At 58.4% G+C, this 56,516-nt stretch carries 53 protein-coding genes and 1 riboswitch (1 of these 54 running past the window's edge); of the genes, 31 read left to right on the forward strand and 22 right to left on the reverse strand.

Features of this window, described 5'->3' with window-relative positions; genetic code table 11:
- The 9 genes from AC1DWM_RS16885 to gcl form a co-directional block, all read right to left on the reverse strand.
- Positions 1-181: transposase (locus AC1DWM_RS16885; RefSeq protein WP_477795727.1), on the reverse strand; the 181-nt coding region annotated here is incomplete at its 3' end.
- Positions 182-347: 166 nt separating this feature from the next.
- On the reverse strand, positions 348-1,346 hold the full coding sequence (locus AC1DWM_RS16890) for a sulfate ABC transporter substrate-binding protein (protein WP_223514207.1): 999 nt from the start codon (positions 1,344-1,346) through the stop codon (positions 348-350).
- Between the two features lie 93 nt (positions 1,347-1,439).
- Positions 1,440-2,264, reverse strand: a complete 825-nt coding sequence (locus AC1DWM_RS16895) for an ion transporter (protein ID WP_223514205.1) — start codon at positions 2,262-2,264, stop codon at positions 1,440-1,442.
- A 21-nt stretch (positions 2,265-2,285) separates the two neighbouring features.
- Positions 2,286-3,200, reverse strand: coding sequence for an urea transporter (locus AC1DWM_RS16900; protein WP_477795728.1), 915 nt, complete (start codon positions 3,198-3,200; stop codon positions 2,286-2,288).
- 116 nt (positions 3,201-3,316) lie between these two features.
- The gene (pyk, locus tag AC1DWM_RS16905) at positions 3,317-4,732 is read right to left on the reverse strand and encodes a pyruvate kinase (protein ID WP_223514199.1); all 1,416 of its coding nucleotides are present in this window, start codon (positions 4,730-4,732) and stop codon (positions 3,317-3,319) included.
- Entirely contained in the window at positions 4,722-6,002 is a 1,281-nt protein-coding gene (locus tag AC1DWM_RS16910; protein WP_477795729.1) for a glycerate kinase type-2 family protein, read from the reverse strand. Before AC1DWM_RS16910 ends, pyk begins: the two co-directional genes overlap by 11 nt.
- Positions 6,003-6,196: 194 nt before the next feature.
- Positions 6,197-7,087: a 2-hydroxy-3-oxopropionate reductase gene (locus AC1DWM_RS16915; RefSeq protein ID WP_223514194.1), complete on the reverse strand. Its 891-nt coding sequence runs from the start codon at positions 7,085-7,087 to the stop codon at positions 6,197-6,199.
- A 156-nt stretch (positions 7,088-7,243) separates the two neighbouring features.
- Positions 7,244-8,026, reverse strand: a complete 783-nt coding sequence (hyi, locus tag AC1DWM_RS16920) for a hydroxypyruvate isomerase (RefSeq protein WP_477795730.1) — start codon at positions 8,024-8,026, stop codon at positions 7,244-7,246.
- Between the two features lie 144 nt (positions 8,027-8,170).
- On the reverse strand, positions 8,171-9,946 hold the full coding sequence (gcl, locus tag AC1DWM_RS16925; RefSeq protein ID WP_223514188.1) for a glyoxylate carboligase: 1,776 nt from the start codon (positions 9,944-9,946) through the stop codon (positions 8,171-8,173).
- Positions 9,947-10,213: 267 nt separating this feature from the next.
- On the opposite strand from gcl, the gene AC1DWM_RS16930 reads away from it, so the two are divergent.
- Positions 10,214-10,654 (forward strand): GlcG/HbpS family heme-binding protein, encoded by a 441-nt coding sequence (locus AC1DWM_RS16930; RefSeq protein WP_223514185.1) that lies wholly within the window; start codon positions 10,214-10,216, stop codon positions 10,652-10,654.
- 200 nt (positions 10,655-10,854) lie between these two features.
- Positions 10,855-11,313 carry an REP-associated tyrosine transposase gene (locus AC1DWM_RS16935; RefSeq protein WP_477795731.1) on the forward strand — a complete coding sequence of 153 codons (459 nt, stop codon included), beginning with the start codon at positions 10,855-10,857 and terminating at the stop codon, positions 11,311-11,313.
- Positions 11,314-11,439: 126 nt separating this feature from the next.
- Here AC1DWM_RS16935 and AC1DWM_RS16940 read toward each other — a convergent pair whose 3' ends face one another.
- Positions 11,440-12,048, reverse strand: coding sequence for a TetR/AcrR family transcriptional regulator (locus tag AC1DWM_RS16940; protein ID WP_223514179.1), 609 nt, complete (start codon positions 12,046-12,048; stop codon positions 11,440-11,442).
- Positions 12,049-12,182: 134 nt separating this feature from the next.
- Between AC1DWM_RS16940 and AC1DWM_RS16945 the strand changes: the two genes are divergently transcribed.
- Positions 12,183-13,097, forward strand: a complete 915-nt coding sequence (locus AC1DWM_RS16945) for a DUF808 domain-containing protein (RefSeq protein WP_477795732.1) — start codon at positions 12,183-12,185, stop codon at positions 13,095-13,097.
- A gap of 183 nt (positions 13,098-13,280) precedes the next feature.
- Here the strand turns inward: AC1DWM_RS16945 and AC1DWM_RS16950 are convergent, their stop codons facing one another.
- Positions 13,281-14,069, reverse strand: a complete 789-nt coding sequence (locus AC1DWM_RS16950) for an MlaA family lipoprotein (RefSeq protein WP_223514173.1) — start codon at positions 14,067-14,069, stop codon at positions 13,281-13,283.
- Positions 14,062-15,360, reverse strand: a complete 1,299-nt coding sequence (locus AC1DWM_RS16955; RefSeq protein WP_477795733.1) for a serine/threonine protein kinase — start codon at positions 15,358-15,360, stop codon at positions 14,062-14,064. The genes AC1DWM_RS16950 and AC1DWM_RS16955 overlap by 8 nt, the downstream gene beginning before the upstream one ends.
- 223 nt (positions 15,361-15,583) lie before the next feature.
- Here AC1DWM_RS16955 and AC1DWM_RS16960 point away from each other — a divergent pair, with 223 nt between their 5' ends.
- Complete coding sequence (locus tag AC1DWM_RS16960; RefSeq protein WP_477795734.1) at positions 15,584-15,952, forward strand: hypothetical protein; 369 nt, start codon at positions 15,584-15,586, stop codon at positions 15,950-15,952.
- Between the two features lie 154 nt (positions 15,953-16,106).
- Here the strand turns inward: AC1DWM_RS16960 and AC1DWM_RS16965 are convergent, their stop codons facing one another.
- Positions 16,107-17,702, reverse strand: a complete 1,596-nt coding sequence (locus AC1DWM_RS16965) for a glycoside hydrolase family 17 protein (RefSeq protein ID WP_223514166.1) — start codon at positions 17,700-17,702, stop codon at positions 16,107-16,109.
- Between the two features lie 300 nt (positions 17,703-18,002).
- On the opposite strand from AC1DWM_RS16965, the gene AC1DWM_RS16970 reads away from it, so the two are divergent.
- The 3 genes from AC1DWM_RS16970 to AC1DWM_RS16980 all read left to right on the forward strand — a co-directional run bounded on the left by AC1DWM_RS16970 (position 18,003) and on the right by AC1DWM_RS16980 (position 21,072).
- A complete protein-coding gene (locus tag AC1DWM_RS16970) occupies positions 18,003-18,854 on the forward strand; it encodes a glycine betaine ABC transporter substrate-binding protein (RefSeq protein WP_223514163.1) in 852 nt (283 codons plus the stop codon).
- A gap of 251 nt (positions 18,855-19,105) precedes the next feature.
- On the forward strand, positions 19,106-19,417 hold the full coding sequence (locus tag AC1DWM_RS16975) for a DUF485 domain-containing protein (protein WP_223514161.1): 312 nt from the start codon (positions 19,106-19,108) through the stop codon (positions 19,415-19,417).
- Positions 19,414-21,072, forward strand: a complete 1,659-nt coding sequence (locus AC1DWM_RS16980; protein WP_477795735.1) for a cation acetate symporter — start codon at positions 19,414-19,416, stop codon at positions 21,070-21,072. Before AC1DWM_RS16975 ends, AC1DWM_RS16980 begins: the two co-directional genes overlap by 4 nt.
- Positions 21,073-21,619: 547 nt before the next feature.
- On the opposite strand, the gene gltA is transcribed toward AC1DWM_RS16980, so the two are convergent.
- Positions 21,620-22,909 carry a citrate synthase gene (gltA, locus tag AC1DWM_RS16985; RefSeq protein ID WP_017337241.1) on the reverse strand — a complete coding sequence of 430 codons (1,290 nt, stop codon included), beginning with the start codon at positions 22,907-22,909 and terminating at the stop codon, positions 21,620-21,622.
- A 363-nt stretch (positions 22,910-23,272) separates the two neighbouring features.
- Here gltA and sdhC point away from each other — a divergent pair, with 363 nt between their 5' ends.
- The 12 genes from sdhC to AC1DWM_RS17045 all read left to right on the forward strand — a co-directional run bounded on the left by sdhC (position 23,273) and on the right by AC1DWM_RS17045 (position 37,763).
- On the forward strand, positions 23,273-23,647 hold the full coding sequence (gene sdhC / locus AC1DWM_RS16990; protein ID WP_081502780.1) for a succinate dehydrogenase, cytochrome b556 subunit: 375 nt from the start codon (positions 23,273-23,275) through the stop codon (positions 23,645-23,647).
- Positions 23,641-24,009 carry a succinate dehydrogenase, hydrophobic membrane anchor protein gene (gene sdhD / locus AC1DWM_RS16995; RefSeq protein WP_059402221.1) on the forward strand — a complete coding sequence of 123 codons (369 nt, stop codon included), beginning with the start codon at positions 23,641-23,643 and terminating at the stop codon, positions 24,007-24,009. The genes sdhC and sdhD overlap by 7 nt, the downstream gene beginning before the upstream one ends.
- A 3-nt stretch (positions 24,010-24,012) precedes the next feature.
- Positions 24,013-25,788, forward strand: coding sequence for a succinate dehydrogenase flavoprotein subunit (sdhA, locus tag AC1DWM_RS17000; RefSeq protein ID WP_223514155.1), 1,776 nt, complete (start codon positions 24,013-24,015; stop codon positions 25,786-25,788).
- Between the two features lie 11 nt (positions 25,789-25,799).
- The gene (locus AC1DWM_RS17005) at positions 25,800-26,504 is read left to right on the forward strand and encodes a succinate dehydrogenase iron-sulfur subunit (RefSeq protein ID WP_477795736.1); all 705 of its coding nucleotides are present in this window, start codon (positions 25,800-25,802) and stop codon (positions 26,502-26,504) included.
- Between the two features lie 276 nt (positions 26,505-26,780).
- A complete protein-coding gene (locus AC1DWM_RS17010; RefSeq protein WP_223514150.1) occupies positions 26,781-29,612 on the forward strand; it encodes a 2-oxoglutarate dehydrogenase E1 component in 2,832 nt (943 codons plus the stop codon).
- Between the two features lie 42 nt (positions 29,613-29,654).
- Complete coding sequence (gene odhB, locus AC1DWM_RS17015) at positions 29,655-30,869, forward strand: 2-oxoglutarate dehydrogenase complex dihydrolipoyllysine-residue succinyltransferase (protein WP_223514148.1); 1,215 nt, start codon at positions 29,655-29,657, stop codon at positions 30,867-30,869.
- Between the two features lie 99 nt (positions 30,870-30,968).
- Complete coding sequence (gene lpdA / locus AC1DWM_RS17020) at positions 30,969-32,405, forward strand: dihydrolipoyl dehydrogenase (RefSeq protein WP_223514146.1); 1,437 nt, start codon at positions 30,969-30,971, stop codon at positions 32,403-32,405.
- 196 nt (positions 32,406-32,601) lie between these two features.
- Positions 32,602-33,768 carry an ADP-forming succinate--CoA ligase subunit beta gene (gene sucC / locus AC1DWM_RS17025; RefSeq protein WP_007898980.1) on the forward strand — a complete coding sequence of 389 codons (1,167 nt, stop codon included), beginning with the start codon at positions 32,602-32,604 and terminating at the stop codon, positions 33,766-33,768.
- A complete protein-coding gene (sucD, locus tag AC1DWM_RS17030; RefSeq protein WP_223514145.1) occupies positions 33,768-34,649 on the forward strand; it encodes a succinate--CoA ligase subunit alpha in 882 nt (293 codons plus the stop codon). Before sucC ends, sucD begins: the two co-directional genes overlap by 1 nt.
- A 381-nt stretch (positions 34,650-35,030) precedes the next feature.
- On the forward strand, positions 35,031-36,344 hold the full coding sequence (brnQ, locus tag AC1DWM_RS17035) for a branched-chain amino acid transport system II carrier protein (RefSeq protein WP_007945145.1): 1,314 nt from the start codon (positions 35,031-35,033) through the stop codon (positions 36,342-36,344).
- Between the two features lie 280 nt (positions 36,345-36,624).
- Complete coding sequence (locus AC1DWM_RS17040; RefSeq protein ID WP_223514143.1) at positions 36,625-37,362, forward strand: DUF599 domain-containing protein; 738 nt, start codon at positions 36,625-36,627, stop codon at positions 37,360-37,362.
- Entirely contained in the window at positions 37,362-37,763 is a 402-nt protein-coding gene (locus AC1DWM_RS17045; protein ID WP_223514142.1) for an MAPEG family protein, read from the forward strand. The genes AC1DWM_RS17040 and AC1DWM_RS17045 overlap by 1 nt, the downstream gene beginning before the upstream one ends.
- A gap of 67 nt (positions 37,764-37,830) precedes the next feature.
- Here AC1DWM_RS17045 and AC1DWM_RS17050 read toward each other — a convergent pair whose 3' ends face one another.
- A complete protein-coding gene (locus AC1DWM_RS17050; protein ID WP_223514140.1) occupies positions 37,831-38,088 on the reverse strand; it encodes a hypothetical protein in 258 nt (85 codons plus the stop codon).
- Between the two features lie 156 nt (positions 38,089-38,244).
- Here AC1DWM_RS17050 and AC1DWM_RS17055 point away from each other — a divergent pair, with 156 nt between their 5' ends.
- The 3 genes from AC1DWM_RS17055 to htpG all read left to right on the forward strand — a co-directional run bounded on the left by AC1DWM_RS17055 (position 38,245) and on the right by htpG (position 41,156).
- Positions 38,245-38,721 carry a PaaI family thioesterase gene (locus tag AC1DWM_RS17055; protein WP_223514137.1) on the forward strand — a complete coding sequence of 159 codons (477 nt, stop codon included), beginning with the start codon at positions 38,245-38,247 and terminating at the stop codon, positions 38,719-38,721.
- On the forward strand, positions 38,718-39,170 hold the full coding sequence (locus AC1DWM_RS17060) for a PaaI family thioesterase (RefSeq protein WP_007945152.1): 453 nt from the start codon (positions 38,718-38,720) through the stop codon (positions 39,168-39,170). The genes AC1DWM_RS17055 and AC1DWM_RS17060 overlap by 4 nt, the downstream gene beginning before the upstream one ends.
- Before the next feature lie 81 nt (positions 39,171-39,251).
- The gene (gene htpG / locus AC1DWM_RS17065; protein ID WP_223514134.1) at positions 39,252-41,156 is read left to right on the forward strand and encodes a molecular chaperone HtpG; all 1,905 of its coding nucleotides are present in this window, start codon (positions 39,252-39,254) and stop codon (positions 41,154-41,156) included.
- A 185-nt stretch (positions 41,157-41,341) separates the two neighbouring features.
- Here htpG and AC1DWM_RS17070 read toward each other — a convergent pair whose 3' ends face one another.
- Positions 41,342-42,205: a pirin family protein gene (locus tag AC1DWM_RS17070; protein ID WP_477795737.1), complete on the reverse strand. Its 864-nt coding sequence runs from the start codon at positions 42,203-42,205 to the stop codon at positions 41,342-41,344.
- A 61-nt stretch (positions 42,206-42,266) separates the two neighbouring features.
- Positions 42,267-42,683 (reverse strand): OsmC family protein, encoded by a 417-nt coding sequence (locus tag AC1DWM_RS17075; protein ID WP_223514128.1) that lies wholly within the window; start codon positions 42,681-42,683, stop codon positions 42,267-42,269.
- Positions 42,684-42,945: 262 nt separating this feature from the next.
- Here AC1DWM_RS17075 and AC1DWM_RS17080 point away from each other — a divergent pair, with 262 nt between their 5' ends.
- Positions 42,946-44,322 carry a pyridoxal-phosphate dependent enzyme gene (locus AC1DWM_RS17080; protein ID WP_223514125.1) on the forward strand — a complete coding sequence of 459 codons (1,377 nt, stop codon included), beginning with the start codon at positions 42,946-42,948 and terminating at the stop codon, positions 44,320-44,322.
- Positions 44,319-45,494, forward strand: a complete 1,176-nt coding sequence (locus AC1DWM_RS17085) for a trans-sulfuration enzyme family protein (RefSeq protein ID WP_223514122.1) — start codon at positions 44,319-44,321, stop codon at positions 45,492-45,494. The genes AC1DWM_RS17080 and AC1DWM_RS17085 overlap by 4 nt, the downstream gene beginning before the upstream one ends.
- Positions 45,495-45,558: 64 nt before the next feature.
- Here the strand turns inward: AC1DWM_RS17085 and AC1DWM_RS17090 are convergent, their stop codons facing one another.
- The 3 genes from AC1DWM_RS17090 to purM are packed head-to-tail and all read right to left on the reverse strand — an operon-like array spanning position 45,559 to position 47,989.
- Positions 45,559-46,272 (reverse strand): DUF3108 domain-containing protein, encoded by a 714-nt coding sequence (locus AC1DWM_RS17090; RefSeq protein ID WP_223514112.1) that lies wholly within the window; start codon positions 46,270-46,272, stop codon positions 45,559-45,561.
- An 8-nt stretch (positions 46,273-46,280) separates the two neighbouring features.
- Positions 46,281-46,931, reverse strand: a complete 651-nt coding sequence (purN, locus tag AC1DWM_RS17095) for a phosphoribosylglycinamide formyltransferase (protein ID WP_223514109.1) — start codon at positions 46,929-46,931, stop codon at positions 46,281-46,283.
- Positions 46,931-47,989 (reverse strand): phosphoribosylformylglycinamidine cyclo-ligase, encoded by a 1,059-nt coding sequence (purM, locus tag AC1DWM_RS17100; protein ID WP_477795738.1) that lies wholly within the window; start codon positions 47,987-47,989, stop codon positions 46,931-46,933. The genes purN and purM overlap by 1 nt, the downstream gene beginning before the upstream one ends.
- A 371-nt stretch (positions 47,990-48,360) precedes the next feature.
- Here purM and AC1DWM_RS17105 point away from each other — a divergent pair, with 371 nt between their 5' ends.
- The 5 genes from AC1DWM_RS17105 to AC1DWM_RS17125 all read left to right on the forward strand — a co-directional run bounded on the left by AC1DWM_RS17105 (position 48,361) and on the right by AC1DWM_RS17125 (position 53,068).
- Entirely contained in the window at positions 48,361-49,422 is a 1,062-nt protein-coding gene (locus tag AC1DWM_RS17105; protein WP_223514106.1) for a DUF2066 domain-containing protein, read from the forward strand.
- A 38-nt stretch (positions 49,423-49,460) separates the two neighbouring features.
- Entirely contained in the window at positions 49,461-50,522 is a 1,062-nt protein-coding gene (locus AC1DWM_RS17110) for an AI-2E family transporter (RefSeq protein ID WP_477795739.1), read from the forward strand.
- Positions 50,523-50,764: 242 nt separating this feature from the next.
- Positions 50,765-51,469 (forward strand): DnaA regulatory inactivator Hda, encoded by a 705-nt coding sequence (gene hda, locus AC1DWM_RS17115; RefSeq protein WP_010456804.1) that lies wholly within the window; start codon positions 50,765-50,767, stop codon positions 51,467-51,469.
- Between the two features lie 255 nt (positions 51,470-51,724).
- Complete coding sequence (locus AC1DWM_RS17120; protein WP_223514099.1) at positions 51,725-52,366, forward strand: C40 family peptidase; 642 nt, start codon at positions 51,725-51,727, stop codon at positions 52,364-52,366.
- Positions 52,367-52,531: 165 nt separating this feature from the next.
- Positions 52,532-53,068: a C40 family peptidase gene (locus AC1DWM_RS17125; RefSeq protein WP_223514096.1), complete on the forward strand. Its 537-nt coding sequence runs from the start codon at positions 52,532-52,534 to the stop codon at positions 53,066-53,068.
- Between the two features lie 122 nt (positions 53,069-53,190).
- Here AC1DWM_RS17125 and AC1DWM_RS17130 read toward each other — a convergent pair whose 3' ends face one another.
- Both AC1DWM_RS17130 and AC1DWM_RS17135 read right to left on the reverse strand, forming a co-directional pair.
- Positions 53,191-54,504: a PQQ-dependent sugar dehydrogenase gene (locus AC1DWM_RS17130; RefSeq protein WP_223514093.1), complete on the reverse strand. Its 1,314-nt coding sequence runs from the start codon at positions 54,502-54,504 to the stop codon at positions 53,191-53,193.
- A 67-nt stretch (positions 54,505-54,571) separates the two neighbouring features.
- The gene (locus tag AC1DWM_RS17135; RefSeq protein ID WP_223514090.1) at positions 54,572-55,156 is read right to left on the reverse strand and encodes a hypothetical protein; all 585 of its coding nucleotides are present in this window, start codon (positions 55,154-55,156) and stop codon (positions 54,572-54,574) included.
- A gap of 157 nt (positions 55,157-55,313) precedes the next feature.
- A riboswitch (cobalamin riboswitch) is annotated at positions 55,314-55,548 on the forward strand.
- Between the two features lie 81 nt (positions 55,549-55,629).
- Between AC1DWM_RS17135 and cobO the strand changes: the two genes are divergently transcribed.
- Positions 55,630-56,241, forward strand: a complete 612-nt coding sequence (cobO, locus tag AC1DWM_RS17140) for a cob(I)yrinic acid a,c-diamide adenosyltransferase (RefSeq protein WP_223514086.1) — start codon at positions 55,630-55,632, stop codon at positions 56,239-56,241.
- Positions 56,238-56,516, forward strand: the start of a protein-coding gene (locus tag AC1DWM_RS17145) for a cobyrinate a,c-diamide synthase (protein WP_477795740.1). The gene runs 1,104 nt beyond the window's last position; only the first 279 of its 1,383 coding nucleotides appear in the window; the start codon lies at positions 56,238-56,240; its stop codon lies off the right edge, out of view. Before cobO ends, AC1DWM_RS17145 begins: the two co-directional genes overlap by 4 nt.

Here is a 56,516-nt window from a genome sequence, read left to right on the forward strand (position 1 = left end):
CTTTTGTTCCCGCTAGCGTCGAGCCTGCACGTTCTTTCCTGACCTGCTCGACCCAGCGGCGCAACGCAGTAGGGCCGATATCGAAGTTGGCGCAGACCTCAAGAATGGGCTGGTCTTCATCAAGCACCATGCTTGCAGCATTGAGCTTGAACTCGCTGGAATAGGACTTTCGCATCATCATGCACACCTTAGATTTGGGCGCCATCATAGCGCCCTATTGATGTGTCCAATTTCATTAGGCCAGATCAGGCTCACTCCTACAAGGGGTCTTCAGTGAACATGGGGGTTTGTGTTCAGGCACAAAAAAGGCGACCTGCTCAGGTCGCCTTTTTCGTTCGGCTCAGAAATTACTGCCCGGTGTAAATCTGATCAAAGATCCCGCCATCATTGAAGTGGGTCTTCTGCACCGTACGCCAGTCACCGAAGGTCTTCTCTACCGACAGAAAATCCACTTTCGGGAAACGATCGGTGTACTTGGCCAATACCGCCGGATCACGCGGACGCAGGTAATTTGCCGCCGCAATCTCCTGACCTTCCGGCGACCACAGGTATTTCAAGTATTCCTCGGCCGCAGCACGAGTGCCTTTCTTGTCGACCACTTTGTCGACCACCGACACCGGTGGCTCGGCTTCAGCGGATACGCTTGGGTAGATCACTTCAAACTGGTCACGACCAAACTCGCGGGCAATCATTTCCGCTTCGTTTTCGAAGGTCACCAGCACGTCGCCGATCTGGTTGGTCATGAAGGTAGTGGTGGCCGCGCGACCACCGGTATCCAGTACCGGGGCTTGTTTGAACAGCTTGCCGACGAAGTCTTTGGCCTTGTTCTCATCACCGCCATTCTTCAGCACATAGCCCCAGGCCGACAGGTAGGTGTAGCGACCGTTACCTGAGGTTTTCGGGTTCGGCACGATCACCTGAACGCCGTCTTTCAGCAGATCGGGCCAGTCTTTCAGGGCTTTCGGGTTGCCTTTGCGGACGATGAATACCGTGGCCGAGGTAAACGGTGCGCTGTTGTTCGGCAGGCGCGTGACCCAGTTCTCCGGCACCAATTTGCCGTTATCCGCCAGGGCGTTGATGTCGGTGGCCATGTTCATGGTGATGACGTCAGCCGGCAGGCCGTCGATCACCGAACGCGCCTGTTTGCTGGAACCGCCGAAGGACATCTGCAGGATGATGTTTTCGTTGTGCTCGGCTTGCCAGTGTTTCTGGAAGGCAGTGTTGTAGTCCTTGTAGAAATCGCGCATCACGTCGTAGGAAACGTTGAGCAGGGTCGGGGCGGCCTGAGCCATGCTGGTCAATGCCAGGCCAGCGGCCAGAAGTGAGGCGCCAAAGAGTTTTTTCACTGCGCAGTCCTTGTTCTAAATTAAAAGTGAGGCAATTTGCCAGCGACTATAGCCGCGCGCGCATAGGCCTTTAAAGATTAAAAAGCTCTTTGCTTATTCCAGTTTCTTAAACAGTGCGTTGCCGCATCGCGAGCAAAATGCCGCGCCGTGTTCGTGGCTGTTTTTCTTGCACACCGGGCAATCGTGTTGCAGCTGTTCACCGCGCATGGCGTTGGCCAGTTCGGCGGTGAAAATCCCGGTGGGCACGGCGATGATCGAGTAACCGGTGATCATCACCAGCGACGAAATTACCTGACCCAACGGCGTCTTCGGCACGATGTCGCCGAAGCCCACAGTGGTCAGCGTGACGATCGCCCAATAGATGCCTTTGGGAATGCTGGTGAAGCCGTGTTCCGGACCTTCGATCACGTACATCAGTGTGCCGAACACCGTGACCAGGGTGCTGACGCTGACCAGAAACACTACGATTTTCTGTTTGCTGCCGCGCAACGCCGACATCAAGTAGTTGGCTTGCTTGAGGTATGGGCTGAGCTTGAGCACGCGGAAAATCCGCAGCATCCGAATGATCCGGATGATCAGCAGGTACTGCGCATCGGCGTAATACAGCGCGAGGATGCCGGGCACGATGGCCAGCAAATCCACCAGCCCATAGAAGCTGAACGCGTAGCGCCACGGCTTGGGTGAGCAATACAACCGCAGAATGTATTCGACAGCGAAGACGAAGGTGAAACCCCACTCGATATAGGCCAGCACATCGGCGTAGTTCTGGTGAATGGAATCGATGCTGTCGAGCATCACGATGATGATGCTGGCGAGAATGATCAACAGCAGGGTGCCGTCGAAACGCCGCCCCGCCTTGGTGTCGCTCTGGAAAATCATGACGTAAAGGTCTTCACGCCAATTTTTGCTGCTGTCCATGGAAAACGCCTGAACCGGGAATCAGCGCAGCCTAGGTTGATTCTCCCCAGGAGCGCAAGGCGCACTGGCCCCCGTCGCTTTGCCGAACACTTGAGCAGCCGTACGGGTCAGCCAGCAGGCGAGGATGAATGGCGCGGTCAGCGTGGGCAGACCGATAGCGGCAAACATCGGCGTCAGCAGCAGCGCTAGTGCAATGCCCACCAGTGGCAGCCATGGCTGCTGGCGCTGCGAGCTGAAGGCGAGGGCAGCGAGCACGGCGTTATAGCCACCGAGGCCGAGCAGGCCGGTGTAGAAGTCGTGGTGTAGCAGGCTCCAACCCATGCCCGCAATAGACGCCAACAACGCCCAGCAGAATGCGCGACGATCAGCGATCAGCAAACCGGCGGCAATCAACGCACCGGCCAGCGGATGACCGAGGAACATCACTTGGCCGAGACCTTTGAGTGGTGCGGCGAGCATGTTCAGCGTGTTGATCTCGATCAAATGCGCCTTGGTCGAGGGTGTGGCGAAACACAGCAGCAACCAGCTCAGCCCCACGAAGGGCGCGGTGTAGGCGGGCAGGTATTGGCTAAGCCGGGCACGCTTGAGCCACTGTTGAGTGAACATCGCGCTCAGGCCGCCGCAGGCAATGATCACCAGCGGCAGCACGGCGGACCACGGGAAATACAGACTCAGCAACAAGCCGAGCAAAACCCCGTTGTAACTGAACAGCCCGGCCTGGCGATCGGCCTTGGCATAGCCGCGACGTTGCGCGGTAAGCAACCCGGCGACACCGCCCAGCAGCGCACCGCCGAGCAGCACCGGCGCGGTAAACAGAATGGCCAACAGGCACAGCAGACCACACAGCGGATGGCGCTGGAGGAAAATCTGACTGAAACCGTTGAGCAGGGCAGTCGCCCAGTCGGGGCAGTGGGTGTTGAAGTGATTGGCAGGCATTATTTTTCTGTGTGTCAAAGTGACCGAGTCGCTCGCATCGCTGGCAAGTCAGCTCCTACAAAGGCAATGCAATTCCTGTAGGAGCTGGCTTGCCAGCGAAGGGGCCAGTACAGGCGCTAAATCAATGTCTCAATGCGCAATGAGTTAGTCGACCCCGGCTGCCCAAACGGCACACCCGCGGTGATCAATAAGGTGTCGCCACGCTTGGCCATGCCTTGGGCCTGGGCAATCTCCAGCGCCGTCGAGCACACTTCATCCACTTGTCGCAGCCGATCATTGACCACCGAGTGCACGCCCCACGCCACGGTCAGGCGACGAGCGGTTTGACGGTTTGGAGTCAGGTTGAGAATCGGCACCGTCGGCCGCTCCCGAGCCGCGCGCAAACTCGACGTGCCGGACTCGCTGTAGTTCACCAGCACCGCCACCGGCAGCACATTGCTGATGCGACGAATCGCACAGCTGATCGCGTCGGAAACCGTCGCTTCGGCTTTCGGCCGGCTCACGTCCAGTTGCGTCTGATAGTCCGGGCCGTTTTCCACCTGGCGGATGATTTTGCTCATCATCTGCACGGCTTCCAGCGGGTATTCGCCGGAGGCAGTTTCGGCCGATAGCATCACCGCATCCGCACCTTCGGCCACGGCGTTGGCCACGTCGGTGACCTCGGCGCGGGTCGGGGCCGGAGAAAAACGCATCGACTCCAGCATCTGCGTCGCCACCACCACCGGTTTGCCGAGTTGGCGGCAGATGCTGATGATGTTTTTCTGAATCTGCGGGACGCTTTCGGCGGGCACTTCCACGCCCAAGTCACCGCGGGCGACCATGATCGCGTCGCTCAATTCAGCGATTTCGCGAAGCTGAGTCACCGCCGATGGCTTCTCGATTTTTGCCATCAAAAACGCTTTGTCGCCGATCAGTTCGCGGGCTTCGCGAATATCTTCCGGACGTTGCACAAACGACAACGCGACCCAGTCCACACCCAACTCCAGACCGAAGCTCAAATCACGGCGATCCTTGGCGGTCAGCGGGCTCAGTTCCAGCACCGCTTGCGGCACGTTCACGCCTTTACGGTCCGACAGTTCACCGCCGTTGAGCACGGTGGTGTCGATGGCGTCGGAGTACTTGGTGACCACGCGCAGACGCAGCTTGCCGTCGTCCAGCAGCAGGTCCATGCCCGGCTCCAGCGCCGCGATGATTTCCGGGTGAGGCAGGTTAACGCGGCGCTCGTCACCCGGCGTCGGGTCCAGGTCCAGGCGCAAGGCCTGACCGCGATGCAGTTGCACCTTGCCTTCGGCGAACTTGCCGACCCGCAGTTTCGGGCCTTGCAGGTCCATCAGAATGCCCAGTGGGTAATTCAGTTGGCGCTCGACTTCACGAATCCACTGGTAGCGCTGAGCGTGGTCGGCGTGATCACCGTGGCTGAAGTTCAGGCGGAAAATGTTGACCCCTGCCTGCACCAGTTCGCGGATGTCGTCGATCCCGTCGGTGGCAGGGCCGAGGGTGGCGAGGATTTTAACCTTCTTGTCAGGCGTCATGTTTAGGGCTCTCGAGAATCAGGATGGCGCGGAAGTCGTTGACGTTGGTGCGGGTCGGCTCGGTGACGATCAGGGCATCCAGCGCCTCGAAATAGCCGTAGCCATTGTTGTTGTCGAGTTCATCGCTGGCGCTCAGACCGAGGGCGGCGGCGCGGGCGTAGCTGTCCGGGGTCATGAATGCGCCGGCGTTGTCTTCGGAGCCGTCGATGCCATCGGTGTCACCGGCCAGGGCGTAGACGCCGGGCAGGCCTTTGAGGCTGTCGGTCAGACTCAGCAGGAATTCGGCATTGCGCCCGCCACGGCCATTGCCGCGCACGGTCACCGTGGTTTCACCGCCCGACAGAATCACGCACGGCGCCGCCAATGGCTGACCGTGCAGGACCACTTGCCGCGCGATACCGGCGTGAACCTTGGCCACTTCACGGGATTCGCCTTCCAGATCGCCGAGGATCAGCGGGCTGAAACCGGCCTGCCGCGCCTTCACTGCTGCCGCTTCAAGCGACTGCTGTGGACGGGCGATCAACTGGAAATGACTGCGTGCGAGGCTCGGATCGCCGGGTTTGACCGTCTCCGATTCAGGGCTTTGCAGCCAGTTGCGCACCGAGGCCGGGACTTCGATGCCATAGCGCTTGAGGATCGCCAGCGCTTCGGCGCAGGTGCTTGGGTCGGCCACGGTCGGGCCGGAGGCGATGACCGTGGCGAGGTCGCCCGGCACATCGGAAATCGCGTAGGTATACACAGTGGCCGGCCAGCAGGCTTTGCCCAGGCGGCCGCCCTTGATCGCCGAGAGGTGCTTGCGTACGCAGTTCATCTCGCCGATGGTCGCGCCGGATTTGAGCAGCGCTTTGTTGATTGATTGCTTGTCGGCCAGGGTGATTCCCGCCGCCGGCAGCGCCAGCAACGCGGAGCCGCCGCCCGAGAGCAGGAAGATCACGCGGTCGTCTTCGGTCAGGTTGCTGACCAGTTCAAAAACACGCTTGGCGACGGCCTGACCGGCCGCGTCCGGCACCGGATGGGCCGCTTCGACCACTTCGATTTTTTCGCACGGGGCGCCGTGACCGTAACGCGTCACCACCAACCCGCTCACTTCACCCTGCCAGCAACGCTCGACCACCTGAGCCATGGCGGCTGCGGCTTTGCCGGCGCCGATGACGATCACCCGACCGCTGCGATCTTTGGGCAAATAGGCTTCAAGGACTTGCTGCGGATGGGCGGCGTCGATGGCTGTGGCGAACAGTTCGCGCAGGAATTGTTGCGGATCGACCGACATGGCGGGCTCCCGGAATTCTTGTTTTTGGGGTTGAAAATGAATCCGTGTCGCCTGGATCGCTGGCAAGCCAGCTCCTACAGATCGGCGCACGTCCTTGTAGGAGCTGGCTTGCCAGCGATCCAGACGCCTCGGTGTGTCAGGCAGACCGCGTTTAGGCAATCGCCGGCAAGCCGGCTCCTACAGGGTGTGTGGCGTTATTTATCGCGAATCGAGAAATTCGCCATGTGTTCCAGGCCCTTGATCAGCGCCGAGTGGTCCCAGTTGCTGCCACCGATGGCCGCGCAGGTGCTGAACACTTGCTGGGTGTTGGCGGTGTTCGGCAGGTTGATGTTCAGTTCCTTGGCACCTTGCAGGGCCAAGTTCAGGTCCTTCTGGTGCAGGCTGATGCGGAAGCCCGGATCGAAGGTGCCTTTAATCATGCGCTCGCCGTGTACTTCGAGGATCTTCGACGAAGCGAAACCGCCCATCAGTGCTTCACGCACCTTGGCTGGATCGGCACCGTTTTTCGAGGCGAACAGCAGGGCTTCGGCCACCGCCTGGATGTTCAGCGCAACGATGATCTGGTTCGCCACTTTCGCGGTTTGACCGTCGCCGTTACCACCGACCAGGGTGATGTTCTTGCCCATCGCCTGGAACAGCGGCAGGGCGCGTTCGAAGGCATCGGCATCGCCGCCGACCATGATGCTCAGGCTCGCAGCCTTGGCACCGACTTCGCCGCCAGACACTGGCGCGTCGAGGTACTGCGCGCCTTTTTCATTGATCCTGGCCGCAAACGCTTTGGTGGCAGTGGGCGAGATCGAGCTCATGTCGATGACGATTTTGCCTTTGCCCACGCCGGCTGCAACGCCGTCGGCGCGGAACAGCACGTCATCGACCTGTGGGGTATCCGGCACCATGACGATGATGAATTCGGCTTCTTGCGCGACTTCTTTCGGGTTGGCCAGGGCGACGGCGCCAGCGGCAATCAGGTCAGCAGGCGCGGGGTCGTGGTGCGCCGACAGGAACAGGCTGTGACCGGCTTTCTGCAGGTTCAACGCCATTGGGTGGCCCATGATGCCGGTGCCGATAAATCCGATTTTAGCCATGACAAATTCCTCTTGTTTTTATTGCTGCTTCAAGCAAATAGGGGAGCACTGCTTTTGTAGGAGCCGGCTTGCCGGCGAAGAGGCCATCACCTCCTGCCTCGTTAATTGGCAGTGACATTGCCTTCGCTGGCAAGCCAGCTCCTACGGGGATCTGTGTTAGATCGCGTTGTGGGTTTTCAGCCAGCCCAGCCCTGCTTCAGTGGTGGTCAGCGGCTTGTATTCGCAACCCACCCACCCCTGATAACCGATGCGGTCCAGGTGTTCGAACAGGAAGCGGTAGTTGATTTCACCGGTGCCCGGTTCGTTGCGCCCTGGGTTGTCGGCCAACTGGATGTGGTTGATCTCGCCCAGGTGCGCGGCCATGGTGCGGGCCAGGTCGCCTTCCATGATTTGCATGTGGTAGATGTCGTATTGCAGGAACAGGTTGGCGCTGCCGACCTGTTCGCGAATCGACAGGGCTTGCGCGGTGTTGTTCAGGTAGAAACCCGGGATGTCGCGGGTGTTGATCGCTTCCATCACCAGTTTGATGCCCGCCGCTTGCAGCTTGTCGGCCGCGTACTTGAGGTTGGCGACGAAGGTTTTTTCCACGGTGGCATCGTCGACGCCTTGTGGACGAATACCGGCCAGGCAGTTGACCTGGGTGTTACCCAGCACTTGGGCGTAAGCAATCGCCAGATCGACACCGGCGCGGAACTCTTCAACCCGGTCCGGCAGGCACGCGATACCGCGTTCGCCCTTGGCCCAGTCACCGGCCGGCAGGTTGAACAGCACTTGGGTCAGACCGTTGGCATCAAGCTTGGCTTTGATGTCGGCGGAGCTGAAGTCGTAGGGGAACAGGTACTCGACACCACTGAAACCGGCCTTGGCGGCCGCTTCGAAACGGGCAAGAAAATCCTGCTCAGTGAACAGCATGGACAGGTTGGCTGCGAAACGCGGCATGGTGGTCTCCTGTTAAAAATAGGTACCTGTAGCAGCTGCCGAGGTACGAGGCTGCGTTGGGCTGCGAAGCGGCCCCCGACGGCGGTCCTGCGGACACGCAACGCAGCCTCGTGCCTCGACAGCTGCTACAGGTTTCAGGTCATCTTAATCAAGCAACGAAATCGCGGTGGGTGCGTCGTTGCCGACCAGCGCCAGATCTTCGAATTCGTTGATGGCGTTGATCTCGGTGCCCATGGAAATGTTGGTCACGCGCTCCAGAATAATCTCGACGATCACCGGCACCTTGAACTCTTCGATCAGTTCCTGAGCCTTGCGCAGGGCAGGTTGAATCTGATCCGGTTCAAACACACGCAGTGCCTTGCAGCCGAGACCTTCGGCCACCGCGACGTGATCGACACCGTAACCGTTGAGTTCCGGAGCGTTCAGGTTGTCGAAGGACAGTTGCACGCAGTAGTCCATGTCGAAACCGCGCTGAGCCTGACGAATCAATCCCAGGTACGAATTGTTTACCACAACGTGGATGTACGGCAGTTTGAACTGCGCGCCCACTGCCAATTCTTCGATCATGAACTGGAAATCATAGTCGCCCGACAGCGCCACGACCTTACGGGTCGGATCGGCCTTGACCACGCCCAGTGCCGCCGGAATGGTCCAGCCCAAGGGACCTGCCTGACCGCAGTTGATCCAGTGACGCGGTTTGTAGACGTGCAGGAATTGCGCGCCGGCAATCTGCGACAGACCGATGGTGCTGACGTAGCAGGTGTCTTTACCGAACACCTGGTTCATCTCTTCATAGACGCGCTGCGGCTTGACCGGCACGTTGTCAAAGTGAGTCTTGCGGTGCAGGCTGGCTTTGCGCTGCTGGCAGTCTTGCAGCCAGGCACTGCGGTTTTTCAGCTTGCCGGCGGCTTGCCATTCACGAGCGACTTCGATGAACACGGTCAGCGCGGCAGCAGCGTCGGAGACGATGCCCAGGTCCGGGTTGAACACGCGGCCGATCTGGGTCGGTTCGATATCAACGTGAATGAACTTGCGACCTTCGGTGTACACGTCGATCGAGCCGGTATGGCGGTTAGCCCAACGGTTGCCGACGCCCAACACCACGTCGGATTTGAGCATCGTCGCGTTGCCGTAGCGGTGCGAGGTTTGCAGACCGACCATGCCCACCATCAATGGGTGATCGTCCGGGATGGTGCCCCAGCCCATCAGGGTCGGAATGACTGGAATGCCGGTCAGCTCGGCGAACTCGACCAGCAAGTCGCTGGCGTCGGCATTGATGATGCCGCCACCGGCCACCAGCAATGGACGCTCAGCCTGATCGAGCATGGCAAGGGCCTTCTCGATTTGCACGCGGTTCGCAGTCGGCTTGGCCAGCGGCAGGGGCTGGTAGGCATCGATGTCGAATTCGATTTCCGCCATCTGCACGTCGAACGGCAGGTCGATCAGCACTGGGCCTGGACGGCCGGAGCGCATTTCGTAGAAGGCTTTCTGGAACGCGTAAGGCACCTGGCCCGGTTCCATGACGGTGGTTGCCCACTTGGTCACTGGCTTGACGATGGTGGTGATGTCGACGGCCTGGAAATCTTCCTTGTGCATACGGGCGCGGGGGGCCTGGCCGGTAATGCAGAGGATTGGGATCGAGTCCGCCGAGGCGCTGTAGAGCCCGGTGACCATGTCCGTACCGGCAGGGCCGGAAGTACCAATGCACACGCCAATGTTGCCGGCCTTGGTGCGGGTGTAGCCCTCGGCCATGTGCGAGGCGCCTTCAACGTGGCGAGCGAGGACGTGATCGATGCCACCGACCTTCTGCAAGGCGGAGTACAGCGGGTTGATCGCGGCGCCCGGGATGCCAAAAGCGGTATCAACCCCTTCACGGCGCATCACCAGAACGGCGGCTTCGATTGCTCTCATTTTGCTCATGGTTTTGTGCCTCTTACGTTTTGTAATTGTATACAAGTGGCTTTGTGCAGAGTGTATTCACGGCGGACGGCGCAGGTCAATCCATTTTCTCAAGCGCTTGTTTCATTCGTCTGAAGCCCTGTCTTGTGTGGCTTTTCGTCGCATGTGGCGCTTTTCGAGAATTATTGTATACAAAAAAATAACTCATTGTGTTCTATTTGTTGCATCGGACTGCGGCACAACGGCGCAGTCCAACGGCTTTCCGAAAAACAAAATGAGGACGGCACCATGAGCGCTTTAACCTTGAAAGTTGCAGTCAACCTGATCAACCAGGCCATCTCCGCAGGGCGTGCAATCTCGGCGGCTCCATTAACCATTGCGGTACTGGATGCCGGCGGGCACTTGATCACCCTGCAACGCGAAGACGGCGCCAGTCTGCTCCGCCCGCAGGTCGCCATCGGCAAAGCCTGGGGCGCAATCGCGCTAGGCAAAGGCTCACGTTTACTGGCGCTGGATGCGCAGCAACGTCCGGCTTTTATTGCCGCCTTGAACAGTCTGGGGCAGGGCAGTGTGGTGCCGGCACCGGGTGGTGTGCTGATTCGGGATCAGGACGGCAACGTGCTAGGGGCGGTGGGGATTAGCGGCGATCTATCGGATGTCGATGAGCAGTGTGCGATCAATGCGATCGAGGCGCTGGGGCTGACGGCGGATGCTGGGGTTACTGCTTGATTGATGGGTGACTGATCTGCCGCCATCGCCAGCAGGCTGGCTCCCACAGGTGGATTATCTGAGTGTCAGAGATCCCCTGTGGGAGCCAGCCTGCTGGCGATTGGCGGTCTACCAGACACATCCAGCTAAAAGTTCGCTTCGCCCTAGGCCAACCAAAGCTCTAGCCTTCTTCATGAATTAATCATGCAAGGGGCAAAGGAATGCCTGATCTACCCGCCTCAAACCGCTTGCGCATCGGCCGTTATGCCGAGCAGAACCGTATCTATCTCTTTACAACAAACACACTCGATCGAGCTCCTGTTTTCAAGGATTTCACCTTGGGTCGATTAGTCGTTTCGCAATTTCGTGCCGCGCAGGACCAAGGCTGTGCAAACTCATTGGCCTGGGTGGTCATGCCCGATCATTTTCATTGGTTGATCGAATTGCAGCGAGGATCGTTGGGTGGGCTGATGCAAAGGACTAAATCACTGAGTACCAAAGCAGTGAATCTGTCCACCGGCCGTACAACCAGTCTTTGGCAGCGGGGTTTCCATGATCGAGCGTTGCGTCGTGAGGAAGATTTGGTAAAAGTCGCTCGGTATGTTGTGGCTAACCCATTGCGGGCCGGGTTGGTAGAACGGCTTGGTGACTATCCACTATGGGATGCTATCTGGGTTTGATCTAAAACCGAGTTGTCACCATCGCCAGCAGGCTGGCTCCCACAGTGGATCTTCAGTGATCACTAAATTTGCATTTAACACAAAACCCTGTGGGAGTGAGCCTGCTCGCGATGAAGGCGACTCGGTCTACCGATCCGGCTCACACCCCTTCAACACCAACCGAATAATCGTCTGCGCCGCCGCCTCATAATCCACCTCATCCAGCTTGGCTTTGCCGGTAATGGCCGTGATCTGCCAGTCAAAGTCGGCATAGGTCTGGGTCGCGGCCCAGATGCTGAACATCAGGTGGTTGGGGTCGATGGCGGCGATCTGGCCGCGGTCGATCCAGGTCTGGATGCAGTCGATGTTGTGTTTGGCCTGACCGTTGAGCTGTTCTACCAGGTCAGGGCTCAAGTGCGGGGCGCCGTGCATGATTTCGCTGGCGAACACCTTGGAGGCGAACGGCAGGTCGCGAGAGATGCGGATTTTCGAGCGGATGTAGCCGCTCAGCACTTCGCTGGGCTCCCCGTCGGCGTTGAACGGCGTCGAGGCCTGCAGAATCGGCTCGATGATACTTTCCAGGACCTCGCGGTAGAGGTTTTCCTTGGATTTGAAGTAGTAGTAGACGTTGGGCTTGGGCAAACCCGCCTTGGCTGCGATGTCACTGGTTTTGGTCGCAGCGAAGCCCTTGTCGGCAAATTCCTCACTGGCGGCACGCAGGATCAGTTCTTTGTTGCGCTCGCGGATAGTGCTCATAAACCAGGGGGTTCCTTGCCTGTTCTGGCGGTTGCGCATGGTATCACCGGCCTCGCGCGGCGCTCAAGAATGCCCCGTGTGGCGTGCTGCCGCGCTATGCTGCTTGGCATTCATTCAAGAAGGAAACCTGATTCATGGCAGGAAGCAGTTTGCTGGTGCTGATCGATGACATCGCCGCGGTACTCGACGATGTGGCGTTGATGACCAAATTGGCCGCCAAGAAGACCGCCGGCGTGCTCGGCGACGATCTGGCGCTCAACGCCCAGCAGGTCAGCGGTGTGCGGGCCGAGCGAGAAATTCCGGTGGTCTGGGCCGTCGCCAAGGGCTCGTTTTACAACAAACTGATCCTGGTGCCATCGGCATTGGCGATCAGCGCGTTCATTCCATGGTTGGTTACCCCGCTATTGATGGTCGGCGGCGCGTACCTGTGCTTTGAAGGTTTCGAAAAACTCGCGCACAAATTCCTGCACAGCAAGGCTGAGGACCAGGCCGAACATGCCGAGCTGGTTGAAGCGGTGGCGGATCCAGCAGTCGATCTGGTGGCCTTTGAGAAGGACAAGATCAAGGGCGCGGTGCGTACCGATTTCATATTGTCGGCGGAAATCATCGCCATCACCCTCGGCACCGTGGCGGATGCCCCGCTGACCCAGCAAGTGATCGTGCTCTCGGGCATTGCCATCGTCATGACCATCGGCGTGTATGGTTTGGTGGCGGGCATCGTCAAACTCGACGACCTCGGCTTGTGGTTGACCCAAAAATCGGGCCAGGTAGCCAAAAGCATCGGCGGTGTCATTCTGCGAGCGGCACCGTACTTGATGAAAAGTCTGTCGGTGATTGGTACTGCCGCGATGTTCCTGGTGGGCGGCGGGATCCTGACTCATGGCGTACCGGCGATTCATCACTGGATCGAAAGCGTCAGCGCGGGGGCAGGCGGTGCCGGGTTTATCGTGCCAACGTTGCTGAATGCAGTGGCGGGGATTGTCGCGGGTGCGGTGGTGTTGGCGGGTGTGCTGGTTGCCAGCAAAATCTGGGGCTCAATAAAAGGCTGAAGCTATCCACTATCCCAATGTGGGAGTGAGCCTGCTCGCGATGAGTCCATAACAGTAGCATCTGTGTTGACGGTTAAATCGCTATCGCGAGCAGGCTCACTCCCACAGGGGATTTGTGGTGTGGCTGGAATACAAAAAGGCCATTCGATTCCCATCGAATGGCCTTTTTCGTTGCCGCCGGATTTACTCGGCGATCTGCAACTTGCGCGCCTCGGTGTACACGTACCGTACTTTGTCGTACTCGAACGGGGAGTTCAGCTGGCCATAACGGAAGTTGGTCTGGTTGCGTTTGTCGATGCCGCGCAGGATCCAGACTTCAGGATGGTTTGAGCTGACTTCAGAAACGTTCAGGAAGTTGATTGCCGACTCTACGGTGAAATCGACCGCCAGTCCGCCTGTGTCGCGGATGTTGGAAGGGCCGAGGATTGGCAAGATCAGGTAGGCGCCGCCTGGTACACCGTAGAAACCCAGGGTTTGACCGAAGTCTTCGTTCTGGCGCGGCAGGCCCATGGCGGTGGCCGGGTCCCACAGGCCGGCGATGCCGATGGTGGTGTTGAGCAGCAGGCGCGCAGTGGTTTCCATCGAGCGCTTGCCTTTGAACTGCAACAGGCTGTTCACAAGGTTCGGCACATCGCCGAGGTTGTTGAAGAAGTTACTGACGCCGGTGCGCAGGAAGCTTGGGGTGATATAGCGATAGCCGTCGACCACGGGCAGGAACACCCATTGATCGAAGCGGTAATTGAAGTGATAAACCCGACGGTTCCACTCTTCCAGCGGGTCGTAGACGGCCAGTGCGTTGAGCGTCGAGCGTTCGAACTCGCGCTGGTCCAGCCCTGGGTTGAATTTGAGTTTGCTCAACGGTTCCTTGAAACCGTCACTGTCGACCACAACAGGCGTGCTGGCTTTGCTGTTGTCGGCATTGGCGACGCCTGCACAGAGTAACGCAGCGATTAGCAGGAGGTATTTAGCCACGGAAAAACTCCAGCATGGCGTCGCTGTTGACGCGGTAGTTAAGGTTGCCGCAATGGCCGCCGTATGGATAAACGGTCAAGCGATCGCCGAATGTCTTGCGCAGGAAGCCGAGGTCGCCAGGGCCCAGGATCACGTCGTCGGCATTGTGCATGACGGCGATTTTCGGGCTGTTGTGCAAGTAGTCCTTGAGGGCGTAGAGGCTCACCTGGTCGATCAGTTGCAGCAGGCTGCCGCCGTCGGTGCGGGCACGCCACATGGGGATGACCTGTTCAGTGATGTAGCAGTCGAAGTCGCACTGCAGCGCACGCTTGAGGAACGGCGTGAGGCTGGTGCCTTCGGTGATCGGGAACTTCGGTGGCGTGATCAGGCCGCGACGGTTGATCAGGTCCGAGGTGAACGCAATGTCGGCCGCCGAGAAGCGGAACGACGTGCCGATCAGCATGGCCAATTGCTCGTTGGTCAGGTGCTCCTTGGACTGCTGGAAGTCATAGAGCAGGGCATCGTTGAGATCGATGTAGCCTTTCTCCTGGAAGTAGCGGGTCAGTTTGTTCAGCACCAGCTCATAGAACGTGGTGCTGCTGTTGATGCCCTTGACCTCGGTCTGGACCAGCTTGTCCAGGTTGGTGATCGAGGTGTACAGGTTGACCGGCGGGTTGAGCAGCAAGACTTTCTTGAAGTTGAAGCTGCGACGTGTCTCGTCCAGGTGCGCGACAAACGCTGCGTCCAGTGCACCCAGGCTGTAACCGGTCAGGTAGTAATCGGTGACTGGCACTTTCGGGTTTTCTGCCCGCACGGCCTGCATCACCCGGTATAAGTCTTCGGCGTCTTCCTTGGTGACACCCGGAGTGGCAAAGCGTGAAGCGGCGCTCATGAAGTCGAAACTGGTTGGCGATGACAGTTGCACCACATGGTAGCCGGCTTTGTAGTAAAGCTTTTTCAGGTATTCATTGAGGCTGCTGTCAAAACGTGCGCCGGTGCCGGCAATCAGGAAGATCAGTGGTGCGGCTTTATCTTGCGTAGCGATGCGGTAGGTGAGCTTCTTTACCGCCCAGAAGTTGTCTGGCAGATCGAATTCACGCTCCGGGCGCAGCGTGATGCTGCGATCCTCTTGATTGATGTCGGCGTTTTGCGGCAATTCCGGACGCAGGTCTGGAGGTGTCGTGGCAATGGTCGCCTCGAACGGGTTGGTCAAGGGGTAGCCATAACTGGCGGCGTCGATATCGACCGCCAGTGCGGATGCACTCAAAATAAGGCCGCCAAAGAGGGCGGCGAAGCGCAAGGAACGGAGCATGACTAGATCCCTTAGAAGAAGGTGCCGAATGAAGTTCGCAGGCTATGACCATCGGTGTTGCGCCAAAGTGCCACGCATCGGCACCAAAGAGGCTTATTTCCGGGTAATAGTAGCTGGACGATACACTTAGCAGCGATTTCGTGACCAGTTTTATGTTGCTCACGTTTGCATACCGCTGTCGGAGGATTAAGCTGGCCGCCGTTTTTGCCTATTGGAGTGTTTCATGTCCCGCCGTCTGCCCGTGGTCCTGCTACTCGTTTTGCTGCCTTTATGGCTGGCCGCCAGTTACGGCGCGCGTTATGGCTTCATGGAGGATGCGCAGTGGGTGGGCCTCTGCGTCGACGAGACGAGCCGATGGGAATGTGCGGTCCGTTCGAACCTGGGCTTGATGATTCACTTCAGTGTGTTGGGCTGGGCGGCGATCGCGGCGGCCGTGCTTGGCTTCGTGCTGCCGGGACGGGCAGGGTGGTGGCTGGCGGTGCTGTCGCTGGTGTTCGGGTTTCCGGCGTTGGCGTTGTACAACACGACGCTGGCTGTTTTTGCGGTGGTGATTGCGGGGTTGCGGTTGGTTCGGGAAAGTCGCGGCGTCTGATCGTCAGCCATCGTCGGAACGCCGCCCGGAGCCGGCTCACTCCTACAGTAGATCTTCAGTGAATACAAAATCTGTGTGCGACGAAGATCAAATGTAGGAGTGAGCCGGCTCCGGGCGGCGTTCCGACGATGAGGCCGGCAGCCGTGCTGAGAATTTAAGCTTTGCGAACCCGCAAACTGCGCCACAAAGCCGCCACCATCAGCACACTAACTAGCGCCCAACCCCAGGCCTGCTGGTTCTGCAAACCTTCACGGTACAGCTGCGGCGCAATGCCTGCGCCAATAATGAAGGTCAGCAACGCAATCTCCCGACGTGGCACGTTCACCGGGCGGCACAGGTACACAAGTGCCGGCAGGATAAATGCCACACTCGGGAAGCTGCGATAACGCGGATCAAGCACCAGCTCCAGCATCATCACCGCCGCGGCAAACCCCGCCGTCGCGAGCAGCCAGCCAGCGCGGCGCTCCAGCGCGTTGAATGCCCGCTCACGCCAACCGGTGCGTGCGCTCAACGTCAGCGCTGCATGCGCCAGCACCAGCAGATTCAAAGCCGTCAGCAGCGCCACCCACAACCATTCGCTCGCAAATCGCGTGGTAACGCGGGCCAGATCACCCCACGCGCCAATCGAGCAAGCCGCCAGCGCGCCGAGCAGTGGCAGCACCAGCGCCGCGCGAGTACTGCGAACGCGACCGCCGAGGATCAGCGTGCCGAGGAAAATCAAGCCGCCCACAGCGAGCCATTGCGACCAGTACGGCACGTTAGTCACCGGGCCTGCCAGTACGCCCTTGTCCTGACGATCCGCGTCGAACAGTCCCCAGTAACCGCCGACCGCACCTTCGCTGGCACGTTTCCACGGCTGGTCGAAGGCTTCGATCAGGTTGTAATGCCAGCCTTGCTGTTCAGCCATGACGACAAAACCGCGAATGAACTTGGCTTCATTGACCCGGCTCGGCAGGGCGGTCTCACGTTGACGGCCTTCGCTCGGCCAGCCGGTTTCCCCGATCATCACGTCTTTGGGTGCGAACTTGTTGCCGAACACCTGACGCACTTCGGCCACATGTTGCAGGGCCGCGTCGATGTTCGAGGGATTATCTTCCCAGTACGGAAGCAAATGGATGGTCAGGAAGTCGACCGCCGGGGCGATTTCCGGGTGCTTGAGCCAGAATTCCCAGACGTCGGCGTAAGTGACGGGCTGTTTGACCTGGCTTTTGACCTTGTTAATCAGCTTGGCCAGTTGCGCGCCGGTGACCTCTTTGCGCAGCAGGGTTTCGTTACCGACGATGACCGCAGTCACCACGTCGGCGTTGGTATTCGCCGAGGCGATCAGCAGGTCGACCTCTTTATCGGTGTCGATCGGATTGCTGTTGACCCAAGCGCCAATCATCAGTTTCAGACCGTGCTTGCGTGCCAGATCAGGGATGGCCTCCAGACCGGTCATGGAATAGGTGCGGATGCATTCGAAGCTTTTGGCCAGCAGCGCAAGGTCGGCGTCCATGCGTTCCGGGCGCAATTTGAACGGCTGATCGAACGGTGATTGATCCTTGTCGAACGGCGTGTAGGAGGCGCATTGCAGCTTGTGCGTCGCGCTGGCCACGTCCGGCAAAATCACCGGTTTGCCCAAGCCGTACCAGAAGCCGACGAAGGCAAATAGCCCCAGCACGCAGGCGAATAAATAAGCAGAAAAAGGAAAACGTGATGTTGCGGGCATGGTCAGGCCGTCTGGGAACAAAGCCGCGCATGTTACCTGCATTTGCCGCAGATCAGGTGCCCCGCATAACGTTGACACGCAAAGTTCGGGCGGATTGGCCGGGGTGTTTGCGCTGGCCAAGAACTATGGCGTTCTGATGTCGTTTCTCGGTGCCTTGAGGTCGCTGGCAGAGCAGGTCGCAGTTGTCGTGAGGTTGATTATCGACGCATCAGTGCTCTCATAGATAAATCACGCTGATGTTCGAACGAGTTTGCGGTGGGCGTGATGGGGGCGCTGTGCATCATAACAATACGTTGACGCGACTCGGCACCCGTCGAGCGCAGCACTTTCGGGGAAGTAACAATGAAGATGCGACGACTCTTGGGCGCAGGTGCCGCTTTGGTGCTGGCGATCAGTTCTACTGTGGCCAGCGCCGAAGGCAAGGCAGTGACTATCGGTTATGTCGACGGCTGGTCGGACAGCGTTGCCACGACTAACGTGGCGGCAGAAGTGATCAGGCAGAAACTCGGTTATGACGTAAAGCTGCAAGCCGTTGCGACCGGAATCATGTGGCAGGGTGTGGCCACCGGCAAACTCGACGCCATGTTGTCGGCCTGGCTGCCGGTGACACACGGTGATTACTGGACCAAGAACAAGGATCAAGTCGTTGATTACGGTCCGAACTTCAAAGATGCAAAAATCGGTTTGATCGTACCGGAGTACGTCAAGGCCAAAACCATCGGCGATCTGAAAACCGACGACAGCTTCAAAGACCGCATCGTCGGCATCGACGCCGGTTCAGGCGTGATGCTCAAGTCCGAACAGGCCATCAAGGACTACGACCTGACCGGGTATCAACTCAAGGCCAGTTCCGGCGCCGGCATGATTGCCGAGCTGACCCGTGCCGAGAAGAAAAACGAATCCATCGCGGTAACCGGTTGGGTGCCGCACTGGATGTTTGCGAAGTGGAAACTGCGCTTCCTGGACGATCCGAAAGGCGTTTATGGCGCCGCTGAAACTGTAAATAACATCGGCAGCAAAGAACTCGCCACCAAAGCGCCGGAAGTGGCCAAGTTCCTGAAAAACTTCCAGTGGGCGTCGAAAGACGAAATCGGCGAAGTCATGTTGGCGATTCAAGATGGCGCCAAGCCGGAAGCCGCTGCGAAAGATTGGGTGGCCAAACACCCGGAGCGCGTTGCCGACTGGACCAAATGATTTGAGCTGACGCGTCTGGTCAGCACCTTAAAGGGCTGCTTGGCATTACTGCCAAGCAGCCTTTTGCTTTTCTGTAGGAGTCCGGCTTGCCGGCGAAGGCGGCCTCAAGATCGCCATCGCCGGCGAGCCGGGCTCCTACAGGGAACAAAACTGTCATGTCGTTCTAAGACTAAGGTCGTCTGGAACCTGTTTCGCAGCCGCATAGAGTGGATAACGTTCTAACAATAATCTGTGCTGCGAGGATAAAAACAATGAACGACAGCATTTACCTCTCGATTCAAAACAGCTCGCGCTTCAAGGAGCTGGTCAGTAAGAGGGAGCGATTCGCCTGGATACTTTCGGCGATCATGCTTGGGCTTTACTCCGGATTCATCCTTTTGATTGCTTACGGGCCGCATGTACTGGGGGCGAAAATCAGCCCTGAGTCTTCGATTACCTGGGGGATACCGATTGGTGTCGGGCTGATTCTCTCGGCCTTTATCCTGACTGCAATCTACGTACGACGCGCCAATGGCGAATTCGACGACCTGAACAATGCGATTCTCAAGGAGGCTCAGCAATGATCCGGCGTCTAATGGCTCTATTGAGCGTTGCAGCATTCGCACCTGGGGCCTGGGCGGCTGACGCCTTGACCGGTGCAGTGACTAAACAACCGCTGAACGTTGCCGCAATCCTGATGTTCGTGGTGTTCGTCGGCGCGACTTTGTGTATCACTTACTGGGCCTCCAAGAAAAACAACTCGGCCGCCGACTACTATGCGGCGGGCGGCAAGATCACTGGTTTCCAGAACGGTCTGGCGATTGCCGGTGACTACATGTCCGCGGCGTCCTTCCTGGGTATTTCCGCCCTGGTGTTCACCTCTGGCTACGACGGCCTGATCTACTCGATCGGCTTCCTGGTGGGCTGGCCGATCATTCTGTTCCTGATCGCCGAGCGTCTGCGCAACCTGGGTAAATACACCTTCGCCGACGTGGCGTCCTACCGCCTCGGGCAAACCCAGATCCGCACGCTGTCCGCTTGCGGTTCGCTGGTGGTGGTGGCGTTCTACCTGATCGCGCAGATGGTCGGTGCCGGCAAGCTGATCCAGCTGCTGTTCGGTCTCGACTACTACGTTGCGGTGATCCTGGTCGGTATCCTGATGTGCATGTATGTGTTGTTCGGCGGCATGCTGGCGACCACCTGGGTGCAGATCATCAAGGCCGTGCTGCTGCTGTCCGGTGCCTCGTTCATGGCACTGATGGTGATGAAGCACGTCAACTTCGACTTCAACATGCTGTTTTCCGAGGCGATCAAGGTTCACCCTAAAGGTGAAGCGATCATGAGCCCGGGCGGTCTGGTGAAAGACCCGATCTCGGCGTTCTCCCTGGGCCTGGCACTGATGTTCGGTACCGCTGGCCTGCCGCACATTCTGATGCGCTTCTTCACCGTGAGTGACGCGAAAGAAGCTCGCAAGAGCGTGCTGTATGCAACCGGCTTCATTGGTTACTTCTACATCCTGACATTCATTATCGGCTTCGGCGCGATCCTGCTGGTCAGCACCAATCCGGAATTCAATGATGCGGCGGGCGCGCTGTTGGGCGGCAACAACATGGCGGCGGTGCACCTGGCCAACGCGGTGGGTGGCAGTATTTTCCTCGGCTTCATCTCGGCGGTAGCGTTCGCGACCATCCTGGCAGTTGTTGCCGGTCTGACCCTGGCCGGTGCATCGGCGGTGTCTCATGACCTGTATGCCAGCGTAATCAAGAAGGGCAAGGCCAACGAGAAAGACGAGATTCGCGTCTCGAAAATCACCACTATCGCTCTGGCGGTGCTGGCGATCGGCCTGGGCATTCTGTTTGAAAGCCAGAACATCGCGTTCATGGTGGGCCTGGCGTTCTCCATCGCGGCGAGCTGTAACTTCCCGGTGCTGCTGCTTTCCATGTACTGGAAGAAGCTGACCACCCGCGGTGCAATGATCGGCGGATGGTTGGGCCTGGTGAGTGCTGTTGGCTTGATGGTGCTTGGGCCAACCATTTGGGTGCAGATCCTGCATCACGAGAAGGCGATCTTCCCGTATGAGTACCCGGCACTGTTCTCCATGGCGATTGCCTTCGTTGGTATCTGGTTCTTCTCGATCACTGACAAGTCGACTGCGGCTGACAACGAGCGCGCGCTGTTCTTTCCTCAGTTTGTTCGTTCGCAGACTGGTTTGGGGGCGAGTGGGGCGGTTTCGCACTAAGGCTTCAGATTTGGTTATGTAAATTGCGTTAAACAGAAATGCCCCGGTCGAGAGATCGGGGCATTTTTTGTTGGGCGGTAATCGACCTGAGTTTTGTTGATTGGGTACATATCCATTTCTGCGGTAACGGCGACTTATGGTTTCGCCCTGACGGTCGACTCCCTTTGGCAAACGCCGGAGTGCCGGCCCAGCCCAAAGGAAGCAAAGGTCTCGCCCCGAGCGTCCGGCCCCTCGCCTAGGCTCGGCGTTCCTTCGCTTCGGTAGCCGCCCCCGGCCATGGATGGCCGATGGCGGCGGGCCCCCGGAGCAATGCCGGAGTGAGGGCATGCCGAGCCTAAGCGAGGCACCGAATGGAGGGGCAAAGCCTTTTGGTTCCTTTTCGGCGTTTGGAAAAGGGACTCGCTGTAAGAGCGAAACCGCCAGCAGCCACACCCAAAGAAACGGATATGTACACAACCAACCAAACCTCAAAGCACACAAACAAAAACGGCCTCTATATATAGAGGCCGTTTACGGTGCAGCTTAAGACGTTATCGCAAGACAGGTCTTATTTGCGGTCTTCCAGCTTGGTGATGTCACGCGACTCGTAGCCGGTGTACAGCTGGCGCGGGCGGCCAATCTTGTACGGGCTGGAGAGCATTTCTTTCCAGTGGGAGATCCAGCCGACAGTCCGCGCCAGAGCGAAGATCACGGTGAACATGCTGGTTGGAATGCCGATCGCCTTGAGGATGATCCCCGAGTAGAAGTCGACGTTCGGGTACAGCGAGCGTTCGATGAAGTACGGGTCGGTCAGGGCGATCTCTTCCAGGCGCATGGCCAGTTCGAGTTGCGGATCGTTGTTGATGCCCAGTTCTTTCAGTACTTCGTCGCAGGTCTGCTTCATGACGGTAGCGCGTGGGTCGCGGTTTTTGTAAACCCGGTGACCGAAGCCCATCAGTTTGAACGGATCGTTCTTGTCCTTGGCCTTGGCGATGTACTTGTCGATGTTCGACACATCGCCAATTTCATCGAGCATGGTCAGAACGGCTTCGTTCGCGCCGCCGTGGGCAGGGCCCCACAGTGCAGCGATGCCGGCGGCGATACAGGCGAACGGGTTGGCACCCGAAGAGCCGGCCAGGCGTACGGTGGAAGTCGATGCGTTCTGCTCGTGGTCGGCATGGAGGATGAAGATCCGGTCCATGGCCTTGGCGAGCACCGGGCTGATCGGTTTGATCTCGCACGGGGTGTTGAACATCATGTGCAGGAAGTTTTCCGCGTACGTCAGGTCGTTGCGCGGGTACATCATGGGTTGGCCCATGGAGTACTTGTAAACCATCGCTGCCAGTGTCGGCATCTTGGCAACCAGGCGGATCGCGGAAATTTCGCGATGCTGCGGGTTATTGATGTCGAGGGAGTCGTGGTAGAACGCCGAGAGGGCGCCGACTACGCCGCACATGACGGCCATCGGGTGGGCGTCGCGACGGAAGCCGTTGAAGAAGGTCTTCAGCTGCTCGTGAACCATGGTGTGGTTCTTGACGGTGCTGACAAACTGGGCCTTCTGTTCTGCGGTCGGCAATTCGCCGTTGAGCAGCAGATAGCAGGTTTCCAGGTAGTCCGACTTTTCAGCCAGCTGTTCGATCGGGTAGCCGCGGTGCAACAGAATGCCGTTGTCGCCGTCGATATAGGTGATCTTCGACTCGCAGGAAGCGGTCGACATGAAACCAGGGTCAAAGGTGAAACGGCCCGTGGCCGTCAGGCCCCGAACATCGATAACATCGGGACCAACGGTGCCGGTTAAAATGGGCAGCTCGACGGGGGCTGCGCCCTCGATGATCAACTGCGCTTTTTTGTCAGCCATGTGGCCTCCTATTTATGCTTGAAATCATCAGACAGACCCCCCACGCAGGGCCCGCACCACTATAGTGAGATAAATTCGAATGTCAATTTGCCTAAAGTCTTGCTCCAGAAGGCTTTAACCGGACTTTTTCCTCGAAATTGACTGCCATTTACGCCTTTTATCCAACTTGTGCAATCAGCTATTAGGGGAAGGTGAACGCGTTGTCATTAGTAGCCTAACTGTCTATACTCGGCCTCCGACCGCCAGGGGCTTTTGGGCCTGCTTTATTGGGGGTCGCACTCCCTGGGTGGTGGGTACCTGACCAGTGCACTCCCCAACAACTTTGCCCTGATTGTTAGGGGCTCTTCAGTGTGAAAAAAAGCCGTGAATAGCCAACGACCTGTAAACCTAGACCTAAGGACCATCAAACTCCCAGTCACTGCTTACACGTCCATTCTTCACCGGATCTCCGGAATCATCCTCTTTGTCAGCCTGGCCATCATGCTTTATGCATTGGACAAGTCGCTGAGCTCGGAAGAAGGTTTTGGCCAGGTGAAGGCGTGTCTGACCAGTCCGCTAGCCAAGCTAGTGACATGGGGCATCCTGTCCGCCTTGCTGTATCACCTGGTTGCCGGTGTGCGCCATTTGATGATGGACATGGGCATCGGCGAGTCGCTTGAAGGCGGCAAACTGGGCTCGAAAATCGTTATCGCCGTTTCCGTGGTGGTAATCGTTCTGGCAGGAGTTTGGATATGGTAACTAACGTCACGAACCTGTCGCGTTCGGGCCTCTATGACTGGATGGCACAACGTGTGTCTGCGGTCGTTCTCGCGGCTTACTTCATTTTCCTGATCGGATACGTCGTTGCCCATCCTGGCCTCGGCTACGCCCAATGGCATGAACTGTTCGCAAGCAACTGGATGCGTATTTTCAGTCTCCTGGCTCTCGTTGCCCTCGGCGCTCACGCCTGGGTCGGCATGTGGACCATCGCGACCGACTACCTGACGCCAATGGCGTTCGGCAAGTCCGCGACTGCAATACGTTTCCTCTTCCAGGCAGTATGCGGCGTCGCGATGTTCGCCTACTTCGTCTGGGGTGTGCAGATTCTTTGGGGTATCTGATTCATGTCTACTACAGTTAATACGCTTTCGTTCGACGCCATCATCATTGGTGGCGGCGGTGCTGGCATGCGCGCTGCTCTGCAGCTGGCGCAAGGTGGTCACAAGACTGCCGTAGTTACCAAGGTTTTCCCGACTCGTTCGCACACTGTATCCGCCCAGGGTGGCATCACCTGCGCCATCGCCTCGGCAGATCCGAACGATGACTGGCGCTGGCACATGTACGATACCGTCAAGGGTTCCGACTACATCGGTGACCAGGACGCTATCGAATACATGTGTTCCGTAGGCCCGGAAGCCGTTTTCGAACTCGAGCACATGGGCTTGCCGTTCTCCCGTACTGAACAGGGTCGCATCTATCAGCGTCCGTTCGGCGGTCAGTCGAAAGACTTCGGTAAAGGTGGCCAGGCTGCCCGTACATGCGCCGCTGCCGACCGTACCGGTCACGCTCTGCTGCACACTCTGTATCAGGCCAACCTCAAGGCAGGCACCGTATTCCTTAACGAATACTACGGCGTCGACCTGGTGAAGAACGAAGATGGTGCCTTTGTCGGCATGATCGTCATCTGCATCGAGACTGGCGAAACTTCCTACGTCCGCGCTAACGCCACCGTTCTGGCGACGGGCGGTGCAGGTCGTATCTACTCGTCCACCACCAACGCCCTGATCAACACCGGTGACGGCGTCGGCATGGCTCTGCGTGCTGGTGTGCCGGTACAAGACATCGAAATGTGGCAGTTCCACCCGACCGGCATCGCCGGCGCCGGTGTACTGGTGACAGAAGGCTGCCGCGGTGAAGGCGGTTACCTGATCAACAAGCACGGCGAGCGTTTCATGGAACGTTATGCTCCGAACGCCAAAGACCTGGCTGGTCGTGACGTTGTTGCCCGTTCGATGGTTAAAGAAATCATCGCCGGCAACGGTTGCGGTCCGGATGGCGACCACGTAATGCTGAAACTCGATCACCTCGGTGAAGACGTTCTGCACAGCCGTCTGCCAGGCATCATGGAACTGTCCAAGACCTTCGCTCACGTCGATCCAGCCGTGGCGCCGATTCCGGTCGTTCCAACCTGCCACTATATGATGGGCGGCGTTGCCACCAACATTCATGGCCAGGCAATCACTCAGGACGCCGAAGGCGTTGACCAGATCATTCCTGGTCTGTTTGCCGTAGGCGAAGTGGCGTGCGTATCGGTTCACGGTGCCAACCGTCTGGGCGGCAACTCGCTGCTCGACCTGGTGGTATTCGGCCGTGCCGCCGGTCTGTTCCTGGAACAGACCCTGAAAGAAGGCGTTGATTACGCTCGTCCTCGCCAGTCCGATATCGACGCTGCCCTGGCGCGTCTCGATGGCCTGAACTCGCGTACCGAGGGTGAAGACGTCGCTACCCTGCGTAAAGAACTGCAAAACTGCATGCAGAACTACTTCGGTGTGTTCCGTACCGGCGAATACATGCAGAAGGGTATTGCCCAGCTGGCTGATCTGCGTGGCCGTATCGCCAACGTCAAGATCAACGATAAGAGCCAGGCGTTCAACACTGCTCGTATCGAAGCGCTGGAACTGCAAAACCTGCTGGAAGTGGCCGAAGCCACCGCCATCGCTGCAGAGATCCGCAAAGAGTCCCGCGGCGCTCACGCCCGTGAAGACTACGAAGACCGCGACGACGAAAACTGGCTGTGCCACACCCTGTACTTCCCGGGTGACAAGCGCGTGACCAAGCGTGCTGTGAACTTCTCGCCGAAGACTGTTCCGACTTTTGAACCTAAGATTCGGACTTATTAAGGGTGGCCGCCATGTTGCAAGTCAGTGTTTATCGCTACAACCCTGATCAGGACGCTGCGCCGTTCATGCAGGAATTCCAGGTCGATACCGGTGGTAAAGATCTGATGGTGCTGGACGTGCTGGCCCTGATCAAAGAGCAGGACGAAGGTTTCTCCTATCGTCGCTCTTGCCGTGAAGGCGTTTGCGGTTCCGACGGCATGAACATCAACGGCAAAAACGGCCTGGCATGCGTCACGCCGCTGTCTGCTGTCGTAAAAGGTAACAAACTGATTGTTCGTCCACTGCCAGGTTTGCCGGTTATCCGTGACCTGGTCGTTGATATGAGCATCTTCTACAAGCAATACGAGAAGGTTAAGCCATTCCTGCAGAACGATACGCCGGCTCCGGCCATCGAACGTCTGCAGTCTCCGGAAGAGCGTGAAAAGCTTGATGGTCTGTACGAGTGCATCCTGTGCGCTTGCTGCTCGACTTCTTGCCCGTCCTTCTGGTGGAACCCGGACAAGTTCCTGGGTCCAGCTGCTCTGCTGCAAGCGTACCGCTTCCTGGCAGACAGTCGCGACACCAAGACTGACGAGCGTCTGGCTTCGCTGGATGACCCGTTCAGCGTATTCCGCTGCCGCGGGATCATGAACTGCGTCAACGTCTGTCCGAAAGGCCTGAACCCGACTAAGGCCATCGGTCACGTACGTAACATGCTGCTGCAAAGCGGCGTGTGACTCAGCTGTTGTAACCCGGCTGTTGTAAATGTAGTACCGCTGTACCCGTAGATGCTACGGCGCAGGCTTCAACCGGCGCCGTAGTTTTAACCTGAGCAGCAGCTTACAAGGCTGCGGCTCTTATTTTGAAGAAATGAGACAAGCAGGGGCATCCGGGCTGGTACCCGGACTATCAGCGTGATCCTAAGTGGCTTGTTTTGGTCGCTGCATTCGGACTTCTGCAAGTGTGCTCGGTGTCGACGCCGGTGGTGTTCCCCTAACCGAGGGTGACCAAGCATGCAAGAAAGCGTGATGCAGCGCATGTGGAACAGCGCCTACCTATCTGGTAGTAACGCTGCCTATGTGGAAGAGCTCTACGAGCTCTACCTGCACGACCCTAACGCTGTGCCAGAAGAGTGGCGCACCTACTTCCAGAAGTTGCCGGCTGACGGCAACACTGCTACCGATGTTTCGCACTCCACAATTCGCGATCATTTCGTCTTGCTGGCAAAGAACCAGCGCCGCGCCCAACCGGTTTCCGCCGGCAGCGTGAGCAGTGAGCACGAGAAGAAGCAAGTTGAAGTGCTGCGATTGATCCAGGCCTACCGTATGCGTGGCCACCAGGCAGCCCAGCTTGACCCGCTGGGGCTGTGGCAGCGTCCTGCACCTGCAGACCTGTCGATCAATCATTACGGCTTGACCAATGCCGATCTTGATACGATCTTCCGTGCCGGYGACCTGTTCATCGGCAAAGAGGAAGCGAGCCTACGCGAAATTCACGAAGCGTTGCAGCAGACATATTGCCGCACCATCGGCGCTGAATTTACGCACATCACCGATTCCGAGCAGCGCCAGTGGTTCCAGCAGCGTCTGGAAAGCGTGCGCGGCCGTCCAACGTACTCCGCCGACATCAAGAGCCACCTGCTCGAACGCGTCACCGCCGGCGAAGGTCTGGAAAAATACCTGGGCACCAAATACCCGGGTACCAAGCGTTTCGGTCTGGAAGGCGGCGAGAGCCTGATTCCGATGCTCGACGAGTTGATCCAGCGTTCCGGTTCCTACGGCACCAAGGAAATCGTCATCGGCATGGCCCACCGTGGCCGTCTCAACGTGTTGGTCAACACCTTCGGCAAGAACCCGCGCGAGCTGTTCGACGAGTTCGAAGGCAAGAAGAAGGTCGAGCTGGGTTCCGGTGACGTTAAGTATCACCAAGGCTTCTCGTCCAACGTGATGACCTCCGGCGGTGAAGTTCACCTGGCCATGGCGTTCAACCCGTCCCACCTGGAAATCGTTTCTCCAGTGGTCGAGGGTTCGGTTCGCGCCCGTCAGGATCGTCGTAACGACCCTACCGGTGAGAAGGTTCTGCCGATTTCCATCCACGGTGACGCGGCATTCGCCGGTCAGGGCGTGGTGATGGAAACCTTCCAGATGTCGCAGACCCGCGGGTTCAAAACCGGCGGCACCGTGCACATCGTGATCAACAACCAGGTCGGTTTCACCATCAGCAACCCGCTGGACTCGCGTTCCACCGAGTACGCGACCGACGTTGCGAAAATGATCCAGGCGCCGATCCTCCATGTGAATGGTGATGATCCGGAAGCCGTGTTGTTCGTGACCCAGCTGGCCATCGACTACCGCATGCAGTTCAAGCGTGACGTGGTGATCGACCTGGTCTGCTACCGTCGTCGCGGCCACAACGAGGCCGACGAGCCAAGCGGCACCCAGCCTCTGATGTATCAGCAGATCACCAAGCAGCGCACCACCCGTGAACTGTATGCCGATCGCCTGACTCAGGCCGGCGTGCTGGACGCCGCGCGTGTTCAGACGAAAGTCGACGAATACCGCAACGCGCTGGACAACGGTCTGCATGTTGTAAAAAGCCTGGTCAAAGAGCCGAACAAAGAGTTGTTCGTGGACTGGCGTCCGTATCTGGGCCACGCCTGGACCGCGCGTCACGACACGCGTTTCGATCTGAAAACCTTGCAGGAACTGTCCGCCAAGCTGCTGGAAATTCCGGAAGGCTTCGTGGTTCAGCGCCAGGTCGCGAAAATCTACGAAGACCGTCAGAAGATGCAAGCCGGCGGCCTGCCGATCAACTGGGGTTACGCCGAAACCATGGCGTACGCGACCCTGGCGTTCGAAGGTCACCCGATTCGCATGACGGGTCAGGACATCGGTCGCGGTACGTTCTCGCACCGTCACGCTGTCTTGCACAACCAGAAAGACGCAGGCACCTATATCCCGCTGCAAAACCTGTACAACGGCCAGCCACGTTTCGACTTGTACGATTCGTTCCTGTCCGAAGAAGCGGTTCTGGCGTTCGAATACGGTTATTCGACCACCACGCCTGATGCGTTGGTTATCTGGGAAGCCCAGTTCGGCGACTTCGCCAACGGTGCCCAAGTGGTTATCGACCAGTTCATCACCAGTGGCGAGCACAAGTGGGGCCGTCTCTGCGGTCTGACCATGTTGCTGCCGCACGGTTATGAAGGTCAGGGTCCGGAGCACTCGTCGGCTCGTCTGGAGCGTTACCTGCAACTGTGCGCCGAGCACAACATTCAGGTAGCCGTACCGACCACGCCGGCTCAGATCTATCACTTGCTGCGTCGTCAGGTCATTCGCCCGCTGCGCAAGCCATTGATCGTTCTGACTCCAAAGTCGCTGTTGCGCCACAAACTGGCCATTTCGACCCTGGAAGATCTGGCCGAAGGTTCGTTCCAGACCGTGATCCCGGAAATCGATGTTCAAGATCCGAAAAAGGTCGAGCGCATTGTTCTGTGTAGCGGCAAGGTCTACTACGACCTGCTGGAAAAACGCCGTGCCGAAGGTCGTGACGACATCGCCGTCGTGCGTATCGAGCAGCTGTACCCATTCCCTGAGGACGACTTGAAAGAAGTCCTGGCTCCTTACACCAACGCCAAACATGCCGTTTGGTGTCAGGAAGAGCCGATGAACCAGGGTGCCTGGTACTGCAGCCAACACCACTTGCGTCGCAGTATCAGTACCCTCAACAAGTCTCTCGTACTCGAGTACGCGGGCCGTGAGGCTTCTGCTGCACCTGCATGCGGTTATGCATCGATGCACGCTGAGCAGCAGGAAAAACTGCTGCAAGACGCCTTTACTGTTTAACGCCTTCGCGCACCTGAAACCGAATTTAAGGACCCACAGATAATGGCTATCGAAATCAAAGCCCCCACTTTCCCGGAATCGGTTGCCGATGGCACCGTTGCCACCTGGCACAAACAACCGGGCGACGCTGTAAAGCGTGACGACCTGATTGTCGATATCGAAACCGACAAGGTTGTGCTGGAAGTGTTGGCCACTGCTGACGGCGTGTTGGGCGCTATCGTCAAGAACGAAGGCGACACCGTTCTGTCCGACGAAGTTCTGGGCTCCATCGAAGCGGGCGGCGCTGCTGTTGCCGCTCCGGCCGCTCCGGCCGCTGCACAAGCGGCTGCTCCAGCTGCTGAAGGCGAGGACGATCCTGTTGCTGCACCGGCTGCTCGCAAGCTGGCTGAAGAAAACGGCATCAACATCGCGTCCGTTGCCGGTACTGGCAAAGGCGGTCGTGTGACCAAGGAAGACGTGGTGGCTGCTGTTGCTGCCAAGAAAGCCGCTCCGGCTGCCGCGCCTGCCAAGGCTGCTGCGCCTGCTGCCGCTGCTCCTGTGTTCGCCGCTGGCGACCGCATCGAGAAGCGTGTTCCGATGACCCGCGTTCGCGCTACCGTGGCCAAGCGTCTGGTAGAAGCTCAATCGAACATGGCGATGCTGACCACCTTCAACGAAGTCGACATGACCGAAGTCATGGCCCTGCGTTCGAAGTACAAGGACCTGTTCGAGAAGTCCCACAACGGCGTACGCCTGGGCTTCATGTCGTTCTTCGTGAAAGCGGCCACCGAAGCGCTGAAACGCTTCCCGGCTGTTAACGCCTCGATCGACGGCGGCGACATCGTTTACCACGGCTACGCCGACGTAGGTGTTGCTGTTTCCAGCGACCGTGGTCTGGTTGTGCCGGTTCTGCGTAACGCCGAACTGATGAGCCTGGCTGAAATCGAAGGCGGCATCGCTACCTTCGGCAAGAAAGCCCGTGACGGCAAACTGTCGATGGACGAAATGACCGGCGGCACATTCACCATCACCAACGGTGGTACTTTCGGTTCGATGATGTCGACCCCGATCGTCAACCCGCCGCAAGCAGCTATTCTGGGCATGCACAACATTCTGCAGCGCCCTATGGCGATCAACGGTCAGGTCGTTATCCGTCCGATGATGTACCTGGCTCTGTCCTACGATCACCGTCTGATCGATGGCAAAGAAGCTGTGACCTTCCTGGTTACCATCAAGAACCTGCTGGAAGACCCGGCTCGTTTGTTGCTGGATATCTGATAGAAGCGGCTGCAGGTTTCAAGTTCCAGGCTGCACGAAAGGACAGCCTGGCTTGGAGCTTGCGGCTTCAAGCTTGCCGCAAAAAAGAGGATTTTTTGAATGTCGCAGAAATTTGACGTAGTAGTGATCGGCGCGGGCCCTGGCGGCTATGTAGCTGCCATCAAAGCAGCACAACTGGGCCTCACCACTGCCTGCATCGAGAAGTACACCGACAAGGAAGGCAAACTGGCCCTCGGTGGTACTTGCCTGAACGTCGGCTGCATTCCATCCAAGGCGCTGCTGGACAGCTCCTGGAAGTTCCACGAAGCCCAAGACGGCTTCGCGATCCACGGTATCAACCACGCTGGCGTGACCATGGACGTGCCAGCAATGGTCGGCCGTAAAGCCAACATCGTCAAAGGCCTGACCTCGGGTGTTGCCACCCTGTTCAAAGCCAACGGTGTGACTTCCATTCAGGGTCACGGCAAGCTGCTGGCCGGCAAGAAAGTTGAAGTTACCAAGCCTGACGGTTCGGTAGAAATCATCGAAGCCGAAAACGTGATTCTGGCTCCAGGCTCGCGTCCGATCGACATTCCACCGGCTCCGGTTGACCAGAATGTGATCGTCGATTCGACTGGCGCACTGGAATTCCAGTCCGTACCTAAGCGTCTGGGCGTGATCGGCGCTGGCGTTATCGGTCTGGAACTGGGTTCGGTCTGGTCCCGTCTGGGCGCCGAAGTGACCGTTCTCGAAGCGCTGGACACCTTCCTGATGGCCGCTGATGCTGCCGTCTCCAAGGAAGCGCTGAAAACCCTGACCAAACAGGGTCTGGACATCAAGCTGGGCGCACGCGTTACCGGTTCCAAAGTGAACGGCAACGAAGTCGTTGTGAACTACACCGATGCCAAGGGCGAACAGAACATCACTTTCGACAAGCTGATCGTAGCCGTTGGTCGCCGTCCAGTGACCACTGATCTGCTGTCCGCTGATTGCGGCGTGACCCTCGACGAGCGCGGTTTCGTGCACGTTGATGATCACTGCGCCACCACCGTACCGGGCGTTTACGCCATTGGCGACGTGGTTCGCGGCATGATGCTGGCACACAAGGCCTCGGAAGAGGGCATCATGGTCGTTGAGCGCATCAAGGGCCACAAAGCCCAGATGAACTATGACTTGATCCCTTCGGTTATTTATACTCACCCGGAAATCGCGTGGGTCGGTAAAACCGAGCAGGCCTTGAAGGCTGAAGGCGTTGAAGTTAACGTTGGCACCTTCCCGTTCGCAGCCAGCGGCCGTGCCATGGCAGCCAACGACACCGGTGGTTTCGTCAAAGTCATCGCCGATGCCAAGACTGACCGCGTATTGGGCGTCCACGTGATTGGCCCGAGCGCTGCAGAACTGGTTCAGCAGGGCGCGATCGGTATGGAATTCGGCACCAGCGCTGAAGACCTGGGCATGATGGTTTTCTCCCATCCGACCCTGTCTGAAGCCTTGCACGAAGCAGCTTTGGCAGTGAATGGCGGCGCCATTCACATCGCCAACCGCAAGAAGCGTTAAGACAATAAGAAACCACGGCGGAATGGCCCGTCGTGAGCCTTGCATGCAAGACTCACCGCGGAATATCCGCTGGACGCAGTCTTGCGTAGTTGCACCGGTTGTCCGGAAAGGCTACGCAAGCAGCAGTCACAGGTGGTGCGGCACTTGAACAAGTGCAGCACCGAATGCGCAGTACCTAACGAAGACGGTAATAAGCATGAATCTTCACGAGTATCAGGGTAAGCAGCTGTTCGCTGAATACGGCCTGCCAGTTTCTACCGGTTACGCAGTAGACACCCCGGAAGCAGCAGCAGAAGCTTGCGACAAAATCGGCGGCACCGAGTGGGTTGTCAAAGCCCAGGTCCACGCTGGCGGTCGCGGTAAAGCGGGCGGCGTTAAGCTGGTTCGCAGCAAAGAAGACGCTAAGGCATTCGCACAGCAGTGGCTGGGCAAGCGTCTGGTGACTTACCAGACTGACGCCAATGGTCAGCCAGTCACCAAGATCCTGGTTGAATCGTGCACTGATATCGCTAAAGAGCTGTACCTGGGCGCTGTCGTTGACCGTTCGAGCCGTCGCATCGTGTTCATGGCTTCCACCGAAGGTGGCGTGGACATCGAGAAAATCGCTCACGACACCCCTGAGAAAATCCTCAAGGCCACTATCGATCCACTGGTTGGCGCTCAGCCATTCCAGGGTCGCGAGCTGGCATTCCAGCTGGGTCTGGAAGGCAAGCAAGTTGCTCAGTTCGCCAAGATCTTCGTAGGTCTGGCCAAACTGTTCAAGGATCACGACCTGGCTCTGCTGGAAGTGAACCCGCTGGTGATCAAGGCTGACGGCGATCTGCATTGCCTCGACGCCAAGATCAACATCGACGCCAACGCCATGTACCGTCAGCCTAAGCTGAAGACTTTCCACGATCCGTCGCAAGACGATCCGCGCGAAGCGCACGCTGCCAAGTTCGAACTGAACTACGTAGCACTGGAAGGCAACATCGGTTGCATGGTCAACGGTGCTGGCCTGGCCATGGGTACCATGGACATCGTCAACCTGCATGGCGGCAAACCAGCCAACTTCCTCGACGTGGGCGGCGGTGCTACCAAAGAACGCGTTACCGAAGCGTTCAAGATCATCCTGTCCGACACTAACGTCGCTGCAGTATTGGTCAACATCTTCGGCGGCATCGTTCGTTGCGACATGATTGCCGAAGGCATCATCGGCGCTGTGAAAGAAGTCGGCGTGAAAATCCCGGTTGTTGTTCGCCTTGAAGGCAACAACGCTGAGCTGGGCGCTAAAGTACTGGCAGAAAGCGGTTTGAACATCATCGCTGCTACCAGCCTGACCGACGCTGCTCAACAAGTCGTTAAAGCTGCGGAGGGCAAATAATGAGCGTCCTGATCAATAAAGACACCAAAGTTATCTGCCAGGGTATTACCGGTTCGCAAGGTAGTTTCCACACCCAGCAAGCCATCGAATACGGCACCAAGATGGTTGGCGGCGTAACTCCGGGCAAAGGCGGCACCGAACACCTGGGTCTGCCAGTGTTCAACACCGTGAAAGATGCTGTAGCTGCCACTGGCGCCACCGCCAGCGTGATCTACGTTCCAGCTCCTTTCTGCAAGGACTCCATCCTGGAAGCAGCTTTCGGCGGCATCAAGCTGATCGTTTGCATCACTGAAGGCATTCCTACCCTGGACATGCTGGATGCCAAGGTCAAGTGCGACGAGCTGGGTGTAATCCTGATCGGTCCTAACTGCCCAGGCGTGATCACTCCAGGCGAATGCAAGATCGGCATCATGCCAGGTCACATTCACTTGCCAGGCAAGGTCGGTATCGTTTCCCGTTCCGGCACCCTGACCTACGAAGCTGTCAAGCAAACTACTGACGCCGGTTTCGGTCAGTCGACTTGCGTCGGCATCGGCGGTGACCCGATCCCGGGTTCGAACTTCATCGACATCCTGAAGCTGTTCCAGGAAGACCCGAAGACCGAAGCGATCGTAATGATCGGTGAGATCGGCGGTTCGGCTGAAGAAGAAGCGGCTGCCTACATCAAGGCAAACGTGACCAAGCCGGTTGTTTCCTACATCGCTGGTGTGACTGCCCCTGCGGGCAAGCGCATGGGCCATGCTGGCGCAATCATCTCTGGCGGCAAAGGCACTGCAGACGAGAAGTTTGCTGCCCTGGAAGACGCAGGCGTTAAAACCGTGCGTTCGCTGGCAGATATCGGCAAGGCTTTGTCCGAGCTGACCGGTTGGGCGATCAAATAAGCCTCGCGCTTAACTGACGCTTCACCAAACAAAGGCCACCTTCGGGTGGCCTTTGTCGTTTCTGCGGAATCTGTAGGAGCCGGCTTGCCGGCGAATGAGGCGACGCGGTGTGTCAGGTATGGCGCTTTCGCTGGCAAGCCAGCTCCTACAAGGTGAAATTTCGTACGTAAACGCGACACAGAAACGTCGCGTATCGGATAGTTCGCCCTCTAACAGTGCGTTTGTCGGGCAAATTCGTTAGGCTAGCCGCCATTTTTGCGAACGCCGCCCACAAGGCAGTGACGCGCTAAAGGGTCAGTCCTATACGGATCGACAGCATTTCCCTCACCCCCAAGGGAAATCCCTCTCTAAATTCCGATTCAGTAGTGTGGTATTTCCTTAATGAAAGTGTTGAAAGGCCAGGACATCCTGGCACTTGGTTTTATGACGTTTGCCCTGTTTGTCGGGGCTGGCAACATCATCTTCCCGCCTATCGTCGGTTTGCAGTCAGGGCCTAATGTCTGGATGGCGGCGCTGGGTTTCCTGATCACCGCGGTCGGTTTGCCGGTGATCACCGTGGTAGCGCTGGCGAAAGTCGGTGGTGCGATGGATGCCCTGAGCAGTCCGATCGGCAAAATTGCCGGTGGTCTGCTGGCTGCCGCGTGCTACCTCGCGGTTGGCCCGTTGTTCGCCACCCCGCGCACAGCCACTGTATCGTTCGAAGTGGGCCTGGCGCCGTTGACCGGCGAGAGCCCGTTGGCGCTGTTCCTCTACAGTTCGGTGTACTTCCTGATCGTGTTCTTCATCTCGCTCTACCCGGGCCGATTGCTGGATACCGTAGGACGGTTTCTCGCACCGCTGAAGATCATAGCCCTGGCCGCGCTCGGCATCGCCGCATTCGCGTTGCCTGCCGGTGATATCGGCGTGGCCACGCCGGAGTACGTCGCGGCGCCGTTCTCTCAAGGTTTCATCAATGGTTACCTGACCATGGATACCCTGGGCGCATTGGTGTTCGGCATCGTCATCGTTAACGCGATCCGCTCCCGTGGCGTTGAATCGCCGGTGCTGATTACCCGTTACGCGATCATTGCCGGGCTGATTGCCGGCGTGGGCCTGGCGCTGGTTTACGTCAGCCTGTTCCGCCTCGGTTCGGGCAGCCATGAAGTGGCAGCCGGTGCGACCAATGGCGCGGCGGTATTGCACGCCTACGTTCAACACACCTTCGGTTCGTTGGGCAGCGGTTTCCTGGCGGTGCTGATCTCGCTGGCCTGCCTGGTGACAGCGGTCGGCCTGACCTGTGCCTGCGCCGAGTACTTCAGCCGTGTGCTGCCACTGTCCTACAAGACGCTGGTCATCATCCTGGCGGTGTTCTCCTTGCTGGTGTCCAACCTGGGCCTCACCAAGCTGATTGCCTTCTCGATCCCGGTACTGACAGCGATTTACCCGCCTTGCATCGCCTTGGTGGCGCTGAGCTTCTGCAAGGACTTCTGGCATGAGCAAGGCCGGATTGTCGGTCCGGTGATGCTGGTATCGTTCCTCTTCGGCATGATCGACGCGCTCAAGGGCGCGGGTCTGGCGGACTGGATGCCGACTCAGCTGTCTCACTTGCCGCTGAGCGAGCAGGGCCTGGCGTGGCTGGTGCCCGCGGTCATGACGTTGGTGGTCGCAGTAGTTTGCGATCGCCTGCTGGGCAAGCGCGAAGAAGCGCTGGCTTAAGTCGCTGAATGGCCTGCCACAAGCGGGCCATCAAGCTGAAACAGAAATGCCCCGTATCAATCGATACGGGGCATTTTTTTGGAGTCAGTGCAGTGTCTTTTTCCATAAGCTAACGTCGAAGCCTTGCAAATTTCCAATGTGGGAGCGAGCCTGCTCGCGATGGCGATTTTACTTTCAACAGAGATGTTGACTGATCTACCGCTATCGTCGGAACGCCGCCCGGAGCCGGCTCGCTCCCACAAGGTTTCGAGTATTTCGCCTTTACATCAAAAGGACCTGCATGTCGTTCATCCACGCCAACCTGATCCACATCCTCGCCGCGCTCTGGTTTGTCATCTGCTGGGGCGGTTACACCCGTTATGCCACGTGGAAGGGCCGCGACACCGCGTGCCTGGCCAGTGTGTTGCACCTGTACCGTGAAGACTGGATGCGTCGCATGCTGCTGCGCGACAACCGCATCGCCGATGCCAGCGTGGTCGGTAACCTGGAGCGTAACGCCTCGTTTTTTGCCTCCAGCACCCTGATTATTCTGGCCGGCATTCTCACCGTGCTCGGTGCTTCTGAAAGGGCGGTGTCGTTGTTGGCGGATATCCCGATGGTGCAGCAGGCGTCCCAGGGCATGTCCGAGATCAAATTGCTGTGCCTGGCGCTGGTGTTTGTCTACGCCTTCTTCACCTTCAGTTGGTGCATGCGGCAGTACAACTTTGCGGCGATTCTGATTGGCTCGGCGCCGATGGTCGGTGAGCGCCACGTTTCCGAACAAGAACGCAAAGCCTTCGCTGCCCGAGCGGCACGGGTCATCTCCATGGCGGCCAACCAGTTCAACTTCGGCCTGCGTTCCTACTACTTCGGCATGACCATGCTGGCCTGGTTCGTCAGTCCGTGGCTGTTCATGCTGATGAGTGCCGGCGTAGTGCTGGTGTTGTATCGCCGGGAGTTTCATTCCGACGTTCTAGACGTGATGGTCTATACCCCTACAGAGGCACCCTTGCCCGAGGCAAACAAAGAGGCCGCTTGATGAATATTCCGTTCTGGTGTGTGTTCATCAGTGCATTACTGATTTATGTCGCTCGCATGCCGGTGGCCAAGGCGATGAAGGAGCTGGGCGGTTACAACAATCACCTGCCGCGTCAGCAACAGGCGCAACTTACCGGCTTCGGCGCCCGTGCGGTGGCAGCACATCAAAACTGTTTTGAAGCCTTTATATTGTTTGCGGTGGGGGTGTTGATGGCCCACACCACACAAACCGCAGGATGGTTGATCGACCTGCTGGCGATCATCTTTGTGATCTCACGCGTTATCTACTTACTGTGTTACTGGGGCGATTTGGCCTGGCAGCGCAGTTTGGTCTGGTTTGTCGGTTTCGTCTGTTCGTTGTTACTGATGCTTAGTCCGGGTTTTAGAAGCGTTTTGCTCTAACTGAGCAAATGGCAGGCAAAAGAAAACCCGCACTTGGCGGGTTTTCTTTATCACGCTAAAAACTGTTTTAGTTTTTAGGTGCTTCGGTTGGAGCTGCTGGTGCGGCTTCCTGTGCGGCGGCTTTGTTCGATTCAGCCTGAGCTTTGGCAGCTTCGGCGTTTTCTTTCGCAGCGTCGTTCACTTTATCCTGAGCTTTGTTCATATCTTGCTGAGCTTGCTCAGCATGTTTGGTTGCATCTTGAGCTTTGTCCTCGGATTTTTTATCGCAGGCAGCGAGACCGAGGGAAGCGGTCAACATCAAGGCAATAGCTAAAGTCTTACGCATGGGGTGTTTCTCCTTATGGAAATAACTACTGGCCTTTCGAGCACAGCCGGCAATGATAAGTTCCTCATTTCACACAAATATATCGGGTAATTTCTGTCAGGAACTTTTTGGTCTTTCCAAAACTTCGGATCCCCACTAACTAGAGTTTTTTATCACATGGCCGAAAACCCTGTTTTTGAGCGTGCGACGCGATTCCTGTCAGCACTCAGGCATTGTCAGGTCCTCGGGTTGCGGGTGCACAGCGCCAGTAATGACGGACTAACGGTCATCTTGCCGTACAGCCCGCAAATTGTTGGTAACCCGGAAACCGGCGTGATCCACGGCGGTGCGCTGACGTCGTTGATGGATACCGCATGCGGCATGTCGACCCTGTGCGTGCTGCCCGAATTTGAAGTCTGCCCGACCCTCGACCTACGCATCGACTACATGCATGCCGCCGAACCGCATAAAGATGTCTACGGTTTCGCCCAATGCTACCGAGTGACCACCGACGTGATCTTCGCTCGCGGTTTCGCCTATCAAGACGATCCCGAGCACCCCATCGCGCATGTCGTCGGCACGTTCATGCGCATGGGTAAAGCCATCAAAGGCACTAAAAGCTTTGGCGGCGTCATCGCAGGAGGTGCGCAATGACTGATTCCTTCAAGGAACAACTGCAACAGGCTCACGAGGAGGGCAACTACGCGTCACTGTTGCACCTGATTCCTTACGCCAAACTGATCGGCGTCGAATGTTCGCGGGTGGGGGATGATCTGCTGTTTCGCCTGCCGGCTAACAAGGACAACATTGGTAACCCTTTATTGCCGGCGATTCATGGCGGCGTGATCGCCGGGTTCATGGAGCTCTCGGCCGCGCTGCATTTGCTGATTTTCACCGGCTCACCGGGGGTGCCGAAAATCATCGACTTCTCCCTCGATTACCTGCGCGCCGGGCAATTTCGCGATACCTGGGCCAAATGTCAGGTGTGCCGACAGGGGCGCCGGGTCGCCAACGTGGCCGTTACAGCCTGGCAAAGTACTGAATCCGAGCCCATTGCGACGGCCCGCGCTCATTTCAAAATTGAAGAGCCCTTGAAATCCTGAACACAGCCCCCAACTTGGATGACAACCCGCCGCTGACCCTGAAGGTCGCGGCCACTGCCATCTGATTGGAGTTTGATGACCATGAGTGTGGAAACTCAAAAGGAAACCCTGGGCTTCCAGACCGAGGTGAAGCAACTGCTGCACCTCATGATCCATTCGCTGTATTCCAACAAGGAAATCTTCCTTCGCGAATTGATCTCGAACGCCTCTGACGCTGTCGATAAATTACGTTTCGAAGCCCTGTCCAAGCCTGAATTGCTGGAAGGTGGCGCCGAACTGAAAATCCGTGTGAGCTTCGACAAGGACGCCAAAACCGTCACTCTCGAAGACAACGGCGTTGGCATGAGCCGGGAAGAAGCGATCACCCATCTTGGGACCATCGCCAAATCCGGCACTGCCGACTTCATGAAACACCTGTCTGGTGATCAGAAGAAAGATTCGCACCTGATCGGTCAGTTCGGTGTGGGTTTCTACTCTGCATTCATCGTCGCCGACAAAGTCGACGTGTTCAGCCGTCGTGCCGGTGATGCTGCCAGCGAAGGCGTGCACTGGTCGTCCAAGGGCGAAGGCGATTTTGAAGTTGCCACCATTGAGAAAGCCGAGCGCGGCACTCGCATCGTCCTGCACCTGAAGTCCGGTGAAGACGAATTCGCCGATGGCTGGCGTCTGCGCAACATTATCAAGAAGTACTCCGACCACATCGCTCTGCCGATCGAGTTGCCAAAAGAAGTGGCCGCCGCTGAAGGTGAAGAGCAGCCGGCCGCGGAATGGGAAACCGTCAACCGTGCCAGCGCCTTGTGGACCCGTCCTCGCACCGAAGTGAAGGACGAGGAATACCAGGAGTTCTATAAGCACGTTGCTCACGATTTCGAGAATCCGCTGAGCTGGAGCCACAACAAGGTCGAAGGCAAGCTCGAATACAGCTCGCTGCTCTACGTGCCGGCCCGTGCTCCGTTCGACCTGTACCAGCGTGAAGCGCCGAAAGGCCTGAAGCTGTACGTGCAGCGCGTGTTCGTCATGGACCAGGCCGAGTCGTTCCTGCCGCTGTACCTGCGTTTCATCAAAGGCGTGGTCGATTCCAACGACCTGTCGCTGAACGTGTCGCGGGAAATCCTGCAGAAAGACCCGATCATCGATTCGATGAAGTCGGCGCTGACCAAGCGCGTTCTGGACATGCTGGAAAAACTGGCGAAGAACGAGCCTGAGCAATACAAGAGCTTTTGGAAGAACTTCGGTCAGGTCATGAAAGAAGGCCCGGCAGAAGACTTCGCCAACAAAGAGAAAATCGCTGGCCTGCTGCGTTTCGCATCGACCAACGGTAATGAAGGCGAGCAAGTGGTTGGGCTGGCCGAATACCTGGCTCGCGCCAAGGAAGGACAGGACAAGATCTACTACCTGACCGGCGAAACCTACGCACAAGTCAAAAACAGCCCGCACCTGGAAGTCTTCCGCAAGAAAGGCATCGAAGTGCTGCTGCTGACCGATCGCATCGACGAGTGGCTGATGAGCTACCTCAGCGATTTCGACGGCAAGAGCTTCGTTGACGTGGCGCGCGGTGACTTGGACCTGGGCAATCTGGACTCGGAAGAGGACAAGAAGGCTGCGCAAGAAGTCGCCAAGTCCAAAGAAGGTCTGGTTGAACGTCTGAAAACTGCACTGGGTGAATCGGTTGCTGAAGTACGGGTTTCTCACCGTCTGACCGATTCCCCGGCGATTCTGGCGATCGGCGAGCAGGACCTGGGCATGCAGATGCGTCAGATCCTGGAGGCCAGCGGTCAGAAGGTTCCGGATTCGAAGCCAATCTTCGAATTCAACCCGGCTCACCCGCTGATCGAGAAGCTCGACAACGAGCAGAGCGACGAGCGTTTCGGCGACCTGTCGCACATTCTCTTCGATCAGGCGGCACTGGCTGCCGGTGACAGCTTGAAGGATCCGGCCGCGTATGTGCGCCGTCTGAATAAGCTTTTGGTTGAACTGTCGGTTTAACTGCGTTGTAAAAAAAAACCCGCTTCGGCGGGTTTTTTCATTCTGGCTGATCGTTCCCACGCTCCGCGTGGGAATGCTTCTAGGGACGCTCCGCGTCCTGTGACGCGGAGCGTCACGGGCTGCATTCCCACGCGGAGCGTGGGAACGATCAGACGGGTCGCGTGAGAACGATCAGGCGATCAGGTCTACCGCGGCAGTTCGATCCGCTCACTTTCCCCCGGCACCGTCGGCCAATCCCCGGCCGCCCAGCGCCGCCGTGCTTCATCGATGACCGCCGGATCACTCGCCACAAAATTCCAGTTGATCCTCCTCGGCCCGTCCAGCGGAGCGCCACCAAACAACACGGCATGGCAATCGCTCTCGGCAAACAGGGTAATCTCTTCCCCCGCAGGCAACACCACCAGCGAATTCAGTTCCAGCGCCTCGCCATCCAGCAGCACCTCGCCGCTCAAGACATACAGCGCTCGCTCTTCATGCTCGGTGGGAATCAGCAACGTAGTCGCCGTTTGCAGGTTCAACTCCGCGTACAACGTAGGAGAAAGCACCGGCACCGGCGATTCCAGACAAAAGCCTGACCCGGCAATCATCCGGATCTTCACGCCAAGGTTATCGCTGACCGGCAAGGTCGCCGCCGGATGATGGCTGTAGTGCCCTGGGCCCTGTTCATGCTCCTTGGGCGATGCCAGCCAGATCTGCAAGCCGTGCATCGTGAAACCCATGCTCTTCAGCGCCTCGGGGGTGCGCTCAACGTGGGCAATCGCGCTGCCGGCGGTCATCCAGCTGACATCTCCGGCATTCACCACTTGATCGGAGCCGAGGCTGTCCTTGTGCTGGATTTGCCCTTCAAACAAATAGGTTAGCGTCGATAGGCCGATGTGCGGATGCTGCCGGATGTTCATGCCTTTTCCCGCTGGATACCGGGTTTGCAGCATGTGGTCGAAAAACACGAAAGGCCCGACGCTGCGGCATTTGGCTGATGGCAACGGTCGAAGAATCGGCTGGCCTTCGACATCCTCGACGCGAGGGCGGATCACGAGCGGAGTATTCATGCTGCATTCCAGGTTGAGCGGGTGATGCGTGGAGCATAACCCGCTTGCACAGCCATTGCCGCTACTGGCTGAACGCACCTTCCGACAGGTGGGTTTCGATGCTGACGTCGGTGGTGGTCATCAACTTGTGGACCGGGCAACGGTCGGCCACGCGATGCAGTTCCTCGCGCTGCGCATCGGTAAGCACGCCCTTGAGGGTCAGTTTGACGTGCAGCGCATATTTGCCTTTCTGTTCTTCGCTGTTGTCGCGTTTGACTTCGACCGTGACACCGGTCAGCGGGATGTCCTTTTTCCTGGCATACATCTTCAGGGTCAAGGCTTTGCACGCCCCCAACGCCGCATCGAAGTAATCGTGGGGTTCTGGTGCCGAGCCTTCACCGCCTGACGAGGTCGGCACGTCGGCAAACAGTTCATGGTCGTCGATTTGAACGCTGTGGCGAAAACCTTCGGCGCAAATGGTATTGACGGTAACGGTCATGGAAAGCCTCCCAGGCTGGAAAAGTCGTTCGGTCAAAAAAGACCTTGAAGTTATAGAGCATTCCTCTGCGCACGCGTTCCACTTTCTTACGGGTTCATACCCGTTCGCTGAATGAATATCGGGCGACCGGCCGGCCGTACGCGGTTGCGAATGACGCTATCGCGGCCTATGGTCCAAGCGAGGTATTTCCTGCAACCGTCACACGATGACGCGCCGCAGGTTGGTGTCCATCCAGTGCGAATAGCCATAGCAAGGTGAAGACATGCCGAACGAATCCCGCCCCGCCGTCCTTGAACTGATTGGAAACACGCCGCTGGTGCGTGTCAGCCGTTTCGATACCGGCCCGTGTACGCTGTTCCTCAAACTCGAATCACAAAACCCCGGTGGATCGATCAAGGATCGCATCGGTCTGGCGATGATCGACGCCGCCGAGCGCGATGGTCGCCTGCAACCCGGTGGCACCATCGTCGAGGCCACTGCCGGCAACACCGGCCTGGGCCTGGCCCTTGTCGGGCGTGCCAAGGGGTATCGCGTGGTGTTGGTGGTGCCTGACAAGATGTCCACCGAGAAAGTCTTGCACCTCAAGGCGATGGGCGCCGAAGTGCACATCACCCGCTCCGATGTCGGCAAGGGCCATCCCGAGTACTACCAGGATGTAGCCGCACGGCTGGCAAAGGAGATTCCCGACGCCTTCTTCGCCGATCAATTCAACAACCCGGCCAACCCGCTGGCTCACGAATGCAGCACGGCGCCAGAGATCTGGGCGCAAACCCAGCATGATGTGGATGCCATCGTCGTTGGAGTCGGTTCTGCCGGCACGTTGACCGGCTTGACCCGCTTCTTTAACCGCGTGCAGCCGAACCTGGTCATGGTGTTGGCCGACCCGGTCGGCTCGGTGATGGCCGAATACAGCCGCAGCGGCACCCTGGGAACCCCCGGTTCCTGGGCGGTGGAAGGCATTGGCGAAGATTTCATTCCCTCGATTGCCGACCTGTCCAGCGTGCGCCACGCGTATTCGATCAGCGACGAAGAAAGCTTCGATCATGCCCGCCAACTGTTGCGCGCCGAAGGCATTCTCGGCGGCTCGTCGACTGGCACATTGCTGGCGGCGGCGCTGCGTTATTGCCGCGAGCAAACCGAGCCGAAACGGGTCGTGAGTTTTGTCTGCGACACCGGTACCCGCTACCTGTCGAAGGTCTACAACGATCAGTGGATGAACGATCAGGGCCTGTTGCAATACAAACACTACGGCGATCTTCGCGACTTGATCTCGCGCCGTTTCGAGGATGGTCGAGTGATCAGCGTGGGCCCTGACGACACGCTGCTGACCGCTTTCCAGCGCATGCGCCTGGCGGACGTGTCACAGCTGCCAGTGCTGGTGGACGGCCAGCGGCTGGTCGGCGTGATTGACGAGTCCGACATTCTGCTGGGGGTGCACCAGGAGGCCTCGCACTTCCGTTTGACGGTGGCCAGCGCGATGACCGACAAGCTGCAAACCCTGCCTGCCGCTGCCAGTCTGGCGCAATTGCAGGCGGAACTCGACCGTGGGCTGGTGGCGATCATTGCCGATGCCTCGGGCTTCCACGGACTGATTACCCGCTTCGATCTACTCAATCATCTACGGAGATCCCTGAAATGAGTCACGATAAAGAGGCTGCGCCACAAGGATTTGCCACACGCGTGATCCATGCCGGGCAGGCGCCGGACCCTTCCACCGGGGCGTTGATGCCACCTATTTACGCCAACTCCACCTATATGCAGCAAAGCCCTGGCGTGCACAAAGGTCTCGACTACGGGCGCTCGCACAACCCGACGCGCTGGGCGCTGGAGCGCTGTGTGGCGGATCTCGAAGGGGGAACCCAGGCCTTTGCATTCGCGTCCGGGCTGGCGGCGATTTCCACGGTGCTCGAATTGCTTGATGCCGATTCGCATATCGTCTCGGGCAATGATTTGTATGGCGGTACGTTTCGCCTGTTCGACAAGGTGCGTCGGCGCAGCGCCGGGCATCGTTTCAGCTTCGTCGATCTGACGGATCTTGCAGCCTTCGAAGCGGCGCTCCAAGACGACACACGAATGGTCTGCGTCGAGACGCCGAGCAATCCGTTACTTCGCCTCACTGACCTCGCTGCCATCGCACGCATCTGCCGCCAGCGCGGCATCATTTGCGTGGCCGACAACACCTTCGCGAGCCCGTGGATACAACGTCCTCTGGAATTGGGCTTCGATATCGTGGTGCATTCGACCACCAAGTATTTGAACGGTCACTCCGACGTGATCGGCGGCATCGCGGTGGTTGGGCAGAACGCGGAGCTGCGCGAGCGGCTGGGATTTCTGCAAAACGCAGTGGGCGCCATCGCCGGGCCGTTTGACGCCTTCCTCACCCTGCGCGGCGTGAAAACCCTGGCATTGCGCATGGAGCGCCACTGCAGCAACGCCTTGGCGTTGGCGCAATGGCTGGAACAACAGCCACAAGTGGCGCGCGTCTACTACCCTGGCCTGCCGTCACATCCGCAGCACGAACTGGCGCGGCAGCAGATGCACGGTTTCGGCGGGATGATTTCACTCGATCTGAACAGCGACCTGGCGGGTACCAAACGCTTTCTGGAGAGTGTGCAGATATTTGCGCTGGCGGAGAGCCTGGGCGGGGTGGAAAGCCTGATCGAGCATCCGGCGATCATGACTCACGCGACCATCCCCGCCGACACCCGTGCGCAACTTGGCATCGGCGATGCGCTGGTGCGATTGTCCGTGGGGGTCGAGGACGTCGACGACCTGCGCGCCGATCTGGCGCAAGCGTTGGCGCTGATTTGAGTTCCAGCAGGCAAAAAAAATCCGGAACCCTTATCGGATTCCGGATTTTCGTGTCGAGCCCGGTTTAGCTGCCTTTGACCGCTTTACCGTTGACCGTGCCGTCGAGGAGCATGATGTTGTACTCCTTGCCGTCGGTTTCAACTTGTTGCAGACGGACCAGCAGGTAATCCCAGTCCTTGGCAAACCACAGGACGGTAATGCGCTTGTTTTGTGTCGGGTCGCGCACGCGCTCGACTTTAATCGCATCGATCTGGCCGGCCTTGGTGTCGACTTTTTCCGAACCCAGTACGCGGAAGTCATAGGTATCGACTTCGCCACCATCGATGACCTGATAGTTCATGCTCTTTTTGCCGGCGGCGACATCTTCCTGCAGGGCCAGCTGATACGTGGACTTATCGAGCATTCCACGGTTCAGTGGAACCTTGACCGGGTCGCCACGATCGGTGCCGGTGACCATTTTGGTGGTCCAGTCGAAATCCAGATCAACCTTTTTGGCTTTACCCAGGCCGCCACGCTCAAAGCGGTAGGACTGAGGCAATAGGGTGTCCTTGTCCAGGGTCAGAGTACTTTCTTCAGTCAGGCTGGCAATCATCATCGACGCCTTGAAGCTGAGCTTCCAGACGCCGTTGGCTTCCTTGGTCAGGCTGCGTTCAGCCGTGCCACTCATGGGAAGCTGCTTCCAGTCGGCGGTATAGCTGGCGGAGAAAGGTTGAAGTTCCGAAGCCTGTGTCAGGGGCAAGGCAAGCAGAGCGCAAGCGAAGAGCAGGGCACGACGCATAATATCTCCTAGGTTCGAATCAAGTGGCCGCTGGCCGCGAGTAGCTTCCCATCCAGTAAAGCACCTTGTTCGCCAAGTGATAAGCGACCTTCGGCAAACCAGCGTACAGCCAACGGGTAGATCAGGTGTTCCTGAGCATGGACTCGCTGCGCCAGACTCTGCGGCGAATCCTGCAACTCTACCGGTATTACTGCTTGTACGACCAGTGGTCCGCCATCGAGTTCCTCGGTGACGAAGTGGACGGAGCAGCCGTGCTCGGTGTCGCCGGCCTCCAGCGCGCGCTGATGAGTGTGTAACCCTTTGTATTTGGGTAGCAGCGACGGATGGATATTGAGCAGGCGACCCGCGTAATGGCGCACGAAATCAGCGCTGAGAATGCGCATGAAACCGGCCAGTACCACGAGTTTGGGATTGAACGCGTCGATCAATTCGATCAGTGCGGCATCGAAGGCCTCGCGGCCTTCGAAAGCCTTGTGATCCAGGGTGCGGGTGTCGATACCCGCGTCCTTGGCGCGTTGCAGGCCATAAGCATCGGCGCGGTTGGAAATCACCGCAGCGATGCGGACCGGGCTGTCGCCGGTCCGCGTGCTGTCGATCAAGGCCTGCAAGTTACTGCCAGTGCCGGAAAGCAGCACCACGACATCACAGGTGGCGGACATTAGTGCGCCTTAAGGTTCTTCAGTTCGACCTGGACCGCGCCTTCGGCAGCGGTGGCGATCTGGCCGATGACCCATGGCTGCTCGCCAGCTTCACGCAGTACGTTCAATGCGGTTTCAACGTGCTCTTGAGCCACGCAGATGACCATGCCCACGCCGCAGTTCAGCACGCGGTGCATTTCGTTTTCGTCGACGTTGCCTTTCTCTTGCAGCCAGTCGAACACGGCAGGGCGGGTCCAGCTCGCCACGTCAACCACCGCTTGTGCGCCTTTTGGCAGAACGCGCGGAATGTTGTCCAGCAGGCCGCCACCGGTGATGTGGGCCATGGCTTTGACAGCGCCGGTTTCCTTGATCAGCTTGAGCAGCGGCTTCACGTAGATACGGGTCGGGGCCATCAGCAGGTCGGTCAGCGGTTTGCCGTCGAGCTGGATGTTTTCGATATCGGCACCCGACACTTCGATGATCTTGCGGATCAGCGAGTAGCCATTGGAGTGCGGGCCGGAAGACGGCAGGGCGAGCAAGGCGTCGCCGGCAGCGACTTTCGAACCGTCGATGATTTCGGATTTTTCCACGACGCCGACGCAGAAGCCGGCCAGGTCGTAGTCTTCGCCTTCGTACATGCCAGGCATTTCAGCGGTTTCGCCGCCGACCAGGGAGCAGCCGGACAGTTCGCAGCCTGCGCCGATGCCGGTCACGACCTGGGTCGCGGTTTCGACGTTGAGTTTGCCGGTAGCGTAGTAGTCGAGGAAGAACAGCGGTTCAGCGCCGCAGACCACCAGGTCGTTCACGCACATGGCCACCAGATCGATGCCGATGCTGTCGTGCTTGTTCAGGTTCAGTGCCAGGCGCAGCTTGGTGCCCACACCGTCGGTGCCGGAAACCAGTACGGGCTGCTTGTAGCCAGCCGGGATTTCGCAGAGGGCGCCGAAACCGCCCAGGCCGCCCATGACTTCCGGGCGCGCAGTGCGCTTGGCGACGCTCTTGATGCGTTCGACCAATGCTTCACCGGCGTCGATGTCTACACCGGCGTCCTTGTAGCTCAGGGAGGGTTGCTTGCTCATGATCCAGGCCTTTAGGGGGGATTCAGGGGTAACGACCGAGTCCAGCGGGGACACCGAATTCGACGGGGGGCGATTGCCTCACACGAAATTCGGACTACCCGGCTGTTGCCGGTCTGCGAAGGCGCGCGATTTTATCAGGCTTGAGGGGCAGCGGCCATCCTCACGCCGACGGCAGGGGCATATCCCATTAAAAAAATTGATATTGACCGTATTAGCGGCTGTATAAGGTATCGCGATTAACCGTCTATCGTTATGGCAGCGTCAAAAACTTATCGGGGTCGGGTGAATGTTTTGCGCGAGGCGATGGTCACAGCCTTGCTCAATGTCTTCATGCGGTCAGTTCCAGCCGCTCTTGTCGTCAGGAATCTTCCATGCGTTTTCTTTCCAAGCTTTTGTGTTTGAGCTGTTTTTCCCTTTTCAGCCTCGCCAGCCATGCCGAAACCGTGAAAGGTCTCTATCAGGTGCGCGAGCCTGTCACCAGTCAGGCGCCCGAGGAGCGTGATCAAGCGACCCAGCGCGCGCTGGACACGCTGGTGTTACGACTGACCGGCGATCCCAAGGCGGCGCAAAGTCCGGGGTTGGCAGCCCTGCGCAAGGATCCGCAACAAATCATCAGTCAATACGGTTTTGACGCGGGGCCGCCGGAAGTGCTGAAGGTCGACTTCGACCCGGCCTCCACCGAGCAGGCGTTGCGTCGTGCGGGTCTGTCGTTGTGGGGCGCGAATCGGCCGTCGATTCTCGGCTGGTGGTTGAACGACTCCACCGAAGGTTCGAGCCTGGTGGGCGATGGCCAGGCCAGTGCCGCACCTCTGCGTCGAGCGGCACAGCACCGCGGTTTGCCATTGCGCTTGCCGCTGGCGGATTTGAGTGAGCAGTTGGTGGCGACAGCGCCGACGCTTGAAGGCACGGATGAGGCGCCTCTGCATAAAGCATCGGAACGTTACAACGCTGACGCTTTGCTGGCGGTGCATGCCCGGGAAGAGGGCGGTCAATGGCAAGCTAAATGGAATTTGTGGATGGGCGACAAGAAGGAAGCGGGCAGCGTGGAAGGCGCGGATCAGGCCGCGGTGGCCGATGCGGTGATGCTGGCGGTCAGCGAGCGAATGGCGCCACGGTTTGTCGTCAGGCCAGGTGCTTCGGGCGAACAATTGCTGGAAGTGCAGGGCATGAACCTGGAGCGTTACGCGACGCTGGGGCGATTGCTCGATCCGTTTGGCGCGCGTCTGCAAAGTGTTAGCGGTGATCGCATTCTTTATCGGGTCAATGGCAGCGCTGAGCAGCTGCGCTCGCAGTTGTCGCTGGCGAAGTTGCAGGAAGTACCGGCCGGTGAAGCTGTCACGCCCGTAGCGCCAGTTCAGCCTGTGGTGCAGGGTTCGGCGCCTGCTGTAGCGCCAGCCCCGGCACCGACGCCGCAATTGCGCTTCCGCTGGTAAGGTTTTCTTTCTTTATATAGATGCATATGGAGTGGTACATGGCCGATACGCGCCGTTGGTTCTGGTTGGGTGGAGTGGTTCTGCTCTGCGCGTTTGTCTGGCTGTTGCATCCGATCCTGACCCCTTTTCTGGTGGCGTTGCTGCTGGCCTATCTGTTCGATCCGCTGGTGGATCGACTGGAGAAGGTCGGGCTTTCAAGGACGTGGGGTGTGGTGGCGGTATTCGCACTGTTCACCCTGATTTTCACCACGCTGCTATTGGTCTTGGTACCGCTGCTGGCCAAGCAACTGTTTCGTTTGTATGAGTTGGCACCGCAAATGCTCGACTGGCTGCAGCACACCGCACTGCCGTGGGCGCAATCGAAGTTCGGGTTGTCGGAAGGCTTCTGGAAATTTGACAGGCTCAAGGCTGCGATCAGCGAACACATGACGCAGACCAGTGACATCGTCGGTGTGGTGCTGAGTCAGGCCACCGCGTCCGGTCTCGTGTTGATTGGCTGGTTGGCCAATCTGGTGTTGATCCCGGTGGTGAGTTTTTACCTGCTGCGGGACTGGGACCTGATGATGGTGAAGCTGCGAAGCCTGTTGCCCCGAGATCGCGAAGAGCGCGCTGTCTTGTTGGCTGGCGAATGCCACGAAGTGCTGGGTGCATTCGTGCGCGGGCAATTGCTGGTGATGGTGGCGCTGGGGGTGATCTACTCTGCGGGCTTGATGCTGGTGGGATTGGAGTTGGGGTTGTTGATCGGTGTGATCGCCGGTCTGGCCGCGATCGTGCCATACATGGGCTTTGTCATCGGGATTGGCGCGGCACTGATTGCCGGACTGTTCCAGTTCGGTGGCGACCTTTACCCAATGTTGGGCATCGTCGCGGTGTTCATGGTCGGTCAGGCGCTGGAAGGCATGGTGCTCACGCCAATGTTGGTAGGGGACCGGATCGGTCTGCACCCGGTGGCGGTGATTTTTGCCGTTCTGGCGGGCGGCGAGCTGTTCGGTTTCACGGGTGTGTTGCTGGCGTTGCCGGTGGCGGCGGTAATCATGGTGCTGGTGCGCCATGTGAATGATTTATATAAAGATTCTGATATGTACAGCGGTGCGGATTAGCCAAAGCGGTAAGGTTCGTTGAAGGGGCGTCGCGGCCAACCCGAGTCATTGTCGGGTTGGCCTGCATCCCCTGTGTGGCTGTCACATGCACCGCCAACAAAACTGTCACCAAACCAGTGCGTTAACGCAAACCTTTGATTTTGCTTGTGGTCTGTCGCATTGTGCGACCAGCGTCACGGGTATAAACTTCGCAAACTTTACACAGAGGTCACTAACGGTTCCCTTGGAACTGTTCAGTCAGCATGAAACCGATTCAGCTGCCCCTAGGTGTGCGTCTGCGTGATGACGCTACCTTTATCAATTACTACCCAGGCGCCAATGCCGCAGCACTCGGCTATGTCGAGCGGCTATGCGAAGCCGACGCCGGGTGGACCGAAAGCCTGATTTATCTCTGGGGCAAGGACGGGGTAGGGCGTACGCACTTGTTGCAGGCGGCCTGCCTGCGCTTCGAGCAGTTGGGCGAGCCGGCGGTGTACTTGCCATTGGCCGAGCTGCTTGATCGTGGCATCTCCATTCTCGATAACCTCGAACAATACGAACTGGTCTGCCTGGATGATTTGCAGGCGGTTGCCGGTCGCGCGGATTGGGAAGAGGCGCTGTTCCATCTGTTCAATCGTCTGCGCGACAGCGGTCGTCGCCTGCTCATCGCCGCGTCGACCTCGCCGCGTGAATTGCCGGTGAAGCTGGCGGACTTGAAGTCGCGTTTGACCCTGGCCCTGATCTTTCAGATGCGCCCGCTTTCCGATGAAGACAAATTGCGCGCTTTGCAATTGCGTGCATCGCGTCGCGGTTTGCACCTGACCGATGAAGTCGGACATTTTATTTTGACCCGCGGTACTCGCAGCATGAGTGCGCTGTTCGAGTTGCTTGAGCGTCTCGATCAGGCCTCTCTTCAAGCTCAGCGCAAGCTGACAATCCCCTTCCTGAAAGAAACCCTGGGCTGGTAACAAAAGCCGGGTAACAAAGCCTGGTAGCGCAAGCCTGGTAAAACCTAAGCCTGGTAGGGGTTTTGGCATATTTCAGGCGCCAGGAAATGCACTTTCCTACAGGGCTGCAGGCTGCGCGAGTGTCTAAAATGGGCTTAAGCGCTTAGATGTTAGCGAGAAACCGATAAGTCACATAAAGTTCGATTGAATTTGCAAATGAGGATGATAGCGGGCATAGTCTCGGCTTCTTTAGAACTATCAGCCACGGTCGTGCCCATGCTAAAGCGCTTCGCACCCCTCGTGCCTCTCGCACTCGTCACCCTGTTGTTCGGTTGCGCTGCTCACTCTCCAGTGTCCCAGCAAGAGCAACAACAGCAGGCTAAAAATTCAGTTACGGCACAGTCTTCTTCCGTTCTTTTCCAGGATTCTCTTTACCAGGAAGAGGCGGCCACCAATAAAGAACTGGCCAGCTTTGCCGACGGCAAGTCGTACCAGCTTCCGGGTCTGGCCGACAGCATTCTCGAACGTGGCATGTCCCTGATCGGTACCCGTTACCGTTTCGGCGGTACCTCTGAAGCCGGTTTCGATTGCAGCGGCTTCATCGGTTATCTGTTCCGCGAAGAAGCGGGCATGAACCTGCCACGCTCCACTCGCGAAATGATCAACGTGGACGCGCCACTGGTAGCTCGCAGCGCACTGAAGCCAGGCGACCTGCTGTTCTTCGCCACCAACGGTCGTCGCGGCCGCGTCAGTCACGCCGGGATCTACCTGGGTGATAACCAGTTCATCCACTCCAGCAGCCGCAAAAGCGGTGGTGTTCGGGTCGATAGCCTGGGTGACAGCTACTGGAACAAGACCTTCATCGAAGCCAAGCGCGCCCTCGCGATGGCCCCGACCGTGGTCACCGCTCGCAAGTAAACGTACAAATAGTAAGGCGAAGTTAAAGTCTTACTTGAAGTTTGCCGTGTAGCCGCTAGAATTCTGATCTATCAATGATGGCAAACCGCCTGCGCCCCGCGCAGGCGGTTTTCTTTTCTGCACTCCCGGCAGAAAAAGCCGCAGCCAGATCAGGATGTTCTGCTTATGACGATGTCGGCCCGCCTCGCACTCCTGTTCTTCTCCGCAGCGCTGCTCAGCGCCTGCGCCAGCCGCACCCCGCCTGCGCCGGTGGTTCGCGCGCCCATTATTTTCGGTAACCCGCAGTCCTTTTCCCCTGAAGCAGAAGACGTGCTGTTCCGCGCGCTCGGCCTGGTGGGGACGCCGTATCGATGGGGTGGCAACACGCCGGATTCGGGCTTCGATTGCAGTGGGTTGATCGGCTACGTTTACCGTGATGTTGCCGGCATTTCCTTGCCGCGTACCACGCGCGAGATGATCAGCATGCAAGCCGCCAATGTGGGCAAGGAAGGCCTGCAAACCGGTGACCTGATTTTCTTCGCCACCAATGGCGGCTCTCAGGTCAGCCATGCCGGGATTTACGTCGGCGAAGGCCGCTTCGTGCATGCGCCCGCGACTGGCGGCACGGTGAAGCTCGACAGTCTGTCCAAAGCCTATTGGCAGAGGGCATACCTGAGCGCCAAACGCGTTCTGCAGCCCCAGCACCTGGCACGCAATCCCTAATAAAGCGCTGAACCCTGTAGGAGTGAGCCTGCTCGCGATAGCGTTGGATCAGGCAATATCGATGTGACTGTCCCAACGCTATCGCGAGTAGGCTCACTCCTACAGGGGATTGGGGGGGGCAGTTATTTGGCTGCGGTCACGCGCCACACCTTGTTCCCCACATCATCCGCCACCAGCAAGCCACCCTGTTGATCGATCACCACGCCCACCGGCCGACCCCTGGCCTCTTCGTCGTTATTGAGGAAACCGGTCAGCACATCAACCGGTTGCCCCTTCGGTTTTCCGCCCGCAAACGCCACGAAAATCACTTTGTAGCCACTGTGCGGTTTACGGTTCCACGAGCCGTGCTGGCCGATGAAAGCCCCTTCCTTGAATTGCGCGGGCAGGGTATTGCCTTCAGCGAACGTCAGGCCCAGCGATGCAGTGTGCGGACCCACCGCGTAGTCCGGCTTGATGGCCTTGGCCACCAGGTCCGGATTTTGCGGCTCGACGCGAATGTCGACATGTTGGCCGTAATAGCTGAATGGCCAGCCATAGAACCCGCCATCCTTGACCGAGGTGATGTAGTCCGGCACCAGGTCGCTGCCGATCTCGTCCCGCTCGTTGACCGCCGTCCACAGCGCGCCGCTGCGGGGCTCCCAGGCCAAGCCGTTGGGGTTGCGAATCCCGGAAGCGAATATCCGGTGATTGCCGGTGGCGCGGTCCACTTCCCAGATCGCCGCGCGGCCTTCTTCCTGGTCCAGGCCATTTTCCCCGACGTTGCTGTTGGAGCCCACCGTGACGTATAGCTTGCTGCCGTCTTTGCTGGCGATGACGTTTTTGGTCCAGTGATGATTCAGCGTGCCCCCTGGCAGATCAACCACTTTGATCGGTGGTGACTTGATCGCCGTGGCACCGCTTTCATAGTGAAAACGTAGCAGGCGGTCGGTGTCGGCCACGTACAGGTCATTGCCGACCAGCGTCATGCCGAAGGGTGAATTGAGGTTTTCCAGGAACACCGTGCGGGTTTCGGCGATGCCGTCGTGGTCCTTGTCACGCAGCAGCGTGATGCGGTTCGGGCTGGGGACCGCAGCACCGGCGCGACCCATGGCTTTGCCCATGACCCAGCCACGAATGCCTTTGCGGTCATCGGGTTTGGGCGGCGCGCTGGTTTCGGCCACCAGCACGTCACCGTTGGGCAGTACGTAGAGCCAGCGCGGGTGATCGAGGCCTTCAGCAAAGGCGGCCACTTGGGTCCCGGCGGCAGCTGTGGGTTTAACGCCGTCTGGCCAGCCGACCGCCTGAGCGACGTTCACCGTCGGGATCAGGGTTTTATTCGGTTCGGGTAGCTTGGGTGACGGGCCGGTGCCGTCGGAGACTTGCAGGCGTGAGGTTTCACCACAGGCGGCAAGCCCTCCGGCGAGCACGATGACGAGAACAATCGGGGACTTGCGCATGCTGGTCTTCCCTATGAATGCAGTGTCTTATTCATAGAGAAGATAAACGCAGCGATGGTTCAACCAGTCAGCCGCGAGCTTCCTTGAACAAGACGGCGATGCCCGGGTGATAGTTACCGGCTTCGTTACGCAACTTGCGGTAGGCGTAGGGGAAATACCAGGCCACCGCGCAGCAATGTTCCTTTTGCAGGTCGTCGACCATGTCCTGAAGTTCTTCCGGGGTGGCGCTCTGCTGGGCTTTTTGCGGGGCAACGAACAAACAGCCGAGTTTCAGGTCGCTGGCGTAACTGATGCGTTTGGCGTCGCTGGTGATGTCCTGCAACGCCTGCGACAGGTTCAGGCTGTTGACCTTGGGCCAGCGTTGAGTGGCCTGAAGATAGGCACGCTGTTCGGCGGTCGCGATAAACAGATCGGCGCGGGCGTTGCGTTCGCCCTCTTCGATTTGTTTGCGCGTCGGTGAGTTTTGCAGTGTGACCATTTCCGCCATCCACGCAGCAGTAGAGAGCAAGCCAAGGTTGGCCTTTTCGTCATGCCAGTAAGGCGCTTCGTTATCGCCGCGAGTCGTGTTGTAGCGGTCGATACAGTCAAACCAGCGTTCCAGCACCGGCCGCAGGAATTCCAGCTTCGGATTGCTGATGATCATGCCTTGCATGTTGCTCACCCTTGTAATTGTGTTGTTGTTGGGTTGTGGCTCTTTGATATCACTGCTGGCCGTGTGCTGCAAGATTGGCGTCAGTAAATTGGCCGGCGGCAGTATATCGCTCGCCGCGGCTTTGTCTTCATTTGACGCTCCACCCCCAACCCTCTAACCTTCGCGGCTTGTTTCAGGTGCTCTGTGGCAGTGGCCGACAGAGTGAAACAGGGAAGCCGGTGAGTGACTATCGTCAAACGACGAATCCTCACGATCCCGGCGCTGCCCCCGCAACGGTAAATGAGTCAAGACTGTGCCTTGAGCCACTGTGTCAATTGTCGACATGGGAAGGCGCGCAGTCCGGCAGAACGCTGCTCATGAGCCCGGAGACCGGCCTGATTCATCCAGTGGCATCACGGTGGGCGATGCCAGGCTTCTTGCCGTCTATTCTTGTGCCTGCCCGCCGTTATCCAGCCTCAACGGAGAGCTCCCCCATGACCGATACCCCAGATCGTGACGAACGTCATTTGGCGCGCATGCAGCGCAAAAAAGCCGTGATCGACGAACGCATCGCCAATTCCCCGAACGAGTGCGGCTTGCTGCTGGTGCTGACCGGTAACGGTAAAGGCAAAAGCAGTTCGGCATTCGGCATGCTCGCCCGGTCCATGGGCCACGGCATGCAATGCGGTGTGGTGCAGTTCATCAAGGGCCGCAACAGCACCGGCGAAGAACTGTTCTTCCGCCGCTTCCCGGAGCAAGTGCGTTTTCATGTCATGGGCGAGGGCTTTACCTGGGAAACCCAGGACCGCCAGCGTGACATTGCCGCCGCCGAAGCCGCCTGGGCAGTGTCCCGTGAATTGCTCAGCGATCCGTCCATCGGTCTGGTGGTACTGGATGAGTTGAACATCGCCCTCAAGCACGGCTACCTCGACCTTGATCAGGTGCTCAGCGATTTGCAGGCTCGTCCGCCGATGCAACATGTGGTGGTAACCGGTCGCGGCGCCAAGCCGGAAATGATTGAACTGGCCGACACCGTCACCGACATGGGCGTGATCAAACACGCGTTCCAGGCCGGGATCAAAGCGCAAAAAGGCGTCGAGCTGTGAATCAACCACGTCATTGCCCGGCGGTACTGATTGCCGCGCCGGCCTCCGGTCAGGGCAAGACCACCGTCACCGCCGCCCTGGCCCGTTTGCATCGCAATCAGGGGCACAAGGTGCGCGTGTTCAAATGCGGCCCGGACTTTCTCGACCCGATGATTCTCGAGCGCGCCAGCGGTGCGCCGGTGTATCAACTGGACATGTGGATGGTCGGCGAGCAGGAAAGTCGTCGACTGTTGTGGGAAGCGGCGGGTGACGCGGACTTGATCCTCATCGAAGGC

This window comes from Pseudomonas sp. P4_C8 (genome assembly GCF_056401975.1).

Bases quoted from the DNA above. Each gene is read 5' to 3' on its own strand.
- AC1DWM_RS16895 (WP_223514205.1), bottom strand. From the start codon at position 2,264: ATGGACAGCAGCAAAAATTGGCGTGAAGACCTTTACGTCATGATTTTC.
- AC1DWM_RS16900 (WP_477795728.1), bottom strand. From the start codon at position 3,200: ATGCCTGCCAATCACTTCAACACCCACTGCCCCGACTGGGCGACTGCC.
- pyk (WP_223514199.1), bottom strand. From the start codon at position 4,732: ATGACGCCTGACAAGAAGGTTAAAATCCTCGCCACCCTCGGCCCTGCC.
- AC1DWM_RS16910 (WP_477795729.1), bottom strand. From the start codon at position 6,002: ATGTCGGTCGATCCGCAACAATTCCTGCGCGAACTGTTCGCCACAGCC.
- AC1DWM_RS16915 (WP_223514194.1), bottom strand. From the start codon at position 7,087: ATGGCTAAAATCGGATTTATCGGCACCGGCATCATGGGCCACCCAATG.
- hyi (WP_477795730.1), bottom strand. From the start codon at position 8,026: ATGCCGCGTTTCGCAGCCAACCTGTCCATGCTGTTCACTGAGCAGGAT.
- gcl (WP_223514188.1), bottom strand. From the start codon at position 9,946: ATGAGCAAAATGAGAGCAATCGAAGCCGCCGTTCTGGTGATGCGCCGT.
- AC1DWM_RS16930 (WP_223514185.1), top strand. From the start codon at position 10,214: ATGAGCGCTTTAACCTTGAAAGTTGCAGTCAACCTGATCAACCAGGCC.
- AC1DWM_RS16935 (WP_477795731.1), top strand. From the start codon at position 10,855: ATGCCTGATCTACCCGCCTCAAACCGCTTGCGCATCGGCCGTTATGCC.
- AC1DWM_RS16940 (WP_223514179.1), bottom strand. From the start codon at position 12,048: ATGAGCACTATCCGCGAGCGCAACAAAGAACTGATCCTGCGTGCCGCC.
- AC1DWM_RS16945 (WP_477795732.1), top strand. From the start codon at position 12,183: ATGGCAGGAAGCAGTTTGCTGGTGCTGATCGATGACATCGCCGCGGTA.
- AC1DWM_RS16955 (WP_477795733.1), bottom strand. From the start codon at position 15,360: ATGCTCCGTTCCTTGCGCTTCGCCGCCCTCTTTGGCGGCCTTATTTTG.
- AC1DWM_RS16960 (WP_477795734.1), top strand. From the start codon at position 15,584: ATGTCCCGCCGTCTGCCCGTGGTCCTGCTACTCGTTTTGCTGCCTTTA.
- AC1DWM_RS16965 (WP_223514166.1), bottom strand. From the start codon at position 17,702: ATGCAGGTAACATGCGCGGCTTTGTTCCCAGACGGCCTGACCATGCCC.
- AC1DWM_RS16970 (WP_223514163.1), top strand. From the start codon at position 18,003: ATGAAGATGCGACGACTCTTGGGCGCAGGTGCCGCTTTGGTGCTGGCG.
- AC1DWM_RS16975 (WP_223514161.1), top strand. From the start codon at position 19,106: ATGAACGACAGCATTTACCTCTCGATTCAAAACAGCTCGCGCTTCAAG.
- AC1DWM_RS16980 (WP_477795735.1), top strand. From the start codon at position 19,414: ATGATCCGGCGTCTAATGGCTCTATTGAGCGTTGCAGCATTCGCACCT.
- gltA (WP_017337241.1), bottom strand. From the start codon at position 22,909: ATGGCTGACAAAAAAGCGCAGTTGATCATCGAGGGCGCAGCCCCCGTC.
- sdhD (WP_059402221.1), top strand. From the start codon at position 23,641: ATGGTAACTAACGTCACGAACCTGTCGCGTTCGGGCCTCTATGACTGG.
- sdhA (WP_223514155.1), top strand. From the start codon at position 24,013: ATGTCTACTACAGTTAATACGCTTTCGTTCGACGCCATCATCATTGGT.
- AC1DWM_RS17005 (WP_477795736.1), top strand. From the start codon at position 25,800: ATGTTGCAAGTCAGTGTTTATCGCTACAACCCTGATCAGGACGCTGCG.
- odhB (WP_223514148.1), top strand. From the start codon at position 29,655: ATGGCTATCGAAATCAAAGCCCCCACTTTCCCGGAATCGGTTGCCGAT.
- lpdA (WP_223514146.1), top strand. From the start codon at position 30,969: ATGTCGCAGAAATTTGACGTAGTAGTGATCGGCGCGGGCCCTGGCGGC.
- sucC (WP_007898980.1), top strand. From the start codon at position 32,602: ATGAATCTTCACGAGTATCAGGGTAAGCAGCTGTTCGCTGAATACGGC.
- sucD (WP_223514145.1), top strand. From the start codon at position 33,768: ATGAGCGTCCTGATCAATAAAGACACCAAAGTTATCTGCCAGGGTATT.
- brnQ (WP_007945145.1), top strand. From the start codon at position 35,031: ATGAAAGTGTTGAAAGGCCAGGACATCCTGGCACTTGGTTTTATGACG.
- AC1DWM_RS17040 (WP_223514143.1), top strand. From the start codon at position 36,625: ATGTCGTTCATCCACGCCAACCTGATCCACATCCTCGCCGCGCTCTGG.
- AC1DWM_RS17045 (WP_223514142.1), top strand. From the start codon at position 37,362: ATGAATATTCCGTTCTGGTGTGTGTTCATCAGTGCATTACTGATTTAT.
- AC1DWM_RS17050 (WP_223514140.1), bottom strand. From the start codon at position 38,088: ATGCGTAAGACTTTAGCTATTGCCTTGATGTTGACCGCTTCCCTCGGT.
- AC1DWM_RS17055 (WP_223514137.1), top strand. From the start codon at position 38,245: ATGGCCGAAAACCCTGTTTTTGAGCGTGCGACGCGATTCCTGTCAGCA.
- AC1DWM_RS17060 (WP_007945152.1), top strand. From the start codon at position 38,718: ATGACTGATTCCTTCAAGGAACAACTGCAACAGGCTCACGAGGAGGGC.
- htpG (WP_223514134.1), top strand. From the start codon at position 39,252: ATGAGTGTGGAAACTCAAAAGGAAACCCTGGGCTTCCAGACCGAGGTG.
- AC1DWM_RS17070 (WP_477795737.1), bottom strand. From the start codon at position 42,205: ATGAATACTCCGCTCGTGATCCGCCCTCGCGTCGAGGATGTCGAAGGC.
- AC1DWM_RS17075 (WP_223514128.1), bottom strand. From the start codon at position 42,683: ATGACCGTTACCGTCAATACCATTTGCGCCGAAGGTTTTCGCCACAGC.
- AC1DWM_RS17080 (WP_223514125.1), top strand. From the start codon at position 42,946: ATGCCGAACGAATCCCGCCCCGCCGTCCTTGAACTGATTGGAAACACG.
- AC1DWM_RS17085 (WP_223514122.1), top strand. From the start codon at position 44,319: ATGAGTCACGATAAAGAGGCTGCGCCACAAGGATTTGCCACACGCGTG.
- AC1DWM_RS17090 (WP_223514112.1), bottom strand. From the start codon at position 46,272: ATGCGTCGTGCCCTGCTCTTCGCTTGCGCTCTGCTTGCCTTGCCCCTG.
- purN (WP_223514109.1), bottom strand. From the start codon at position 46,931: ATGTCCGCCACCTGTGATGTCGTGGTGCTGCTTTCCGGCACTGGCAGT.
- purM (WP_477795738.1), bottom strand. From the start codon at position 47,989: ATGAGCAAGCAACCCTCCCTGAGCTACAAGGACGCCGGTGTAGACATC.
- AC1DWM_RS17105 (WP_223514106.1), top strand. From the start codon at position 48,361: ATGCGTTTTCTTTCCAAGCTTTTGTGTTTGAGCTGTTTTTCCCTTTTC.
- AC1DWM_RS17110 (WP_477795739.1), top strand. From the start codon at position 49,461: ATGGCCGATACGCGCCGTTGGTTCTGGTTGGGTGGAGTGGTTCTGCTC.
- hda (WP_010456804.1), top strand. From the start codon at position 50,765: ATGAAACCGATTCAGCTGCCCCTAGGTGTGCGTCTGCGTGATGACGCT.
- AC1DWM_RS17120 (WP_223514099.1), top strand. From the start codon at position 51,725: ATGCTAAAGCGCTTCGCACCCCTCGTGCCTCTCGCACTCGTCACCCTG.
- AC1DWM_RS17125 (WP_223514096.1), top strand. From the start codon at position 52,532: ATGACGATGTCGGCCCGCCTCGCACTCCTGTTCTTCTCCGCAGCGCTG.
- AC1DWM_RS17130 (WP_223514093.1), bottom strand. From the start codon at position 54,504: ATGCGCAAGTCCCCGATTGTTCTCGTCATCGTGCTCGCCGGAGGGCTT.
- AC1DWM_RS17135 (WP_223514090.1), bottom strand. From the start codon at position 55,156: ATGCAAGGCATGATCATCAGCAATCCGAAGCTGGAATTCCTGCGGCCG.
- cobO (WP_223514086.1), top strand. From the start codon at position 55,630: ATGACCGATACCCCAGATCGTGACGAACGTCATTTGGCGCGCATGCAG.